42 protein-coding genes and 1 pseudogene (2 of these 43 running past the window's edge) are annotated in these 57,671 nt (G+C 62.8%); 17 read left to right on the top strand and 26 right to left on the bottom strand.

Annotated elements, in window-relative coordinates:
* The 3 genes in view from M1L53_RS19265 to M1L53_RS19255 are tightly spaced (at most 55 nt apart) and all read right to left on the bottom strand, a layout consistent with a single transcriptional unit that may run on beyond the window.
* Positions 1-559, bottom strand: partial view of a hypothetical protein gene (locus tag M1L53_RS19265; RefSeq protein ID WP_261949254.1) — the 5' portion only. It extends 5 nt beyond the left edge of the window; 559 of the gene's 564 nt are visible here — the first part of the coding sequence; the start codon lies at positions 557-559; its stop codon lies off the left edge, out of view.
* A 55-nt stretch (positions 560-614) separates the two neighbouring features.
* Positions 615-1,211 (bottom strand): hypothetical protein, encoded by a 597-nt coding sequence (locus M1L53_RS19260; protein WP_054188230.1) that lies wholly within the window; start codon positions 1,209-1,211, stop codon positions 615-617.
* Between the two features lie 31 nt (positions 1,212-1,242).
* On the bottom strand, positions 1,243-1,950 hold the full coding sequence (locus tag M1L53_RS19255) for a TVP38/TMEM64 family protein (RefSeq protein WP_007727829.1): 708 nt from the start codon (positions 1,948-1,950) through the stop codon (positions 1,243-1,245).
* Between the two features lie 423 nt (positions 1,951-2,373).
* On the opposite strand from M1L53_RS19255, the gene mutA reads away from it, so the two are divergent.
* Genes mutA through meaB form a run of 3 tightly spaced genes read left to right on the top strand, consistent with a single transcriptional unit; the run spans position 2,374 to position 7,528 of the window.
* Complete coding sequence (gene mutA / locus M1L53_RS19250) at positions 2,374-4,269, top strand: methylmalonyl-CoA mutase small subunit (RefSeq protein WP_054188231.1); 1,896 nt, start codon at positions 2,374-2,376, stop codon at positions 4,267-4,269.
* Positions 4,266-6,518, top strand: a complete 2,253-nt coding sequence (gene scpA / locus M1L53_RS19245; RefSeq protein ID WP_003944912.1) for a methylmalonyl-CoA mutase — start codon at positions 4,266-4,268, stop codon at positions 6,516-6,518. Before mutA ends, scpA begins: the two co-directional genes overlap by 4 nt.
* Before the next feature lie 17 nt (positions 6,519-6,535).
* On the top strand, positions 6,536-7,528 hold the full coding sequence (meaB, locus tag M1L53_RS19240; RefSeq protein WP_003945003.1) for a methylmalonyl Co-A mutase-associated GTPase MeaB: 993 nt from the start codon (positions 6,536-6,538) through the stop codon (positions 7,526-7,528).
* 62 nt (positions 7,529-7,590) lie between these two features.
* Here meaB and M1L53_RS19235 read toward each other — a convergent pair whose 3' ends face one another.
* The 14 genes from M1L53_RS19235 to M1L53_RS19170 all read right to left on the bottom strand — a co-directional run bounded on the left by M1L53_RS19235 (position 7,591) and on the right by M1L53_RS19170 (position 24,417).
* The gene (locus M1L53_RS19235) at positions 7,591-8,538 is read right to left on the bottom strand and encodes a sulfite exporter TauE/SafE family protein (RefSeq protein ID WP_054188232.1); all 948 of its coding nucleotides are present in this window, start codon (positions 8,536-8,538) and stop codon (positions 7,591-7,593) included.
* A 230-nt stretch (positions 8,539-8,768) separates the two neighbouring features.
* Positions 8,769-9,803, bottom strand: a complete 1,035-nt coding sequence (locus M1L53_RS19230; protein ID WP_007727817.1) for a nucleoside hydrolase — start codon at positions 9,801-9,803, stop codon at positions 8,769-8,771.
* Positions 9,796-10,272 carry an OsmC family protein gene (locus M1L53_RS19225; protein ID WP_007727816.1) on the bottom strand — a complete coding sequence of 159 codons (477 nt, stop codon included), beginning with the start codon at positions 10,270-10,272 and terminating at the stop codon, positions 9,796-9,798. Before M1L53_RS19225 ends, M1L53_RS19230 begins: the two co-directional genes overlap by 8 nt.
* A 31-nt stretch (positions 10,273-10,303) precedes the next feature.
* Entirely contained in the window at positions 10,304-11,617 is a 1,314-nt protein-coding gene (locus M1L53_RS19220; RefSeq protein ID WP_054188233.1) for a CoA transferase, read from the bottom strand.
* 18 nt (positions 11,618-11,635) lie between these two features.
* Positions 11,636-12,514: a hypothetical protein gene (locus M1L53_RS19215; protein WP_054188234.1), complete on the bottom strand. Its 879-nt coding sequence runs from the start codon at positions 12,512-12,514 to the stop codon at positions 11,636-11,638.
* A 3-nt stretch (positions 12,515-12,517) separates the two neighbouring features.
* Positions 12,518-13,606 (bottom strand): hemolysin family protein, encoded by a 1,089-nt coding sequence (locus tag M1L53_RS19210; protein WP_003944826.1) that lies wholly within the window; start codon positions 13,604-13,606, stop codon positions 12,518-12,520.
* Complete coding sequence (locus M1L53_RS19205; protein WP_003944847.1) at positions 13,599-14,981, bottom strand: hemolysin family protein; 1,383 nt, start codon at positions 14,979-14,981, stop codon at positions 13,599-13,601. The genes M1L53_RS19210 and M1L53_RS19205 overlap by 8 nt, the downstream gene beginning before the upstream one ends.
* A 311-nt stretch (positions 14,982-15,292) precedes the next feature.
* Complete coding sequence (locus M1L53_RS19200) at positions 15,293-16,729, bottom strand: GuaB1 family IMP dehydrogenase-related protein (protein ID WP_054188235.1); 1,437 nt, start codon at positions 16,727-16,729, stop codon at positions 15,293-15,295.
* Positions 16,730-16,732: 3 nt separating this feature from the next.
* Positions 16,733-17,614: a DMT family transporter gene (locus M1L53_RS19195; protein ID WP_003944968.1), complete on the bottom strand. Its 882-nt coding sequence runs from the start codon at positions 17,612-17,614 to the stop codon at positions 16,733-16,735.
* A gap of 4 nt (positions 17,615-17,618) precedes the next feature.
* Complete coding sequence (locus M1L53_RS19190; protein ID WP_054188236.1) at positions 17,619-19,121, bottom strand: DEAD/DEAH box helicase; 1,503 nt, start codon at positions 19,119-19,121, stop codon at positions 17,619-17,621.
* Positions 19,122-19,183: 62 nt separating this feature from the next.
* Entirely contained in the window at positions 19,184-20,641 is a 1,458-nt protein-coding gene (gndA, locus tag M1L53_RS19185; protein WP_007730904.1) for an NADP-dependent phosphogluconate dehydrogenase, read from the bottom strand.
* A gap of 217 nt (positions 20,642-20,858) precedes the next feature.
* Positions 20,859-22,763: a DEAD/DEAH box helicase gene (locus M1L53_RS19180; RefSeq protein ID WP_054188237.1), complete on the bottom strand. Its 1,905-nt coding sequence runs from the start codon at positions 22,761-22,763 to the stop codon at positions 20,859-20,861.
* 261 nt (positions 22,764-23,024) lie between these two features.
* Positions 23,025-23,978, bottom strand: a complete 954-nt coding sequence (locus M1L53_RS19175; protein ID WP_007730909.1) for a M56 family metallopeptidase — start codon at positions 23,976-23,978, stop codon at positions 23,025-23,027.
* A 25-nt stretch (positions 23,979-24,003) separates the two neighbouring features.
* Positions 24,004-24,417 carry a BlaI/MecI/CopY family transcriptional regulator gene (locus M1L53_RS19170; protein WP_003944876.1) on the bottom strand — a complete coding sequence of 138 codons (414 nt, stop codon included), beginning with the start codon at positions 24,415-24,417 and terminating at the stop codon, positions 24,004-24,006.
* 191 nt (positions 24,418-24,608) lie between these two features.
* On the opposite strand from M1L53_RS19170, the gene M1L53_RS19165 reads away from it, so the two are divergent.
* Positions 24,609-27,182 (top strand): bifunctional lysylphosphatidylglycerol flippase/synthetase MprF, encoded by a 2,574-nt coding sequence (locus M1L53_RS19165; protein WP_007730911.1) that lies wholly within the window; start codon positions 24,609-24,611, stop codon positions 27,180-27,182.
* 10 nt (positions 27,183-27,192) lie between these two features.
* Here the strand turns inward: M1L53_RS19165 and M1L53_RS19160 are convergent, their stop codons facing one another.
* The 3 genes from M1L53_RS19160 to M1L53_RS19150 are packed head-to-tail and all read right to left on the bottom strand — an operon-like array spanning position 27,193 to position 30,589.
* Complete coding sequence (locus tag M1L53_RS19160; RefSeq protein WP_003945031.1) at positions 27,193-28,044, bottom strand: ABC transporter ATP-binding protein; 852 nt, start codon at positions 28,042-28,044, stop codon at positions 27,193-27,195.
* Positions 28,041-29,132: an iron chelate uptake ABC transporter family permease subunit gene (locus M1L53_RS19155; RefSeq protein WP_003944960.1), complete on the bottom strand. Its 1,092-nt coding sequence runs from the start codon at positions 29,130-29,132 to the stop codon at positions 28,041-28,043. The genes M1L53_RS19160 and M1L53_RS19155 overlap by 4 nt, the downstream gene beginning before the upstream one ends.
* Positions 29,129-30,589, bottom strand: a complete 1,461-nt coding sequence (locus M1L53_RS19150; RefSeq protein ID WP_073512408.1) for an iron ABC transporter permease — start codon at positions 30,587-30,589, stop codon at positions 29,129-29,131. Before M1L53_RS19150 ends, M1L53_RS19155 begins: the two co-directional genes overlap by 4 nt.
* A 202-nt stretch (positions 30,590-30,791) precedes the next feature.
* Here M1L53_RS19150 and M1L53_RS19145 point away from each other — a divergent pair, with 202 nt between their 5' ends.
* Together M1L53_RS19145 and M1L53_RS19140 are read left to right on the top strand one after the other, a co-directional pair.
* Positions 30,792-31,574, top strand: coding sequence for a hypothetical protein (locus tag M1L53_RS19145; RefSeq protein WP_003944809.1), 783 nt, complete (start codon positions 30,792-30,794; stop codon positions 31,572-31,574).
* 236 nt (positions 31,575-31,810) lie between these two features.
* Positions 31,811-32,239 carry a PaaI family thioesterase gene (locus M1L53_RS19140; protein WP_003945020.1) on the top strand — a complete coding sequence of 143 codons (429 nt, stop codon included), beginning with the start codon at positions 31,811-31,813 and terminating at the stop codon, positions 32,237-32,239.
* Between the two features lie 83 nt (positions 32,240-32,322).
* On the opposite strand, the gene M1L53_RS19135 is transcribed toward M1L53_RS19140, so the two are convergent.
* A complete protein-coding gene (locus tag M1L53_RS19135; RefSeq protein ID WP_003944885.1) occupies positions 32,323-33,738 on the bottom strand; it encodes an NAD(P)/FAD-dependent oxidoreductase in 1,416 nt (471 codons plus the stop codon).
* Positions 33,739-34,149: 411 nt separating this feature from the next.
* Between M1L53_RS19135 and M1L53_RS19130 the strand changes: the two genes are divergently transcribed.
* Complete coding sequence (locus M1L53_RS19130) at positions 34,150-34,947, top strand: metalloregulator ArsR/SmtB family transcription factor (protein ID WP_081604857.1); 798 nt, start codon at positions 34,150-34,152, stop codon at positions 34,945-34,947.
* A 421-nt stretch (positions 34,948-35,368) separates the two neighbouring features.
* Here the strand turns inward: M1L53_RS19130 and M1L53_RS19125 are convergent, their stop codons facing one another.
* Entirely contained in the window at positions 35,369-35,680 is a 312-nt protein-coding gene (locus M1L53_RS19125; RefSeq protein ID WP_007732085.1) for a hypothetical protein, read from the bottom strand.
* Positions 35,681-35,732: 52 nt separating this feature from the next.
* Between M1L53_RS19125 and M1L53_RS19120 the strand changes: the two genes are divergently transcribed.
* The 5 genes from M1L53_RS19120 to galE are packed head-to-tail and all read left to right on the top strand — an operon-like array spanning position 35,733 to position 41,129.
* Positions 35,733-37,820, top strand: a complete 2,088-nt coding sequence (locus M1L53_RS19120) for a glycosyltransferase (protein ID WP_054188238.1) — start codon at positions 35,733-35,735, stop codon at positions 37,818-37,820.
* A gap of 46 nt (positions 37,821-37,866) precedes the next feature.
* A complete protein-coding gene (locus tag M1L53_RS19115) occupies positions 37,867-38,139 on the top strand; it encodes a PqqD family protein (RefSeq protein WP_007732082.1) in 273 nt (90 codons plus the stop codon).
* Positions 38,140-38,146: 7 nt separating this feature from the next.
* Positions 38,147-39,025, top strand: coding sequence for a hypothetical protein (locus M1L53_RS19110; RefSeq protein ID WP_232319075.1), 879 nt, complete (start codon positions 38,147-38,149; stop codon positions 39,023-39,025).
* Positions 39,004-40,134 carry a nucleotidyltransferase family protein gene (locus M1L53_RS19105; RefSeq protein WP_054188239.1) on the top strand — a complete coding sequence of 377 codons (1,131 nt, stop codon included), beginning with the start codon at positions 39,004-39,006 and terminating at the stop codon, positions 40,132-40,134. The genes M1L53_RS19110 and M1L53_RS19105 overlap by 22 nt, the downstream gene beginning before the upstream one ends.
* On the top strand, positions 40,131-41,129 hold the full coding sequence (gene galE / locus M1L53_RS19100; RefSeq protein WP_054188240.1) for a UDP-glucose 4-epimerase GalE: 999 nt from the start codon (positions 40,131-40,133) through the stop codon (positions 41,127-41,129). The genes M1L53_RS19105 and galE overlap by 4 nt, the downstream gene beginning before the upstream one ends.
* Before the next feature lie 7 nt (positions 41,130-41,136).
* Here the strand turns inward: galE and M1L53_RS19095 are convergent, their stop codons facing one another.
* A complete protein-coding gene (locus M1L53_RS19095) occupies positions 41,137-42,120 on the bottom strand; it encodes a hypothetical protein (RefSeq protein WP_054188241.1) in 984 nt (327 codons plus the stop codon).
* Between the two features lie 427 nt (positions 42,121-42,547).
* Between M1L53_RS19095 and M1L53_RS19085 the strand changes: the two are divergent.
* The 5 genes and pseudogenes from M1L53_RS19085 to M1L53_RS19065 all read left to right on the top strand — a co-directional run.
* Positions 42,548-42,730 (top strand): annotated as a pseudogene (locus M1L53_RS19085) (helix-turn-helix domain-containing protein); the annotation flags it as partial.
* Positions 42,731-43,130: 400 nt separating this feature from the next.
* Complete coding sequence (locus M1L53_RS19080) at positions 43,131-43,790, top strand: hypothetical protein (RefSeq protein ID WP_142006199.1); 660 nt, start codon at positions 43,131-43,133, stop codon at positions 43,788-43,790.
* Positions 43,791-43,990: 200 nt separating this feature from the next.
* A complete protein-coding gene (locus M1L53_RS19075) occupies positions 43,991-46,636 on the top strand; it encodes a hypothetical protein (RefSeq protein ID WP_142006201.1) in 2,646 nt (881 codons plus the stop codon).
* 155 nt (positions 46,637-46,791) lie between these two features.
* Positions 46,792-46,992, top strand: coding sequence for a hypothetical protein (locus M1L53_RS19070; RefSeq protein WP_054188244.1), 201 nt, complete (start codon positions 46,792-46,794; stop codon positions 46,990-46,992).
* Positions 46,993-47,542: 550 nt separating this feature from the next.
* Complete coding sequence (locus tag M1L53_RS19065; RefSeq protein WP_261949253.1) at positions 47,543-48,793, top strand: diguanylate cyclase; 1,251 nt, start codon at positions 47,543-47,545, stop codon at positions 48,791-48,793.
* On the opposite strand, the gene M1L53_RS19060 is transcribed toward M1L53_RS19065, so the two are convergent.
* From M1L53_RS19060 to M1L53_RS19050, 3 genes are all read right to left on the bottom strand, one after another.
* Positions 48,782-49,255, bottom strand: coding sequence for a DUF5709 domain-containing protein (locus M1L53_RS19060; protein ID WP_003945009.1), 474 nt, complete (start codon positions 49,253-49,255; stop codon positions 48,782-48,784). The two genes, M1L53_RS19065 and M1L53_RS19060, sit on opposite strands and share 12 nt — an antisense overlap.
* 73 nt (positions 49,256-49,328) lie before the next feature.
* Positions 49,329-50,504 (bottom strand): lipase family protein, encoded by a 1,176-nt coding sequence (locus M1L53_RS19055; RefSeq protein ID WP_054827626.1) that lies wholly within the window; start codon positions 50,502-50,504, stop codon positions 49,329-49,331.
* Between the two features lie 110 nt (positions 50,505-50,614).
* On the bottom strand, positions 50,615-57,671 hold the end of the coding sequence (locus M1L53_RS19050; RefSeq protein WP_054188260.1) for a non-ribosomal peptide synthetase. 19,520 nt of this gene lie beyond the right edge of the window; 7,057 of the gene's 26,577 nt are visible here — the last part of the coding sequence; its start codon lies off the right edge, out of view; its stop codon occupies positions 50,615-50,617.

The raw sequence follows: 57,671 nt of genomic DNA, 5'->3' as shown, positions 1-57,671 counted from the left end.
TTTGTGGGGCCGGGCCAATAAACCCACCCGTGTGGCGGCCCCGTCCCGTTCCGCATACGGCGATCGCCCAGAGGACACTGACGAAGGTTCCCATGATGAACTGCTCGGACGCATGAGGTTCGCGAAGTTCCGGGTACCGCGCGAGCCCCTTGACTGCCAAGACGATCGCGATGCCTTCCGGCCAGGTTGCGAGAATCGATGCCGCCACCGCGAGCCGTTCGAGGATGCCGATCACACGTCCGCCGCGAAGAGGTCTGGCGTCCGGTGCCGGGCTCCCGTCCGGTTGGCGACGAGCGATCTTGAAGGTGGCAAGTACCAACGGTGCACCGGCCGTGGCGGCGGCAAGTACGCACAGGACAAGCGTCGCCCCGAGAGCGAAACCGGTGACCGGGGTCGTTCGGGTCGATGCCAGTGCGGCAACACCCAGCGCCGGAAGAGCCACCACGGACGACGCCCATTCGGGGACTTCGAGTCGACCACGACTGAGCGGTCCCAGTGCCGCTGCAACTGCTGGTGCCGCGGCGGCGACGGCGAGCGCGATCAACGCCAGAACGACCATGTATTCGAGCCCCCTGCTGTGTCGACGAGTTTGTACCGGTGCGAGCGTGAGCAGTCTAGGGCTGGAGTCTGACCAAAAGTCGTTCTGCGAGTCTGCGCCCGGCGAGTTCTGCGTGCCACCCGGCTGTCAGGAGTCGCTTGGACATGGCCTGTTTGGTGATTCCGAGGTGGGCCGCTGCGCTGACCTGAGTGAGTCCGCTGTCCATCAGGGCGATGGCTTCGCGTCCGTCCTTCGTCTGTCTCGTGACGATCGTTCCGAGCAAGGTGAACGCGGCATCGACATCTGCGGCGAGTTCGTCGCGTGAGCTATCCGCCGGCGCCTGTTCGACGGCAATTCTGGCCGGAGCTCGCTTGGCTCGCTCGACGGCGATCCGAGCAGCTTCGAATGCCGGTCCGCGTCCGGCCCGGGTCTGCCGTGGGAGAGGCTGCTCGACGGGACCGATCCCGATCCCGACACTCCAGTGCTCGCGCCGAATCAGCTCGAGTGCGACGAGGACGAGTAGCGCCGGATCGTCGGTCACCGCTTGAATCTCGTCGCCCGCTGTGCGCTCGAACAGCCGCAGGAGCCTGCGATCGGCCATGTCGTCGATGATGTCCCCGACGCGGTCGACATCCCGTCGGCTACCTCGCTGATCCACCGTCAGTACAAACATTAGTCAATGCTAGATAGTTGACTTTCAATAGTCAATCGTTTTGGGTTGACTCAATCAAATCAACCTCTTGGGGTTGACCGTTGTCAACGATGGTTTCGCCCGGTGAAGGCTGACGGCGAGCGTCGAACACCAGACCGGCGATGCCGATCGCAATGCAGATCCCGGACAGAATCAGGAGACGAGGATCGGCTTCGCCGGAGAGCGCATCGCCCAGAACGACAATCCCAACAGTGCCGGGCAAGATGCCGACGACGGTGGCAAGGATGTAGGGCACGATCCGGATCGACGAAATGCCGCAGCAGTAGTTCACCACCGAGAAGGGGACAAACGCGATCAAGCGCAGAGAGCCGACGGCCAGCCACCCCCGCTTTTCGATCCGCTCGTCCACCCGCCGGATCGTCGGACTCGAAATCCGTTGCCACACGACGTCGCGGCCGATGGCGCGGACCAGGTAGAGGGCCAGAACGGCGCTCACAGTCGTTGCCGCCACGGTAAGAGCGATGCCGGTCACCGAGCCGAAAAGAACCCCCGCGCTGAGCGTGAAGACGGTGCGCGGGAACGGCGCGACGGTGACTATCGAATGAACCAGGAAGAACACGAGGGGAAACGCCGGGCCAACCGAGTCCGCCCACTCTCGCACCTGGGACACCGTGGGATGTGGGGCGAGGAGGGCTGCGAGGAACAAAGCGAGCACTACCAGGACTATTGCGATCAATCTTCGGTCCAGCAGGCGTCCCATCACAGGTCACAAGGCTACCTGCGAACGGTGAACCGGGCCGACTGCCGACCCGCAATCGTGAGTCGAACATCGCCACGGGGGCGGGAAAGCGACGTGCTCCAGGCGACAATGAAACGGCGCTGTGACGAAAACCACTAGGCTTTCGGAGTGGCCTTCACCTGCAGTCCCGGCCAGTGAAACGAACTCGCGGGTAACCCGCAAACATGCTGAACAATCGCTAGGTAAGGGCCGGTTACACGTGCACGAACGACCGAATCCGCACGTCGCCCGGCCGGTCGGAAAGTGGCCACGAACAGCCCTGTGAAGAACATGACGTGATCCTCACGATATCTGGGCTCAACCGCGGGTTAGCATCACAGAACTAACGAACAAATCCGATTATCGGTAAAGCGCTCACGCAAAAAATGAGAGGGAGCGGACACAGTGTCATTAGCTTCAGAAGCCGAGGCTGTCGAGCAGGCGTACGCGGAGTGGCAGCGCTCCGTAGCCGGTGTGCTCGCCAAGTCCCGCAGAGTCGATGCGGCAGAACTGGGCCCCGAGCCACAGAAACTGCTCGAAACCGTCACCTACGACGGTGTCACTGTCGCACCGCTCTACAGCCCACGCGACGAGCGTCCCGAGCAGAGCTTGCCGGGCACGTTTCCGTACGTGCGTGGCGTCGACGCTCACCGTGATGTCAATGCCGGTTGGTTGGTTTCCGCTGCTTTCGGAACCGCCTCGGCGGCCGAGACCAATCGCGCCATCCTGGACGCCCTCGAAAACGGAGTCAGCGCACTCTGGTTGAAGGTGGGCGCCGACGGCGTTCCGGTCACCGACCTCGCCGCTGCGCTCGAGGGCGTGCTTCTCGACCTCGCACCGCTCACGCTCGATGCAGGCGCAGCGACAAACGATGCAGCCCGAGCACTCATCTCACTCCTCGATGCACGCAGCGAAGCCGGCGACGGTGTCAGCGATCGCAGCAGTATCCGAGTTCACCTCGGTGCAGCACCGCTGACCAGTTCGTTCTCCGGCGCAGCCGACGTCGAATTTGCAGGCGCAGTCGAGTTGGCCGCCCTCGCCGCCGCTCGTGCGGAAACCGTGCACGCGATCACCGTGGACGGCACGGCCTTTCACAACGCGGGTGCCGGCGACGCCGAAGAACTCGGAGCCGCAATCGCCGCCGGCCTCGAGTACCTCCGTGCACTCACCGCCCAGAGCGGCCTGACCATCGGTGCTGCGTTGTCGCAGTTGGCTTTCCGCTACGCGGCAACCGACGATCAGTTCCAGACCATCGCGAAGTTCCGCGCCGCACGTCTCGTATGGGCACGCATCGCCCAGGTCTGCGGAGCTTCCGATTTTGGTGGAGCGCCGCAGCACGCAGTCACCTCCGCCGCGATGATGGCTCAGCGTGATCCCTGGGTGAACATGCTGCGCACGACCCTCGCTGCATTCGGCGCCGGCGTCGGCGGAGCAGATGCAGTGACTGTTCTTCCGTTCGACGTCGCCCTGGCCGACGGCACCCTCGGTGTCAGCAAGTCCTTCTCCTCGCGCATCGCGCGCAACACACAGCTGCTCCTGCTCGAGGAGTCGCACCTGGGCCGTGTCCTCGATCCGTCGGCCGGGTCTTGGTACGTCGAGGACCTGACACAGCAGATCGCCGCCACCGCGTGGGAGTTCTTCCAGGAAATCGAAGCAGCCGGCGGATATCTGGCGGCACTCGAAGCGGGAATCGTCTCCGGTCGCATCGCCGCTACCAAGGCCAAGCGCGACTCCGACATCGCACACCGCAAGACCACGGTCACCGGTGTCAACGAGTTCCCGAACCTCGGCGAAACGCCGCTGTCCGCCGAAGCCGTCGAGCCTGGCCAGTCCGTCGCCCGCTACGCAGCTGCATTCGAAGCGCTTCGTGACCGTTCGGACGCGTTCCTCGCCGCCGGCGGCGCCCGTCCCACTGCGCTTCTCGCGCCGCTGGGCTCGGTTGCAGAACACAACGTGCGCACCACGTTTGCGTCCAACCTGCTCGCTTCGGGTGGTATCGATGCAGTCAACCCCGGCCCGCTCGAGGTGGGCGCCGAGGCCATCTCCGCTGCAGTCAAGGCTTCCGGTGCCACCGTCGCCGTGCTGTGCGGCACGGACAAGCGCTACGGCGAGAGCGCCGCAGCGGCCGTCGCCGAACTTCGCGCCGCCGGCATCACCAAGGTGCTGCTCGCAGGACCGGAAAAGGCAGTCGCCGACGCGACCGGCGATTCTCGCCCGGACGGATTCCTCACCGCCCGCATCGACGCAGTGTCGGCTCTGACCGAACTGCTCGACTTCATCGAGACGGGAAGCTCCAAGTGACGACACGAGAGGTCAAGCACGTGATCGGCAGTTTCGCCGAGGTCCCACTCGAGGACCCGCAGTCTCCGGCACCCACACCGCCGTCGGTCGAGCAGGCCCAGGCGCTCATCGAAGAGGGCGCCAACGCCAACAACTACGCCGCCGAGCAGGTTGTCTGGTCCACCCCCGAAGGCATCGACGTCAAGCCGGTGTACACCGGTGCGGACCGCACGGCCGCCGCCGAGTCGGGTTACCCGCTCGACAGCTTCCCGGGCGCAGCGCCGTTCCTGCGTGGTCCGTACCCGACCATGTACGTGAACCAGCCGTGGACCATTCGCCAGTACGCCGGATTCTCCACTGCCGCGGAGTCGAATGCGTTCTACCGTCGTAACCTCGCGGCCGGTCAGAAGGGTCTCTCGGTCGCCTTCGACCTCGCCACACACCGCGGCTACGACTCCGATCATCCTCGCGTTGCCGGTGACGTCGGAATGGCCGGTGTCGCAATCGATTCCATCCTCGACATGCGTCAGCTCTTCGACGGAATCGACCTCTCGCAGGTCTCGGTCTCGATGACGATGAACGGCGCCGTGCTGCCGATTCTCGCGCTGTACGTCGCTGCGGCAGGCGAGCAAGGTGTCACTCCGGACAAGCTGGCCGGAACGATCCAGAACGACATCCTCAAAGAGTTCATGGTTCGTAACACCTACATCTATCCGCCGAAGCCCTCGATGCGGATCATCTCGGACATCTTCGCGTACTCCAGCGCGGAAATGCCGAAGTACAACTCCATCTCGATCTCGGGCTACCACATCCAGGAAGCCGGAGCGACGGCCGATCTGGAACTGGCGTACACCCTCGCCGACGGCGTCGAGTACATCCGCGCCGGCCTCGACGCCGGTATGGACATCGACAAGTTCGCACCTCGCCTGTCCTTCTTCTGGGCCATCGGCATGAACTTCTTCATGGAGGTCGCCAAGCTCCGCGCCGGACGCCTCCTGTGGGCCGAGCTTGTCGCCAAGTTCGATCCCAAGAGCGCGAAGTCTCTCTCGCTGCGTACCCACTCGCAGACCTCCGGCTGGTCCCTGACCGCGCAGGACGTCTTCAACAACGTTCCGCGTACCTGCGTCGAAGCCATGGCTGCCACCCAGGGCCACACTCAGTCCTTGCACACCAACGCACTCGACGAAGCGATCGCATTGCCGACGGACTTCTCCGCCCGCATCGCCCGTAACACCCAGTTGCTGCTGCAGCAGGAATCCGGCACCGTGCGTCCCATCGACCCGTGGGGTGGCTCGTACTACGTCGAGTGGCTCACCAACGAACTCGCCAACCGGGCTCGTAAGCACATCGAAGAGGTCGAGGAAGCCGGCGGAATGGCTCAGGCCATCAACGAAGGCATCCCGAAGCTGCGCATCGAGGAAGCTGCCGCCCGCACCCAGGCACGCATCGACTCCGGTCGGCAGCCGCTCGTCGGCGTCAACAAGTACGTTCCCGACGAGGTCGACACCATCGAAGTTCTCAAGGTCGAGAACTCCAAGGTCCGCAAGGAACAGCTCGAGAAGTTGGTTCGCCTTCGCGCGGAACGTGATCCGGAAGCCGTCGAGGCCGCACTGGCGAACCTCACTCGCGCTGCCGCATCCACCGAAGGCGGCATGGAGAACAACCTCCTCGCCCTCGCTGTCGTCGCCGCCCGCGCGATGGCTACCGTCGGCGAAATTTCCGACGCCCTCGAAAAGGTGTACGGACGCCACCAGGCCGAGATCCGCACCATCAGTGGTGTGTACCGCGACGAGGCAGGAACGGTGAGCAACATCAGCAAGGCGATGGAACTGGTCGAGAAGTTCGCCGAGGACGAGGGACGTCGTCCCCGCATCCTCGTCGCGAAGATGGGCCAGGACGGTCACGACCGTGGCCAGAAGGTCATCTCCACCGCCTTCGCGGACATCGGATTCGACGTCGACGTCGGACCGCTGTTCCAGACCCCCGAAGAGGTCGCCAATCAGGCGGCCGACAACGACGTCCACGTAGTCGGTGTGTCGTCGTTGGCCGCCGGTCACCTGACCTTGGTGCCGGCGCTGCGGGAGGCTCTGGCTGCGGCCGGTCGTCCCGACATCATGATCGTCGTCGGCGGCGTCATTCCGCCCGGTGACTTCGACGAACTCTACGAGGCCGGCGCTGCTGCCATCTTCCCGCCCGGCACCGTCATCGCCGACGCTGCCAGCGGATTGTTGGAGAAGCTCTCCGCCCAACTGGGTCACGACAACAGCTGAGAAGGGGGTCACTGAAGATGGCACGTCAGCCCATCGACATTGATTCCCTCGCCGAGGCGGTGCGCGGAAATCAGCGTGCCGGCCTCGCTCGGGCGATCACCCTCGTCGAGTCCACCCGCGACGACCACCGGGCCCTCGCGCAGCAACTTCTACTGAAGTTGCTGCCGGAGGCCGGGGGAGCGCACCGGATCGGCATCACCGGCGTTCCCGGCGTCGGCAAGTCGACCTTCATCGACGCGCTCGGAATGTACTTGCTGGGCAAGGGACATCGGGTTGCGGTGTTGGCGGTCGATCCGTCGTCCACCCGCACCGGCGGCTCGATTCTCGGCGACAAGACACGCATGGCTCGGCTCACCGTCGAACCGAATGCGTACATCCGGCCGTCACCGACGTCCGGCACGCTCGGTGGTGTTGCCAAGGCAACCCGCGAGACCATCGTGCTTCTCGAAGCTGCCGGTTTCGACGTCATCCTGGTGGAAACGGTGGGTGTCGGCCAGTCCGAAGTCACTGTTGCCAACATGGTGGACTGCTTCACGTTCCTGACCCTCGCTCGTACCGGTGATCAGCTCCAGGGCATCAAGAAGGGTGTCCTCGAGCTCGCAGATCTGGTGGCGGTCAACAAGGCCGATGGCAAGCATGAGCGCGAGGCAAAGGGCGCTGCCCGTGAATTGGCGGGTGCGCTTCGCCTGATCTACCCGCACGACGCCATCTGGAAGCCGCCCGTCATCACGATGAGCGGTCTCGAAGGTGTCGGGCTGGACGAGTTCTGGGGAACTGTCACCAAACACCGTGAGGTGCTCACCGAAGCGGGACAGTTCGAGGAGAAGCGTCGCAAGCAACAGGTCGATTGGACCTGGACGATGGTCAACGATCAGCTGCTACGCAGGCTCTCGAGCAACGATCGGGTGCGTGCGATCCGGGCCGACGTCGAGCAGAGCGTGCGTGACGGTTCACTGACGGCAGCGTTGGCGGCGGGGCGAATTCTCGACGCGTTCGACGGAAGCAACTAGCGCGGAAAGAACGAAATCCCGGGTATCCGAGCGCGGATACCCGGGATTTCTTCTGTGACGAGCTATCGTTCGCGTTTGACTGCAGGCTCGGTGAGTTCGGTCTCGACAGCGAGTTCGACTCCCGTGAAATCGCCTTCTGCCTCGGCCGGGGTGAGCGTGGACCGCTTCCACGCGTAGAACAGCAGCGCTGCCCACGCGCCGAGAATGGTCAGGTAACCGGCCACTGTGACCGCCCCGGTGATGTCGAAGGATTTGAACAGCTTCTGTGCGTTGGTCAACACGATGACGCCGCCCACCGCCGTTCCGAGCAAGGTTGCAGGTACGCGGCTGACCAGCCACGCCGCGAACGGAGCTGCGATGACACCGCCGAGCGCGAGACCGGCGACAACGAGGAGGTTTCCCGCCGACTCACGTCCCAATCCGACAAGGAATCCCAGCGACGCGGCTGACGCGACCAGAAACTCCGAGGCGCTGACCGAGCCGATCACGGTGCGCGGCGCGGTCTTTCCTCGTGAGAGCAGCGTGCTGGTGGTGATCGGACCCCAACCACCACCGCCGGATGCATCGATGAAACCACCGAACAGGCCGAGTGGGGACAGGAAACGTGCAGTGTGCGGGGTGGTACGAGCGTCCGCGACGGCCGGTGGGCGGACCGAAAAGCGTAGTGCCACATAGATACCGATGGCCAGCAGGATCGTCGCCGTGATGGGGACTGCCGCTTCGGTGGACAGACCCGAGAGCACAGTTGCGCCGATGAATGCACCGACTGCGCCGGGCACACCGAGCTTGGCGACGAGCTTCCAGTCGATGTTCTTGAACTTCCAATGCGACACACCCGAAGCGAGGGTGGTGCCGACCTCGGCCAGGTGAACAGCGGCGCTGGCCTGAGCCGGACCGAGGCCACCGATCATCAACAGAGTGGTTGCGGTGACACCGAAGGCCATACCGAGGGCGCCGTCGACGAGCTGGGCGCCGACGCCGACAAAGGTGAACAAAAGAAGGTTGAACATGAGAAGACAGACTCCGAGCGAAGAAGCGACAAAGTCAGGGGTGCAGGCAGCGAGAATCGCCGCTCAGCAACACGCCTGATCGAAGCATGCGCTACGACGAGTGGGCCAGAACGCCATCAATCCGAGCGCAAATGCCGGGGAGGCATCGTGGCTGGAAATCTGCACGTCAGGTCCTTTGTTCTCGTTCGTTGGTGTTCTGTCCATGCGAGCATAGCCGGTGCCCGGCTCGGTCAACCCACGACGCGGGCGTAATTTCCCACTCGGTGGACAAGTCGATCGAAGAATTCCGCCGGATCGGTGCTGACCGCGATATCCGCGTTGGGCTCACGCTTCCAGTGCCCGACCCAGTCCGCAACCGTCGTTCCGATCAGCAGTGGACTCTCGGTTTCGACATCTACCGTTGCCGGTTTCAGCGTCGCCAGGCTCGGATCGAGCGCGACGGCAGCAGCGAAGGGATCATGCATGTGAGCAAGAAATCCCTGGTCGTATTCACGATGGAATTCCATGTAGAACCGGATTGCGTCGGACATATGCCTGATCACGCTGTTGGACGCGGAACTGCGGACGTCGGGACCGTCGTCAGGCGAGATGATCTCTTCCGGGGTGCTCCCGGCAGCTTCGGCGAGCCGACGCACATGTTCGGGGAACATCTCGATGGATTCGGTGACGTTGAGGCCGCAGATGATCGGGCGCCGGTGCGCGGGTACGACGGAGAACGCGTCGAACACCTCCTTGGCCGCGTGCGGATCGACCGAGACGTTCCACTCCGCGGTCGGCGTCGTGTTGCCCGGATAGTTGAACGACCCACCCATCACTACCAGTCGCTTCAGCAGAGACGGCAGATCGGGTTCACGTCTGATCGCCAAGGCCAGGTTGGTGAGCGGCCCCGTCACCAGCCCGGTGAGTTGTCCGGGGTACTCCCGGACGAGATCCACCCAGAGGTCGGTGGCGGTTCGGACCGAGCGCTTGCGACCCGAATCGGGGAGGACCGCATGGCCGATTCCTTGCGGACCGTGAGTCTCCTCGGTGGTGCGCAACGGTATGACCAATGGCTCGCGGGCGCCGAGTGCAACCTCGATGTCCGGGGCGCCGCAGAGCGCAAGCCAGTTCAAGTTGTTGGCCGCGACCTGTTCCACCGGAACGTTGCCGGCGGTGCTCGCAATCCCCAGTATCTCGGCTTCGGGGCTGGCAAGGAGATAGAGAAGCGCCAACGAGTCGTCGATACCGGTGTCGACGTCGACGATGAGCTTGTGCATGTCACTCATCGGTGGCCACCAGGATCGTCGGGGAATGCAGGACGGGGAAGTTCACCGACCGAGCGATGAAGCACTTCGTGTGTGCGGGGCCGTGAAGCTCCTGGGCCTTCTCGACCATCGACGCCTCCGCGACCAACACCGTCGGATTCAACGTCACCTCGATGAACTGGCCGCCGCCATCGGATTCCTCGATCATGCTGCCGACCGGCTGATCGCTGTAGTCGAGAACGACGACCCCAGCGGCAGCTGCCAGACCGAGGTACCAGAGCATGTGGCACTGGGCGAGGGAGGCAACGAGCAGTTCCTCGGGGTTCCATCGCTGCGCGTCACCGCGGAACGAGGGATCGGAGCTGCCGAGAAGTTCCGGCTTTCCGACCGCGGATATTGCATGATTGCGCGAATATCCCTGCGTGCTGGACGTTCCGGTTCCCAGATCGCCCGTCCACTGAAGGTCGAGTGTGTAGGTATGTGACTTCACAGGTCCATCTTGCCCTGAATGTGCCGGTCCCTCAGTGTGCCCACTCCGCGCGATCCGATCCCCACGGATGCGCCGGTTCGGGGTAGTCCTCGAACTCTGCCAGCGCGGGTCGTGCGGTGGTCACGTCGGCATGGTTGACAACAACATTCAGGCCGGGAGCGGTCGGTAGACCGGGATGGACGGTTCGGCCGGGTGCGTCGAGAAGACGAGCGCCGGTGCTGGCCAGCGACACGTCGACGTCGCGGCCACGGCCGTCGTGCGAGCGCAGTGTCAACGCGTCGAGGATCCCCGCTGCCAAGAAGTATCCGGTCGAGTGGTCGAGTGCCTGCGCCGGAAGTGCGCCAGGGTTCTCACCACCCTCGAGGAACGAAATGCCGGACGCGGCCTGCACGATGCTGTCGAAGCCACGGCGATTCGCCCACGGACCTTCCCATCCCCATGCGCTGACGCGCCCGTGAATCAGGTGGGCGGGAAGATCCTGCCCGATGAGCGCTTCGAGTGCACCCGGCCGGTAGCCGGTGACCAGTACGTCTGCGGTTTCGAGGAGTTCTCGGAACGCTGCCGCTCCGGCCGAGGACTTCAGGTCGAGAAGCGCCGACCGCTTGCCCTGTCCACTGTCGAGGTGCTGCCATCCGATCTCGGGGATCGCCGGGGGATCGATCCGCAGAACGTCAGCGCCGACCAACGCCAGGGCACGCGTCGCGACCGGACCGGCGATGACGCGGGTCAGGTCGAGAACGCGTGGGCGCGTCGGATGCGTGCGGGGTTTTCCCTCGTCGCGTGCTCGGATGGATACCAGAGGCGCAGACCTCGCAGCTGCGCACTGCTCACTCAGGCGCCACTCGGTCTCGGTACGAACACGGACCGCGATGGCTCCGATCTCGGCGGCCTGCTGCTCGATCTCGATGGCGCTGAGTTCGGATATCCGTTGCGCCACTGCATCTTTGGGTGATCCATGATCGAGCGCGAGGACGGCGAGCAGGCGGTCGCGATGGTGCGGATAGTTGCCGTGCGTGCGGACCCAACCGTCGCGGGCGGCAAAGAACCCCGAGTGCTCGGAGAACCCGTTGATCGGCTCGCCGCCGATCCGGAACAGTCGATCGCTCGAGAAGGACGCGGCGATGCGCTCGGGATCGAGGGTCCAGTGTCCGTCGCCCGGGCGGGTTGACCGATGAATCGCCGAGGCGAACGCCGCTACCGAGCCCGCAGCGAGGTCGAACACCGGCAAGTGCGCCGCAAGGAAACCCGCCGAGTCCGGGCATTCGATGTGCCCGCGTCGGTCGTCGGTGTGCACCCCGACGTCACGCTGGTATTCGTCGAGATAGAACCCGTACCCGTGATCCATGCGACGCCTTTCGGCAGTTCAGTGGCCGAGAAGCTCCCGGCACTTTTCTGCCAGCGTATCGCGGAGCGGCGCAGCACGATCCGCCAACTGTTGTTGCTGACGCACGTATTCGGCGCGGCCCGCGGGAGTTTCGATACGAATGGGGGAGTACCCGTACTCGGCAAGGTCGTATGGGCTCGCGCGCATGTCGAGTTCACGGGCCAGGAGCGCGTGTTCGAAGCACCGCATCACCAGGTCGGAATCGACGAGTGGCAACAATTTGAAGCTCCACTTGTACAGGTCCATACCGGCGTGCAGGCAGCCCGGCTGTTCGTGATCGATCTGAGTTTCGCGTGCAAGCGGGAGCGAGTTCTTGGGGGCCGCGTCCGGTGTGAAGAACCGGAACGCGTCGTAGTGCGTGCATTTGAGTGGCAGGGATTCGACGACCGCGTCGGTACCGGCGAACCCGAGTCGCAGCGGCACCGACTGGTGACGGATTGCGTCCTCGCCCCCGCGATAGACCATCGCCCATTCGTGGAGGCCGAAGCAACCCAGCACAGCGGGCCGCGCAGACGTCTGATTCAACAGATTCCACACGAATTCGACTGTGTGACGCCGACGCTCCAGCACTGAGGCCTCGACCGTCGCGGTACCCGACTCGTCGACGCGGTAGCCGGAGAAGGCTGCGTATTCGGCGGCGTTCTCGAGCGCGACTCCGTACCCGGGGTGCCAGCGGCGCAGTTGGGCGGGTTTGAAGTTGTAGTACGTGAAGAGGAAGTCGTGCACCGGGTGAGAGATACCGGCGCTACGACGCGCTCGGTGCGGCTCGACGAGCTTCTCCACCTCCTCGAGGTGAAGTGCCCGCCGAGCCGTCCACTCGCTCTGCGCGATTGCGAGTGAATGCACCGAACGTGTCATCGATCAGCTGTTTCTTTGTCCGGGAACAGCATCCGTGCCGCGATGCGTGCCATCGCGGACCGTTCCGACGTACTCCTCGAGGAGATCCTCGAGCGCGACGATACCGATCACCACTCCGTCAGCGTCCGTGACAGCGCCGAGGTGCGAGCTGGCCCGACGAAGGCCGGCCAACGCTTCGGCCAGCGGTGTGCTGAGCGGAACGATGGGCAGCGGCCGGATATCCGACGTCGGAACGACGGTGTCCGGTCCAGCGGCCTCGTCGAGCACCTCGTCGAGCACGTCCTTGAGGTGCACGTACCCAGCCAGCGATCCGTCGCTCGCTCGCACCGGGTAACGCGAGTATCCGGTCTCGATGACCGCACGCTCGATCTCACCCAGTGTTGTTCCCGACGGTGTGAGGGGAATGGTCCGCACCTTGTCGAGAGTGATCAGGACCTCGGAGACGGTCCGATCGGTCGATTCGAGTGCCTGCTTCAACCGCCGGTGTTCTTCGGCGTCGATCAGACCTTCGGATCGCGATTCACCGATCATCGCGGACAACTCCACCGCCGAGACCGTGACGTCGAGTTCGTCCTTGGGTTCGACGCGCAGGAGCTTGAGCACTCCGTTCGCGCACAGGTTGTAGAACGCGATGATCGGGCGAGCGATCTTGATGAACGCCAGATGCACGGGAACGAGCAGCATGGCCGTCTTCTCGGGGCCGGCCAACGCGATGTTCTTGGGCACCATCTCGCCGAGCAGGATGTGCAGCACGACGACGAGCGACAGCGCGATGGCAAACGAGATCGGGTGCAGCAATCCGTCGGGCAGACCGACGGCTTCCATCGGCACCTCGAGGAGGTGCGCAATGGCGGGCTCGGCGACCTTACCGAGGAGGATCGAGCAGATCGTGATGCCCAGCTGAGCCGCCGCAAGCATGAGCGAGAGGTTCTCACCGGCCTTGATGACTGTGAGCGCCCGCTTCTTGCCTTGCGCGACCAGTGCTTCGAGGCGGTCACGTCGTGCGGAGATCAGTGCGAACTCCGCACCGACGAAGAATGCATTGCCGGCGAGCAGCACGACGGTGAGGAGTACACCGAAGAGGTTATTCATCGTCGGACTCCTTCTTGCTGTCGTCTGCGGATTCGGGTTCGACGTAAGCGGGGACCGGCGTGATGGTCACCCGGTCGATACGGCGGCCGTCCATGCCGGTCACTCGTGCAATCCACTTTCCGCGCGAATCACCGGACGAGTCGACGTCGGGCAATTCCACCTCGTCACCCTCGTCGGGGATGCGGCCCAGTTCGGTGAGCACCAACCCACCGAGCGTGTCGTAGTCGCCTTCGGGAGCGGTGTACCCGGTAGCCGAAGTGACCTCGTCGATGCGCAGGAGACCGGAGCACGACCATCCGTCGCCGACGCGCTGCACGTCGAGTTCGGGTTCGTCGTGTTCGTCGCGCACATCGCCGACGATTTCCTCGATGAGGTCTTCCATCGTGACGATGCCGGCAGTTCCGCCGTACTCGTCGACGACGAGCGCAACCTGCATACCGTCCGAGCGGATTCGCTCCATGACGGTGTCTCCGTCCAGGCTCGACGGCACGACGGGAACACGTTGAGCCAGACTGTCGACGCGCGTCGTGCGCCGACGTTCGGCCGGAACGGTGAACGCGTGCTTGATGTGTACGACGCCGACCGTGTCGTCGAGATCGCCGCGAACGACCGGGAAGCGCGAATAGCCGGTCCGCGACGCCGTCACGATCAGGTCTGCGACGGTGTCCGAGAGTTCCAGCGATTCGATCTTCACTCGCGGAGTCATCAGCTCTTCTGCCGTGCGGTCACCGAACTGCAGTGAACGGTCGACGAGCATCGCCGTGCCCTTGTCGATGGACCCGCGCTGCGCGGACGTCCGCACGAGGGACCCGAGTTCCTGCGGTGATCGCGCGGAGCGCAATTCCTCCGCGGGTTCGATGCCCAGGCGTCGCACGATCCAGTTGGCGGTTCCGTTGAGGCCGTTGATGGCCCACCGGAAGATCAGCGAGAACCCTGCTTGCAGGCCCGCAGTCGCGCGGGCGGTGGGCATCGGCTTGGAGATTGCGAGGTTCTTCGGTACGAGCTCACCGAAGATCATGGAGAACGAGGTCGCGATCACGAGAGCCAGGATCAAAGACGTTGTCGAGGCAGCGGATTCACTGAGCCCGACGGCCTTCGTGACCGGTGTGATGAACCGTGCCAGGACCGGCTCGGCCAGGTAACCGGTGATCAGGGTTGTGATCGTGATGCCCAGCTGAGCGCCGGAGAGCTGGAACGAAAGAGTCTTGTGCGCGTGTTGAACCTGCCGCGAGCGTCGGTCGCCGCCACGAGCAGCTTCGTCGACGGTGCTGCGTTCGAGCGCGGTCAGTGAGAATTCGGCCGCCACGAAGAGGGCGGTGCCTGCAGTCAGCGCGATGAAGCCGACCAGGCTGAGAATGGTGAAAACGATGTCCATGTGTCATCGCCACCTGAGATGTGCACGGGGGCCGCCGGGTTTGTCTCCCGGCTCGCTAGAGGAGCCCTCCGAACCGGCGGAATCAGAAGATTCCTCGGATAAAACGACGGGTGTAGCGCCGGGTAAGTGTGTGGGTGCCTCGGGCACCGGGTTCCTTTCGTCAGAGCCGAGTAGTTCTCGGCTGTAGCGGGCTCGGTCGGGTCGCCGAAGGGCACCCGACCGAGTTTTGTTTTCTGTTTACCGATCCAATGATACCGGCGGGTGCCCGGGAGTAGGGACCCGAGCACCCGCCGACAGTCACAGAACGTGGTTCACCAACCAGACGGAAGCGGCCGTCCTTCGGCAAATCCGGCGGCGGACTGCACGCCCAGAACGGCCTTCTCGTGCAGCTCCTCGAGAGAGCGCGCACCCGCGTACGTGCAGGTACTGCGCACGCCGGAACAGATCTGATCGATCAGGTCCTCGACTCCGGGGCGCTCGGGATCGAGACGCATCCGCGAACTGGAGATGCCTTCCTCGAACAATCCCTTACGGGCGCGATCGAAAGCCGTTTCGGTGGCTGTGCGAGCAGCAACAGCGCGCTTGGAGGCCATACCGAAGCTCTCCTTGTACGCGTTGCCCGCCTGATCGACTTTGAGATCGCCGGGGGACTCGTATGTGCCGGCGAACCACGAGCCGATCATGACGTTCGACGCGCCCGCCGCGAGGGCGAGTGCAACGTCGCGGGGGTGTCGAACGCCGCCGTCGGCCCAGACGTGCTTGCCGAGCTCACGTGCCGCTGCAGCACATTCCGCGACGGCCGAGAACTGCGGGCGTCCGACGCCGGTCATCATGCGAGTCGTGCACATGGCTCCGGGTCCGACGCCGACCTTGACGATGTCCGCGCCTGCGGCGATCAGATCACGGGTTCCCTGTGCGGAGACCACGTTGCCTGCAACCAACGGGACGCCGAGATCGAGCGCCTTGAGGGTGGTGAGCGCATCGATCATTCTCTGCTGGTGACCGTGAGCCGTGTCCACGACGATCACGTCTGCACCGGCGTCGACGAGAGCCTTGGCCTTGGCGCCCACGTCACCGTTCACACCGACCGCCGCAGCGACCCGGAGTGCGCCGCGCTCGTCGACTGCGGGGTCGTAGATGCCGGCACGGATCGCGCCGGTGCGGGTGAGGACGCCGGCAAGAGTCCCGTCTTCGTTGACGATGACCGCCAGCGGATCATGCTTGGTTTCGAGCAGTTCGAAGACCTCACGCGGTGTGGCGGTGACCGGGGCCGTGACGAAGTCGGTGATCGCGACGGTACGGAGGCGAGTGAACCGATCGACATCCGCGCAGGCTGCCTCGGTGACGACACCGAGAGGCTTACCGTCCTCGACCACCACGACCGCGCCGTGAGCGCGCTTGGGAAGCAGCGCCAGCGCATCGGAGACGGCGTCGTCCGGACTCAGCGTGACCGGCGTATCGGCGATGAGGTGGCGGCTCTTGACGAACGCCACGGTCTCGGCGACAGCTTCGGTGGGGACGTCCTGCGGAATGATGACCAGTCCGCCGCGGCGGGCGACAGTCTCCGCCATGCGGCGGCCGGCGACTGCGGTCATATTGGCGACCACGACGGGAATGGTCGTTCCGGATCCGTCGGAAGAATTGAGATCGACGTCGAACCGAGAGGTGACCTCGGTCCGGTTAGGGACGAGGAAGACGTCGTCGTAGGTCAGGTCGTATGGGGGGCGTTGCCCTTCGAGGAACTGCACGTTTCACGAGCCTACCGTCGATTCCGCCGTAGCGCCCTCGGTATCGCGCGCTTGTGAGCGGGAGAGGGCGATCGTGGTCATGATCATGACGGCGACGGCGCACCCGATGAGAGCAATTCCGGGACCGTCGACGCGGAGGCGTTCGTCGAGCACTGTCATCCCCAGGAAGATGGCCGCGATCGGCTCGCCGATCGTCAGGGCGGGTAGCGACGCCGACAGCGGCCCGACCTGGAACGCGCGCTGTTGCAGGTAGACCCCGATTGCGCCCGAGGCGATCAGCGCCCACGTCTGCCATGCCGAAATCACCCCGACGACGCCGTGGCCGAGTAGGTCGGTGACGTACTTGGTGAATGCGACGGCGACGCCGTAGAAGATTCCTGCCGCAGAGCCGAGAAGCAGTGCGCGCCAGCCGCCGTCGAGTTTGGACAAGCCGCCGACAGTTGCGGCCACGGCCACTGCGACCGTAATCGTCAGGGGCACAGCCCAATCCGACCACGGTGCGTTGCTGTCTCCCTCGGTGGGATCGCCGACGACGAGGAAGATCGCCAAGGAAATCGCGAGCATGATCGCCAGTGACCACGCGGAACGGGTGATGCGGATTCCCGAGAATTTGGCCGAGAGAGGCAGCGCGAACAGCAACGAGGTCACGATCAGCGGCTGCACCACCAACACCGAACCCAACGACAGTGCAACGGCCTGCATGACATACCCGCCGCCGTCACCGATCAGCCCGGCCCACCACCGAGGACTGCGAATCAACGACGCCACCAACGCCTCGCCCTCGGGAACCGCGGACGCCGCCCGTTGCTGAGCGACCGAAGCGCACGCGAAGAGCAGTGCAGCGAGAAGTGCGCAGAGAACCGAGATCAGTGGAAGATCACCCATTCCCTCAGTGTGCGCGCTTGCCCGCCCGATTTCCGGCAGACGGCTTTCCTGCGCCGGGTGCGCCGCGACGCGGGGTCAAGCCCTTGGACGCCAGACGCTCCGAACGGGTCGGGACCGGAGTGCCGTCCGCACGGATCTTCTTCACACTCTTCGGATCGGTGACGCGCCGCGAGGAGGCGGCGCGCTTGTCGCCGTCCTTCTTCATCCGGCCTCCGGCAGCGGTCCGGCCTGCAGTGTCGTGTTCCTGACGGCCACGCTTGGCGGTGTGCTTGACGGCAACCGTCGTATCGGGAGCCTCGACCGGAATTCCCGTCGGCTCCATCGCACCGGTGATGCGCGTGAGCTCAAGATCGTCAGGACGAACCCGCACACCGTGAACCTTGATGCCTGCCTGCCTGGTCAACTTCTCGACCGATTCACGTTCTTCGTCGGTGACGATGGTGACGACGACGCCCGATTCGCCGGCGCGTGCCGTCCGGCCGGCCCGGTGCAGGTAGTCCTTCGCCTCGGCCGGGGGATCGACGTGAACGACGAGCGTCACGTCGTCGACATGGATTCCGCGCGCGGCGACATCGGTGGCGACCAGGACCGGTGTTGTCCCGTCGGAGAACGACGCGAGGGTCTTGGTCCGATTGTTCTGCGTCTTGCCGCCGTGCAGAGCCCCGGCCGAGACGCCGATCAAATGCAGTTGCTGCGCAAGACGATCCACACCGTGCTTGGTCTTGACGAACATGATGGTCCGCCCCGCACGCGAAGCGATATGTGCGACAACGGATCTCTTGTCGTCGCGGTCGACGAAGAGCAGATGATGTTCCATGGTCGAGACGGTCGCAACCGGGGGAGCAGTCGAGTGCGACGCCGGATTGCGCAGGTAACCCGCGACCAGATCGTCGACCTTGCCGTCGAGTGTCGCCGAGAAGAGAAGACGCTGACCGTCTTTCGGAGTCGTGTCGAGAATCTTCGCAACCTCGTCGATGAAACCCATGTCTGCCATGTGGTCGGCTTCGTCAATGGTCGTGATCACGACGTCGTCGAGAATCACCGACTTCTGCTCGAGTAGGTCGAGCAGGCGCCCGGGGGTCGCAATCAGCAGATCGACGCCGCGGGCAAGGATGTCGGCCTGACGCTTGATCGGAACGCCCCCGACCGCATTTGCCACACGCAAACCGATCTCGGTAGCGGCGTCGTCGAGTGCCTTGTGGATCTGGATCGCCAGCTCACGGGTGGGAGCGAGCACCAAACCGCGCGGACGATTCCGCTTGCTCGCCCCACCCTTGAGGCGCACCAGCATCGGAAGCCCGAAGGCCAGAGTCTTTCCGGAACCCGTCGCACCGCGCCCGAGTACATCCCGACCGGCAAGAACATCGGGGATGGTTGCCGACTGAATGGGGAAGGGGGCATCGATGCCGCTTCGGCGCAACGCGTGCACCATCACGGCGGGGATTCCGAGGTCGACGAACGAACGCCCTTCGGTCGAGGTGGGCGAGTCGATCGTCGATTCCTGCATTTGTCCAGGCTACCGGGTATCGGTAGACGCAGATGACCGCATCTACCGATACCCGCTGTGAATCAGGCCTCGATTTCGCTGCGGTCACCGCTCCACAGTGTGTGGAACTTGCCCGGCTTGTCGATGCGCTCGTAGGTGTGCGCGCCGAAGAAGTCGCGCTGACCCTGAGTCAGGGCGGCCGGCAGACGCTCCGCGCGGAGACCGTCGTAGTACGACAGCGAGGACGCGAACGCAGGTACCGGAATGCCGAGCATCGTCGCGGTGGCGACCACGCGGCGCCAGCTGTCGATGCCTGCCTCGATGGCCTCGCGGAAGTACGGCGCCAGGATCAAGCTCGGCAGGCTCGGATCGGCGTCGAACGCGTCCTTGATGCGGTTGAGGAACTGCGCACGGATGATGCAGCCACCGCGCCAGATCGTCGCCAGGTCGGCAGGCTTGAGGTTCCAGTCGTACTCGGCGCTGCCGGCAGCGATCTGATCGAAGCCCTGCGCGTACGCCACGATCTTCGACGCGTACAGCGCGGCCTGGATGTCGGCGGCGAACTGCTCGGCGTCAGCAGGCTTGTCGCCGAGAGAGCCGGCAGCCAGACCCTGCGCCTGAGCTGCAGCGCGCTGATTGCGGCTACCGGACAGTGCGCGAGCAAACACGGCCTCGGCGATACCGGTGACCGGCACGCCCAGATCCAGAGCAGACTTGACCGTCCAGCGGCCCGTGCCCTTCTGCTCGGCAGCGTCGACGATGACGTCGACCAAAGGCTTGCCCGTCTCGGCGTCGACCTGGCGGAGCACCTCGGCGGTGATCTCGATCAGGTAGGACTCGAGGGTGCCCTTGTTCCACTCGGTGAAGACGTCGGCAACCTGACCGGCGTCGTAGCCCAGAGCGTCGCGGAAGAGGTTGTACGCCTCGCCGATGAGCTGCATGTCGGCGTACTCGATGCCGTTGTGCACCATCTTGACGAAGTGACCGCTGCCGTCGGGGCCGATGTGCGTGCAGCACGGGGTGCCGTCGACGTGAGCGGAGATGGACTCGAGAAGCGGGCCGAGAGCCTCGTAGGACTCCTTCGGGCCGCCCGGCATGATCGACGGACCGTTGAGTGCGCCTTCTTCGCCACCGGAGATACCGGCGCCGACGAAGTGCAGTCCGCGGGCGCGGATCGCCGCTTCACGACGGATCGTGTCGGTGTAGAGCGAGTTGCCACCGTCGATGATGATGTCGCCGGGCTCCATGGCGTTTGCGAGCTCTTCGATGACAGCATCGGTCGGGGCGCCGGCCTTGACCATGATCAGGACGCGTCGCGGCTTCTGAAGTGCGGCAACAAACTCCTCGACGGTCTCGGTGCGCACGAAATCGCCCTCGGAACCATGCTCGGCGATCAGGGCATCGGTCTTCGCGATGCTGCGGTTGTGCAGGGCAACGGTGTGACCGTGGCGGGCGAAATTGCGGGCAATATTCGAACCCATGACGGCCAGGCCGGTGACGCCGATCTGAGCTCGGGGTGATTCGGTGCTAGTGGTTGACATGCTTACAGCTTTCCCTCTCGGTCCGCGGCTGTGAAATCCTGCGCTGTGCGCAGCCGAAAACGGTGCGGCCGCGACGCGCGTGAACATCAGACCGTGCATACAAAACACGGATGCAGATCACTTTAATTGCAGTGACCTGCATCCGTCTCGATACAGCTTCCGGCACAGCCGGAAGGTTCTCAGTGTTCAGTTGTCGAGCCGCAGCTCAGCGCAGGTATTACCGCTGATCGCGCTTCGGGCCGTCGAATCCGTCATAGCTACGACGGTCGGTACGGCTGCGGAAGCCGCCACCGCTGGTCGAGGCTGCACGGTTGTCGCCGCCTTCGCGGTTTCCCTGGTATCCACCGGAGGAGCGGTTGCCCTGGTAGCCGGTCGAGGGGCGGCTGTCGCGATCGCCGTACGAGCGGTTGTTGTCACGGTTGCCCTGGTATCCACCACCGGAAGAGCGGTTGCCCTGGTATCCGCCGCGGCTCTCGCCGTCACGGTTGCCCTGGTAACCACCCGAAGAGCGGTTTCCTTGGTAGCCGGTCGAGGGGCGGCTGTCGCGGTCTCCGTAGGACGGACGGCTGTCACGGTTGCCCTGGTAACCACCGCTGGAGCGATCACCCTGGTATCCACCGGAAGAGCGGTTGCCCTGGTATCCGCCGCGGCTCTCGCCGTCGCGGCTTCCCTGGTAGCCACCCGAAGAGCGGTTTCCTTGGTAGCCGGTCGAGGGGCGGCTGTCGCGGTTGCCCTGGTAGCCACCCGAAGAGCGGTTGCCCTGGTATCCACCGGACGAGCGGTTGCCCTGGTAGCCGCCACGGCTTCCACCACGATCACCGAAGGAACGCTCGCCACGAGAAGAGCTCTCGCGCAACGGTTCTCCGGTCGGCTTCTTGGCGCCGGTGATGCGAGCAAGTTCAGCAGAACCCGGGGTGACGGCAACGGCTGCGGCATTGACGCCGGCCATACCGGTCAGACGCTTGAACTGACGCTTCTGGTTCGGCAGCACGATGGCGACAACGGTGCCCTTCTCGCCGGCGCGAGCGGTACGACCAGCGCGGTGCAGGTAGTCCTTGTGGTCGGCCGGGGGATCGACGTGAACGACGAGGTCGATGCCGTCGACGTGGATGCCGCGTGCTGCGACGTCCGTTGCGACGAGGACCGGGGTGCGGCCGTTCTTGAAACGCTCGAGGACGCGGGTGCGCTGGTTCTGTGCCTTGCCGCCGTGAAGCGACTCGGCAGCGATGCCGACTGCGCGGAGGCGGTCGGTGATTCCCTCGCAACCGAGCTTGGTGCGGGCGAACATGATGGTGCGTCCGTCGCGGGCACCGATCTCGGCGAGGACTGAATCCTTCTGTCCACGATCGACGAGGAGGACGTAGTGCTCCATCGTGTCGACGCTTGCGCGGCCGTCTTCGGTGGAGTGGGTGACGTGGTTGGCCAGGAACTGACGAACCAGCGACTGGACCTCACGGTCGAGGGTTGCCGAGAACAGCAGACGCTGTCCGTCTGCGGGGGTCTCACCGAGGATCGAGCGAACCTCGGGCAGGAAGCCCATGTCTGCCATCTGATCGGCTTCGTCGAGTGCGGTGATTTCCACCGAGTCGAGGATGCAGGTGCCCTGACGCAGGTGGTCGCCGAGACGACCCGGCGTTGCGACGAGGACGTCTACGCCGCGTCGGAGCTGATCGACCTGCTTGGCGAACGGCGTTCCACCGACAGCGGGACGAACCGTGAGTCCGAGTGCGCCGGCGTAGGAGTTGAGGGAGTCGACCACCTGGAAAGCAAGCTCACGGGTGGGGACGAGCACGAGTGCGCGGGGACGCTTGGCGGCCGGGCGATCTTCGTGGCGTGAGAGGCGGGTCAGCATCGGCAGGCCGAAGGCGAGGGTCTTGCCCGATCCGGTCTGTGCGCGGCCGAGAACGTTGGTTCCGGCGAGCGCGTCCGGGATGGACTGCGCCTGGATGGGGGACGGGACGGTGATGGAGTTGCGCGCCAATGCGGCAACAAGCTGCTCGGGCAGGCCGATCTCGGCGAAGGTGATACCCGGCTCGGTGGCGACTGCTTCTTCGGCAGCGGGGGTGTTGACGGTGGGGTCTTCGATGTTCTCGGAAGACGACATTTGGACAGCGTTGGTCACGCGGAAACCTCTCCGGACTACGGGCACGTCGCGGAGCGGAAGAAGCCATGCTGAAATACACGACACAGTTCGCAAAGGGACGAGCCAGGGCACATGTCACCTGGCAATCCGAACGCATACTGCGGGGAATTGGGCTGTGTGCCGTTATATGTTGACGGACCACGATGGTGGCCGTGATCCACTCTACGCCACCGGGGACACCGAAGTCAGGTAGCCCCGCCTGTGACCTGCACTACTACACGGGGTTACGCAGGTCAAGACTCAGTATGCGTTGAAAAGCAGTCGAAGTTCGGTGAGCCAGGGCACAGCCACCGCAACCGTGGGAACAACGAGAATCGCGACCGCCCCGAGATACGCAAAAACTGCGATGCGGGGATCTGCGTCGTCGGCCGAGAGGCGTTGCACTCGGATGAGCGTCGACGGCCCGCCCGCTGCCATTGCCCCGCGGGGTGCCGTCGATCCGGCACACGCGACAAGCGCCCGCGCGAGGGGAGTGGGACCGGTAGCCCGCACGGCTGAATCGTCGGCGAGCAACTCCACCAGTAGCTGCACCGATCCCAGGGCCGACTTGCTACGAACGAAACGGGGGAACGCGTGGTTGACGGCAGTGAAAGCCTCGAGGACCAGATCGTGACGAGCTCGCAGGTGGGAACGCTCGTGCGTCAGGATGGCTTTGACCTCGGCATGATCGAGGTTCTGCAGAGTGCCTTGACTGAGAACCACGCGTTGACGCAGACCTGGCAGGCAGTATGCGATCGGTTCGTCGACGTCCAGTACCCGCAGATCGGGTGTGCGTTCCACCGACGCGGGCATGGCGCAGTCGTCGAGAAGGTCCACCAACACGCGGTGACGTGCACGGCGACGTCGGGTTCTCACAGCGACCTGGATGATCGAGAAGATCAGCTTCGCGCCGATCAGAAGCGTCAGGGCAAAAACAACCACGTACAGAATCCACAGCGGGAGCCCGAGTGCATCGATTTCGGCGGTCGGGGCCGTCGTCGGCCTACCGTCAGTGCCGGGAACGAGCAGCTGGCTGGCAATGGCCAGGCCCGAGCTGAATGCCGACAGCACCGCAGCAATTGCGACGGCTTGCCACAGAACCAACGCCGCGCGTGGAGCGCGGTAAGGCCACGTGGAGCGGCTCAGGAGTGCGGGAACCGGACCGGCCAGCAACAAGGCAAGCAGTCCGAAAACCAGTGCAGTAGTGGCGTTCATGTCCTACACATCATGCACGACGAAATCAGTTCGGCCTAGAAATTCCGGGCTGCGCAGCCTTTTTCGCGGACTCGCGCACCTCGAGGGCAGCGAGCGCCTCGCGGAGAGCATCGGCTTCGTCAGCATTGACCTGTCCCACGAAGTGGACGAGCGCCGCGGCGCGACCGCCGGACTCCGGAGCCTGGGCCAGCGCGTCGACCATCAGACTCGCGACCAGTTCTTCGCGTTTGTTGACGGGAAGATAGCGATGTGCGCGATCGTCACGCTGCTGAATCACCAGATGCTTCTTCGCCAGGCGCTGCAGAACGGTCATTACCGTCGTGTACGCCAATTCGCGATGCGTCGCGAGTGCTTCATGCACCTGTCGCACAGTTTGCGGTTCCGATGTGGACCACAAATGATCCATCACCGCGCGTTCGAGTTCACCTAGACCTGCCATTCTTCGATTCTACGGACTTCCACGACGAAATACGTACTACTGGTAGTAGTAACCACCTCGGTGGGGGTGTGGTATTGGCCATAGTGATCTGCGTGACGGTTACGGTGGTGTGAGACGACGGAATTCCCGACAATGACGATGCCCGATAATTGCAAGCCAACAGTCGATCCGCAGAAAGTAGCCGCACGTAGATGACGATCGACAGTTCGCCGGGCACCGAAGAATCGACATCACGGGCGCGGGTAGTCACGCAGAAAGCTGCCGGCATCATCCGTTTCGGCATTCGCGACGCACCATTGACGGTCGTTCTACTTCTCACCATGTGGATCGTGGGTGCCGCAACCGGCAGCCTCGTTCACGGACCGTCCCGCGATCTCGAGCACACGATCGGTGCCGGAATGGGCTCGATCCAGCACGGCCGCATCTGGACTCCGCTCACGTCCGTGCTGTGGGCAGGAAACCTGCTCGGGTACCTCGGCGCGACCGTGCTCCTGATCGCAGTCGCCGCACCCCTCGAACGCCGAATGGGAACGATCAAGCTTGCGATCGCCGGCGCAAGCACTCAAATCTTGGGAGTCCTGCTCGGGCTCGGCTGGGCGTCGTTTGCGAAGGTGTTCGATTCCAGTTGGGGATTCCGCCTCCACGTGGGCTCCGCGGTCGGAGCCAGTGCATGGATCGTCGGCGCTGCGATGGCCGCCAGCTCGAACATGGGCACCCTGTGGCGCCGTCGCATTCGCGTCGGAACTTTGGCGTTGACGATCACTTTGGCCTTGTTCAGTGGTCAGCTGCAAGACGTCATCCGATTCTTTGCCGCTGTGGTGGGTTTGGTGATCGGACAGTGGATCGTCGGACGATCGGCGCGCGGTGAGCGCATCGCCGGGACACAGCGAGAGGGTCGCGTCCTGGTCGCCATCGTCGTCGCGGCGAGTGCGATCGGCCCGATGATCGCCGCATTGTCCCCGCAGGCGGTCGGCCCACTCGCGGTCCTCCGTGACCTCTTCCGCGGAGTTCCCTGGACTGTCGCCGAGGTTCGAGAACTGTGTGAGGAGTCCTCGTCGGATCCGGACTGCCGACGAGGACTCCTCGAGCTCAGACTCTCCGGTATCGGCCCGACTCTGCTCTCGCTGATGCCGTCGATCTTCGTTCTCGTGTTGAGTGACGGGCTCCGTCGTGGCCGCAGATTTGCCTGGATTGCGACAGTGTGTGCTCAGGTAGTCCTACTCGTCCTCTCGATCGGGAACTTCGTCATCAGGTTCGTCGACGCCGTCGACAGTGACAGCTTGTTCTACGGAATCAGCGATCCGAACGTGTACCGAACTCTGGTGCCGTTCCTGACACCGCTCTTCGTACTGATCCTGCTGATCGCGACACGTCGATACTTCGACGTCGCGGCCCCGGCCAAGACATACCGACGTCTCGGTGCTGCGATCGTGACCTTGCTCGCGGTCCTCGCCGTGATCTACGTCGGCGGCGGAATGCTCGCCAGGCACGGGTTCGATCGCGAGCCCACCGTAACGATGTTGCTCGCGGACTTCCCTCAGCGCCTTGTACCGCCCGTGTACCTGCAGTTGATCGATCCGCGTCTGCTTCCCGTGGACATCGAGTCGACGTTGCTCTTCGAGTGGACCGGCGTCGTGTTCTGGGGCGTCGCCGCCGTGTTGGTGTTCGTGAGTTTCCTCAAGCCGGTCAAGACCGCCGATCCCAAAGCCGCCGAACGAGCACGATCCATGTTGATCGCCGGTACCGGCAGCCCGTTGTCCTGGATGACGACGTGGAAGGGAAACACATACTGGTTCAGCGCGGACGGTTCGAGTTACGTCGCGTATCGCGTCATCGCCGGTGTTGCTCTCACAACCGGTGATCCGGTCGGTCCTCCAGATCGCATGCGCACGGCGATCGAGGAGTTTGCCGAGTTCGCTTCGTCGAACGGTTGGATTCCCTGCTTCTATTCAGTGACCGACGACGCCCGAAGCATCACTGATTCCATGGGCTGGAGCGGCCTGCAGGTCGCCGAGGAAACCGTGCTCGACCTCGGACAGGTCGCGTTCACAGGAAAGCGGTTCCAGGATGTGCGAACAGCACTGAACCGGGCGAAGAAGTCCGGGATCACGGCCGAGTGGATTTCCTTCCCTCATGCACCTCTCGCGATCAAGGATCAGATAGTTGCGATCTCGGAGGAATGGGTGGCGGACAAGGGGATGCCCGAGATGGGATTCACCCTCGGCGGACTCGACGAGATCGACGACGAACAAGTGCGGTGCCTGATCGCCGTCGACGAGGATCGCACCGTGCACGGTGTCACGTCGTGGCTACCGGTGTACCGCGACGGCAAAGTCGTCGGGTGGACACTCGACTTCATGAGGCGACGCTCCGAAGGATTCCGTCCCGCGATGGAGTTCCTCATCGCCTCCGCTGCACTGAAATTGGAGGAGGAGGACGTCGAGTTCCTCAGTCTGTCCGGTGCACCGTTGGCAACAATCGCCGGTGATTCCGAGAGGAATGCGAACGAACCGGAGGCCACGACTTTCTCGGCGATGATGGACAGCGTGCTCGACCTGCTCGGTCGCACCCTGGAACCGGTGTACGGATTTCGTTCGCTGTTGGCCTTCAAATCGAAGTTCCAGCCTCGGTACGTGCCGATGCACATGACCTTCGCCGATCCAGCCGCGTTGCCGAGCATCGGGAACGCGGTCGGACGAGCGTACCTGCCGACCGTGACGATCGGTCAGGGATTCAAACTTGTTCGGACGATTCTGGGTCGCTGATTCGCGATCGTCACGCAGGCTTTGCCGGCCCGCCGACGGCGCCGAACACGTGCCGGGTGCCGATCGGAACGATCAGCGGCCGATCCGAGACGGGATCGTCGATGACCGCAGCTTCGAGACCGAACACCTCGAGCAGAAGTTCCGCGGAAATGATGTCCTTGGGGACACCAGAAGCGACGACGGCGCCGTCGCGCATCACGATCAGATGGTCGCTGTATCTGACCGCGAGATTGAGGTCGTGCAGAACCATCACCACGGTGCGCCCCATTTCCTCGTGGAGTTGATCCACCAGGTCGAGGACTTCCATCGAGTGCGCGAGGTCCAGATAGGTAGTCGGTTCGTCGAGAAGCAGAATGTCGGTTCCCTGGGCGAGAGCCATCGAGATCCAGGCCCGCTGGCGCTGACCGCCGGACAATTGATCGACGGGTCGATCGGCGAGATCCGAGACACCGGTCAGCTCCAGCGCTTCGGCGACCTCGCCCTCGTCGTCCGCAGACCACTGCCTGATCCACGACTGGTGCGGGTGGCGCCCACGTGAGACCAGATCGGCGACGGTGAGTCCTTCGGGCGCAACTGGAGTCTGGGGGAGCATTCCGAGCACCCGTGCGACTTCCTTGGTCTTCATCGAACTGATCGCCTTGCCGTCCAGGACAACCGATCCGCCCTTGGGCTTGAGCAGACGACCGAGCGCACGCAGGAGCGTCGACTTGCCGCAACCGTTGGGGCCGATGACCGTCGTGATCACGCCGGTAGGGATCTCGAGATCGAGTCCGTCGACGATGATGCGGTCCCCGTACCCGAGCGTCAGGTTCTTGGCGACGAGACGCGAAGGAGTATCGGTGGACTGGGCGATGGTGGTCATGCTGTGACCTTCCGATTGTTACGAACCAACAGGTAGAGCAGGAACGGACCACCAAGTGCGGAAGTCACGATTCCGACGGGGAGTTCCACAGGCAGAATTGTTCGAGCGATGACGTCGCTGCCGACCACCAGTACAGCACCGGTCAGCGCGGACGCCACGATGGGCGGGCCGGCAGAGCGCACCAGACGCATAGCGACCTGTGGCGCAGCCAGGGCGACAAAGCCGACCGGACCTGCTGCGGCGGTTGCGATGGCGGCCAGCGCCACGGCGGAGAGCAACAGCTTGGCCTGGGAGGATTGCAAGCGAACACCGAGTGAGGTTGCGTTGTCGTCGCCCAACCGCAGTGCTCCCATGGTGAACGATGCGATCACCGCGTAGCCGCCGACTACTGCGACGGCGATGGCGACCGGCCACATCTGATTCCAGGTGGCACCGTTGAGTGAACCGTTGAGCCACACCTGTGCGCGAGAAGCGTCGTTGATGTCCGCCGAGATGAGGAGCCATCCCGTCGCTGCCACCAGCATGGCGTTGATGCCGATACCGATCAGGATGAGGCGGAACCCCTCGACGCCCTTGCGCCACGCCAAGGCGTAGATCACCACTGCTGTCAGTAGGCCGCCGCAGAGTGCAGCCAACGGAATCCCCAGTGTGGCAAGCAGTCCCACGAACGACCCGCCACCACCGAGCACGATGAGAGCAACCGCGGCAGCACTCGATCCGGCCGTGATTCCGAGGATGTCGGGGCTGGCGAGGGCGTTGCGAGCGATCGTCTGGGTGACCGCACCTGCAATGCCGAGTGCCATGCCGATGAAGAGTGCGGTGAGCGATCGAGGAAGTCGGAGATCGAAGACGATCAGGTTCTGTGTCTTGCTTCCATTACCGAGCAGGACGGAAATGACATCGGGGATCGAGATCGGATAGTCGCCGCGTCCGATGTTGATGCAGAGCAGAAGGAAGAGTGCGACCGCGAGCGCAATGCACACCGACACCGCGAGTGGACGGTAGACCAGCGAGAATCCACCGATACGAATCGACTTACGTGAGGGGACGGTCCGGGGGAGTACCCGGAGTTCTTGCTTGAGCGTCACAGACTTGCCAACTTCCTGCGGCGTACGAGAGCGATGAAGAACGGGGCGCCGAAGAGGGCCAGGATGATTCCGACCTGCAACTCGCCGGGGCGCACGACTACGCGGCCGATGATGTCCGCGGTGATCAACATGACCGCGCCGAGCAAGCCCGCGTACGGGACCAGCCAGCGGTAGTCGGGTCCGGTGATGGCCCGGGCCACGTGGGGGACCACCAATCCGATGAACGCGATAGGTCCACACGCTGCGGTCGCGGCGCCGGTCAGCAGGGTGATCGCGATGATGCCGAGTGTGCGACTGAACGCGATGTTCGTTCCCAACGCTTTTGCGACGTCTTCACCCAGGCTGAGGACATTGAGACCAGGCGTACTCGCCAGGGCGATGACCAAACCGAGTATCAGGAAGGGGAGGACCTGCCAGAGAACGTCGAACCCGCGACCGGACACCGACCCGACTACCCAGAAACGGTAGGCGTCCAGACTGGTCTGGTCGAGGATGATCACGGCATTGGTCATGGCTTGCAGGAAGAACGCGACGGCTGCGCCCGCCAGAGCCAAACTCAGAGGACTCGCGCCGCCGTTTCCGATGGAGGACAAGCCGAAGACGACGATGCTGGCGACGAACGATCCTGCAAACGCGAACCAGAGGTACTGACTCGGTGCGGTGAAGCCGAAGAGATAGATCGCCATGACTACGAAGAAAGCCGCGCCGGCGTTGAGGCCGAGTAGTCCGGCATCTGCCAACGGGTTACGCGTGTGTCCCTGAATCAGGGCGCCGGCGATACCGAGTGCGATGCCGACGACAAGACCCAGGATGGTCCGCGGAGCGCGCAACGTTCGCACGATGATGTCCGTCTGGGTGCCGTCCGAACTGAAGATGGCGTGGAAGATCTCGGCAAACGTCAGCGGACGTGCGCCCACCGCGATGCTCGCGAGCATGACGAGCGCGAGAAGAACCGTGAGCACCGCGAGACCGATCAGCCGGCGTCGACGAGTTGCCCCGACGCTGTTGTCGCGCGCGAGTTCCTCGAACCCTTCTTCGCGCGCCGTGCTTTCACGGACCACCTCGATACCGGTTCGATCGAACGGCCTGCGCAGAGCCCGGCGAACACCGATGGGCTGCTTTGTCTTCGCGTCACGCGTGACCAGACCTACCCATCCCTTTCCCGAGGTCCGGCCTGTGGCACCTTCGCGGAATCCCAGGTTCCACACGAGGAGACCAACGGCAATGGCTATTGCCGTCCCACCGAATACTGCGCGGTCGGCTTCGCCGCCACCGTTCTCGTCTCGGAGCGACTGAACGACGTACCAGCCGACGAGCAACGGAAGCAGGAACACCCCCGCGTCGAAAATCCCAGCTAGAACACGCATTCGGACAGGAGCCGGGCCGCGCGGCACTATGCGCCGTCCGTACGTCTCGCTGGGTCCTCGGGGATGTCCGTTCCCGAGCGGTTTGATCATCGTCACTGGCGGATCGAGCTCCTGGTCTTTGTGCGCAGGGAATTCGCATCTTAGGTTACGGAACCCTATGTGGGTGTGCTCCCTGCGGGGCAAGTTCCTGTGAATATGCGGTGCCCAGCGTCACAGTTCTTTACTCTTGAATTATGGTGAGGCTAACCTACATTAAGAACCACAAGACAACTTCGGCCGATTGGAGTGCACGGTGACAATCACCTTGACCACCCAGCATGCGGATGTTCGTGAATTCGAACTCCGGTCGAACGCATTGAGCCGCACCAGCGTTCGCCTACGAGCACTCAACCCTGACTACCCGCGCGTCTACGCGGTTGCCGCCATGTCAGGTGAAGGCAAACGGCGTTGGTGGCAGTTGAGTGAAGGCTTGTGCGGGGATCGGGTGCATCAGATGTTCGCCCGCTCGCTCCAGGATCTCGACAGTGCCGAAGCTGCGGCGATACAGGTCGCAACATCACTGATTCACGCTGTGGTCGGCAGGGTTGCCGCATCGATCGTCTCCGAAGGTGCCGCTTGGGATCCAGGCCTCGAGAACCTGTTCATCCACATGGACAGCGACGGCGGTATCGACTGGGCCGGGGTGATCGACGAGACTCTGCGCGTTGCGCCGAACGGACGGGAGTCCGGCAGTGACGGCGTCGTCGACATGCCGTGCGAAGAAGCGCTCCTCGTCTGGACCGCGCACCGTTGCCTGACCTCGCTACGGGCGATCTACGACGCCGTCTCCAGGTGTGCGCCCGTCGACCAGTTCAGATTCTGGGGCTTGGTAGGGGAGTCGATCCTGGGCGCAGCGGCATATGTCCCCATCTTGGCCGGCGGGGGCGAATCAGCCGCTCAGCGCCGCGGGCAGGGGCTGCTGGACGCTTTTGTCGCCGCCGGACTGCCCGTGCGTGCACGCCGCAAGGTCTCGCTGCGTCCTCGTTGGAACCAGTTCGACGAAGGGCTTGCTAAATTAGGTCAGCCTTGCCTATGATTGTGGAACACCACGCGGAGAGTTACACCCCGCGAGAGTGACGAAACTGCCGGACCGCGCCGGAGTCCTGAGGGCTGCAGAGACTCCCGGTCCTTCCCACGGCGGGTTTCACATCGAATGATGTGAAACCCGCCGGTTCTTTTTCCAGACCTGATTCCAAGCTCGAGTTACCTCTCGTGTAATCAGGTAGGGAGTGGCAGCCACACCGGCGCCAGAGAATCACAGATGGAGATGGCATGGTCGACACTGCTGAGACCGCAGAGATGATGAAACGGCTCGGAACGGGCTTCGACGCCACCATCGGCCTGGAATACACCGAACTGAGCCCAGATCGCGTGCGGGCGCAATGGACCGTCAAGCCCACGCTGCACCAGCCCGCCGGGATACAGCACGGGGGTGTGTACTGCTCGGTGGTGGAGTCTCTCGCCAGCGTCGGTGGCACCGTGTGGCTGGGCGAGCGAGGACACGTGGTCGGAGTCAACAACAACACCGACTTCCTGCGCGCAACGCGGGAGGGCACTCTCACCGCTGAAGCCACCCCGATTCATCGCGGACGCACCCAGCAACTCTGGGAAGTTCGCATCACCGACGAGAACGACCGACTCGTTTCCAAGGGACAGGTTCGCCTCGCGAACATCACCGAGGTGGCGAAGATCGGAAACTGACCACGCGGCAGTCGATCGAATGACGGAGGGCGGCTGCGGAGTTGAACTCCACAGCCGCCCTCCGCCGGTCACTCAGGTGTTGATCAGCCGGCGGCCTTCTGCTGCTTGCCGGCAGCCTTCTTGGCTTCGCCATTCGAAGCGCTGCCGGACTCCGTCGCTTCCTTGTTTTTCTTCTCCAATTCGCCCATCGCGTTTCGCGCGAAGACCTGCTGCTCGGTGGACGCCATCTGAGCACGGCCACGCCCGAAGAACGTCACCGCCCACGACAACAGCGTCGAGGCACGGGAACGGAATCCGACGAGGTAGAGGAGGTGAATTGCCAGCCAGGCAACCCACCCGATGAAGCCGCTGATCTCGAGCTTGCCCACCTTGGCTACCGCACTGAAGCGCGAGATCGTTGCCATACTGCCCTTGTCGAAGTACTTGAACGGAACTCGTTCCGACGGTGACTTGCCGTCCAGTGACGCTTTGATCTGCTTGGCCGCGTACTTGCCACCCTGCATGGCAACCTGAGCCAATCCGGGCAGCTTGTCGAGCGACATCATGTCGCCGATGACAAAGACGTTGGGGTGCCCGGGCAGAGACAAGTCGGGATTGACCATGACGCGGCCGGCGCGGTCGGTTTCTCCGCCGCTCTGTTCTGCGAGCTGCTTGCCGAGGGGGCTGGCCTGCACGCCGGCGGACCACACCTTGCACTGCGACTCGATACGGCGAAGCGTGCCGTCCTTCTCCTTGATGATCAGACCGTCGTTGTCCACGTCGGTGACCATCGCGTCGAGCTGGATCTCGACGCCGAGCTTCTCGAGCGTCTCGGCAGCCTTGCGGCTGAGCTTCCCGCCGTACACGGGCAACACGGCAGGGGCGCCGTCGAGGAGCACGACGCGCGCTTCACGAGGATCGATCTTGCGGAACGCGCCGTCCAGCGTTCGACGGGAAAGCTCGGCGATCTGCCCGGCCAACTCCACGCCGGTGGGGCCGGCGCCGACAACGACGAAGGTGAGCAAGCGCGCACGCTCGGCGGGATCGTCCGACAGTTCGGCCTGTTCGAAGGCCCCAAGGATTCGTCCGCGCAGTTCGAGGGCGTCGTCGATCGTTTTCATTCCGGGGGCGAACTCCGCGAACTGGTCGTTGCCGAAGTACGACTGACCGGCACCGGCTGCCACGATCAGACTGTCGAACGGCGTAACAGTGACGCGTTCGAGCAGGCGCGAGGTCACGGTCTGATTCTCGAGATCAATGGTCTCGACCTCACCGAGCAGTACCTGTGCGTTCTTCTGCTTGCGCAGCACCAGTCTCGTGGCGGGAGCGATGTCACCGACCGAGAGGATGCCGGTCGCAACCTGATAGAGGAGCGGCTGAAACAGATGGTGGGTTGTACGCGCGATCATCGTGATGTCGGCATCGGCTTTTTTGAGAGCCTGAGTGCCGAACAATCCTCCGAAGCCGGAACCGATCACCACTACGCGGTGGCGGTGCGGTTCAACCGACTGGATGCTCATTCCGTACTCCTCGAGTTCTAGGCGACAGTCCTACGGTAGTCCCACCGCGGCCGAGCTTCTCTGCGAGCAGTCCGACGCGCGCCGGTGTGTCCGAATCGATCAAGCGGCCTCGAGGGTGATCACTCCCGAGGTGATCGGCTTGGCCGGACCCCGGGGTGATCACCACTTTGTCGAGGTGTCAGCTACTGGCGGACGGACAAGATGAACAGTGCGATGCACCCGCCGACGAAAACCAGGATCGACAGGGCCACCGAGGCATACCCGACACCCACTCCAATTGCTGCCCAGTCCATGTGCCCAACCTCTCTTACGGTGCAATCCGGGATTCAGATCACATCTGCCTAGAGACATCACACCTCATCTGTCCCAACTTTCGAAACCCGGCACGCCCAACCGTTGACATGCAAGTAAATGCTTGCATATTGTGAAGTTGTGAACGACCGGATGAATGCAGCCTTCAAAGCACTGGCCGATCCCACACGAAGGCTTCTCCTGGACCGCTTGTTCGTAGCCAACGGTCAGTCGCTCGGCGAGCTGTGCGACAGCCTCGACATGAGTCGGCAAGCTGTCACTCAACACCTCACCATGCTCGAGGACGCCAATCTGATCAGCACGGTCCGACAGGGGAGGGCAAAGCTTCACTATCTCAATCCCGTTGCGCTCGAGGAGATTCGAGAGCGGTGGATCAACAAGTTCGAGGTACCGCGCCTTCGTGCGCTCAGTACCGTCAAAAGAATTGCGGAGGAAGCCATGACCGACAAGCCCAGTTTTGTGTACGTCACCTACATTGCGAGCACGGCGGACAACGTCTGGAAAGCGCTCACCGACGCACAGGCCACCGCAGAGTATTGGGGACACAGCAACGTCTCCGACTGGCAGCCGGGATCGACCTGGGAGCACCGCCGGATCGACGGTTCGAACATTGCCGATGTAGTCGGCACCGTAGTCGAGAGCAACCCTCCGTCGAGGTTGGTCACCACCTGGGCTGATCCGAACGGCGAACCGGGCGTCGACATCTCTCGGGTGAGTTTCGACATCGAAGCCTTCGGCGCGATCGTGCGACTGACCGTCAAGCACACCGATTTGGCGGACGAATCGGCTCGCATGGAGGTGGCCGGTGGATGGTCGGCGGTGTTGTCGAACCTGAAGTCCTACCTCGAAACCGGAAGCACTCTTCCGGTGGCGCCGTGGGAGATGCCGGCCGGCTGACGGTGATGGAACAGGACAAACGTGCTCCCTGTGCTGGAGGGAATTGTCGTACTCCCGTCCGAATTGCCGGCCCAGTCCAGTCTCAACTTCGCATAAGAACCAAATTTCGGCGGGTTCAGTCTGTAAAGTTGCCGGAAGGATGCTAGCGTTTTGCCCGACATCGAGTGAGGACGACCTCGTCTCGGACGCATGGGAGAAACACTATGGGCGACGACGCTTTTCAGAATGTTCCGGTTGATCGACGCAAGTTCGTCAAGACAGTTCTAGCGGCCTCGGCGGTAACTGTGCCCGTCGTGACGTCGATCAGCCTCGGTGGTGCGGCGCCGGCCTTCGCAGCCGGAGACACGCCGAATCTCTCCGGAGCGCCAAGTCGTGGCCAGCAGAACCCGAATCAACCAGGCGGCGAACAACCAGGCGGGAATCAGCCCGGTGGCCATACTCCGGGAGGGAACCAGCCGGGCGGAAACGAGCCGGGCAACCCCGGATCATCGGGAAGTTCGGGATCGTCAGGCAGTTCGGGTAGTTCCGGGAGTTCGGGATCGTCTGGAAGTTCCACAGGTTCCGGATCAACCGGTAGCTCTTCAGGTTCCGGTGGAACGACGACGGCTAAGCCGACCGGGCCGACTGTGCCGACGGAGCCGACCGTCCCGACTGTGCCAACCGTACCGACAGTGCCAACCACTCGCACCGAGCCGACCTTCCCGACCCCTCCGACCCAGCCGACGAATCCCACGGAACCTACGTAGCCGACACGACGCGACTGGTTCCGAGGGGGAACACCGACGATGACAGAGTTCGATGTCGCGCTACACCGCGCTCTGAAGAAGTTTCAGAGCGCGGGGTCGGTTCAGGTGAAGGAGACTCCACCGCACGGAGAACCGGCCGATCTGACTATCGCGATCGCGACCTACGACGATTTCGACGGCGCGTACTTCACGATCCACTCGATCTTGGTCCATCATCGCGAGGTTCTGGACAGAGTCGAATTCGTCTTGTTGGACAACAACCCCGAGGGGTTGCCGGCGCCGATGCTCGAATCGTTTGCGGGGTATATCGATCGGTTCCGCTACGTTCCGTTCACCGACGTTCGATCGACTGCGGTGCGGGACGTCCTGTTCCGCAAGGCAACAGGAAAGTACGTCCTGGTCCTCGACTCCCACGTGATCTTGGCACCGGGATCGTTGTCGGCGTTGCTGGCGTATTTCGATGCGGACCCGGAAACCGACGATCTGATCCAGGGACCGATGCTCTCCCAGGATTCCTCGCACATCGCGGCCACCCACATGGACCCCAAGTGGCGCAACGGGATGTTCGGCTCGTGGGGAGTTGATCCGCGAGCGAAGCAACACCCTGACGTGCCTTTCGAGATCGTCATGCAGGGCCTCGGCTCATTTGCCTGCAGGCGTGAGGCATGGCCGGGATTGAACTCGCACTTCACCGGATTCGGCGGTGAAGAGGGATACATCCACGAGAAGTTCCGGATCAACGGCGGAAAGGTCGTCTGCCTTCCGACATTTGGTTGGCACCATCGATTCGAGCGCCCGGCCGGTGTCCCGTATCGAATAAACTGGGAAGATCGTGTTCACAATTACCTGCTCGGTTGGAGTGGGGTCGGATGGGATCTCGACTCACTCCATCGTCAGTTCTCCAGGTACCTCGGTGATTCGTATCCCGAGATTCGTCGCCGTGCCGAGCTGAGCGTCCAGCGACCCGAGTTGGTCTTCGGTGGGGTGGTCGTTCTCAGCGACGACGGCCGAGTCGCTCCGTGGCGTTCATGCCTGGCGGAGGCCGAGTCGATCGAACTGACCGTTCACCGTGCCATTCCGGCGGAGGACGACGGTCCGGATGGGTGGAGGACGGTCTCTGCGTTCGTCGCCGGAATCGACAAGGCAATTCTGCTGGGCTGGAAGTCGGTGGTTTTTCTGGACGAGGCGCGCGTGATCGAACCCGCGGTTATGTACAAGCTACGGAACATCGTCGACGACCTCCCCGCCGAAGCCGATACGGCTGTCATCCACGCACACGGCGAAGATCTGGTCGGAGCTGCACTGATTGTTCGCGCGGCGACATACGGAACTTTGCGAGACGAACTCTCACGAAGGATCAACGGACCCGTGCCGTCCGACTTCTCACTGGCGGCTTATCTGCTCGAGCGAGGCGCAGTCGACGTTGTGCTCGATCGCCCACTGTCGCCTGTCCGAGTAGGGGGAGAACCCAACCCCGTTGTCGAGGATTCTCAGTCGGACCTCGGTGTTGCCGTCGTGAATCTCGATCTTGACATCGACAGATGGAAAGCGTCCTGGCATAGATTCATTCGCTTACCGCGCGTAACAGCGGTGGAAAGAGTGTCGGCTTTCGAGGACGCGATGAATCAGGACGCGGCCTTCACCGTCTCGTGGCGTCGTGCGCTCGCTCGGGCGACTGAGAAGGGCTGGGATTCGGTCCTCATCGCTGCTGACGACGTCAGTTTGCTGGATGCCGCCGCATCGATCCTTGGCCATGCCCGCGAAGAGTTGGATCACGGCGATTGGGATGTCGTCCACCTCGGACACGACCCGAAATCGAGGGACGGAGCTCTGCTCGACGGTTCGGCACTCTTGCGCACCAGTCCTGAGAACCGTGGAGTCCACGCCGTTCTCGTACATTCGCGCGCCTTCGAGCGAATTCTCGATGAGATTGCGGATCCGGAGTCAGATCCCGAAGCATTCGGACAATGGGCGGGTCACTACCGAACTCTGGGCGACTACCTGGTGGATGCGAGTGCCGGGGGAGCGCTCACGTGCCTGACGCTGTCGCCCGGCATCGCCTCCACACGCAGCCTGATTCGTTCGGGCGCAATCGAATCCGAATACTCACGACGCTTCGCACTGTGAGACCACCACCAAAACGAAATCGGATTCGCTGAATCAAGGAGATATCTTGACCGAACTACTCGAAGGTGTGAGACCGCAACGCTCTCAGACGGTGGAGAGCAACGATCTCACCGACGGTGTTGTGCTGTACGACAGCTCCAGCGAGGTTGCCCATCACCTCAACCCGGTCGCGACGTTGGTGTGGGAACTGTGTGACGGCCGGACCGTCAGCGAAATTGTCCAGGCCGTGGCAGAAGTGCTCGAGATCCCTGACGACGAGGCGAAGTCGGTAGTCAACGAGACGTACGGACAGCTGAGCACCTCTCGTCTGCTGGTGTGAGAATTCCGTGACAGGCAACCACGTACCGCAATTCCGGGCGCACTACCTTTGGGTTGACGCGATTGTGCGCGGTTTCCGCATACCCGAGGTCGGTGTCGTCGAGCATCGGATTGCCAGCCCGTGGCCTGCGGACAACAACGTCGAAGTTCGGATTCAGCGGAATCGAGCCACATTCGGTCGCTGGGACGTCACCATCGAATCGACCATCAGCGGCAGCCGTGAAACGCTGATCGGTCTCGACGGTCTCCAGCTCGCGGAGAGCGTGTACCGCACGGTGCACCGGGATGTCATGACGGCCGCGCACGCCCGACATTGGACACGCCTGCACGCCGCTCTGGTCGACTGCAACGGTGTGAGAGTGGCGATCGCCGGGCATTCCGGGGCGGGCAAGACCACCTTGGCGCTCGCCCTTGCCTTACGGGGTGCACAACTGCGTGCTGACGAAGGCGTCTTCATTCGTGGTACCGAAGCTGTGGGCTTACCACGGCGGGTCCACCTCAAAGCCGGTACGTTCGACGTCCTCCCGGAGATCAAAGCGCACGATTCGCTGTATCTTCCGTACGCCCCGCCGGTGTGGGCGTTGGACCCGTCGACCTTGCCTGCTGAACGAAACGTCAGCTCGGCGGTTCGCGGAATCGACCTGGTGCTGATCCTCGATGGATGGGACGAGGGGCCGACTCGACTCGCTCCGATGCCCGTACCCCAAGCGATACAGTCGCTGGCCGGGCAATCCGCCCTGTGGTCCGACAATCACGGAGTGACCCTGAGAAACATCGCTGCTCTACTCTCGAATGCCCCGTGCTACAGACTGATTCGACATCACGGCGATACCGGCGCCGACACCGTGGAGGAACTGGTGGCGTCATGCGTGACACCCGGTACCTGATTTCCATGTTGAAACCCGAGTGTGGGGCCGACGTCATCCGCTTGTGTTCGCAGCAGGATTGGCCCAGAGTCATCGACGCCGCTGTAAGGCACAAGGTATTGCCGCTGCTCGCCTCCCGAGCGGTCGAGGCCGGCTTCGCATCGGTCCTACCTGCGAGCTTCGCGGAAATGCTGTCGGAATCCTCGGCCACCGCATCGAGTCCGGAATTGACGCTGAGCCTTGTCCATCACCGAAACACCATAAGGATCTCGGACCTCGACGCGCAACGAGTGGAACTGCAAGAGTTGTTACACAGCAACGGATTTCCGACGGTTGCACTGAAGGGTGCCGCCCTTCTCGAGCGAAGAATCTGGCCGAACCCGGCAGCTCGACGGATGACGGACATCGACCTTTTGGTCGTCGACCCTGCACATGCCGTTCCGGCCAACGACGCGATCCTCGATTTCGGCTACCGAATGGTCCGCCCCGACGAAGTGGACTCCGACTCCATCGATCACGACGATCACCAGGAACCGGCACTCCTTCGCGACGACCGTCATGGCTCCGTCGAAATCCATTCGCACTTACTTCCGAGGTTCGCCCGTCACGCGCTGACCCGGGAGGCCGCGGTCCGAGGAATCAGCTCGGAGGCGGAAGGATCCCGCCTTGCGATGGCCGACGTGACGCTGCACGTCATCGCTCACGCGCGGCTTGCCGATCGGGCCTTGATTCGAGCCGATTTGTCGTTGAACAGTGTCTTCGACGTGGGGTACCTGCTCACTTCCGAACCGGAACTCGCTGTGACGCTCTCCAGACGCCAGTTGCCACGCGATGTCCGTCGGGCGGTGAACGTCCACTGGGCGGCGGTGGAATCGATCTTCGGCGTCAGTACCGGAATGACGACCATCTCGGCGCGTTGGTGGTGGCGATGGACGCTGTGGTTGGCGGATCGCCCACGCCTGCACTCGCTCTACCGCGATCTGGTCATGGTGCCGCTCTTTCTCGACCGTGATCGGCTTTCCATCCGGGACGGGCGCGACCTACGTGGATGGGACTTGGCCCGCTCACGCGTGTCCCACTTCGTCCGTCGTGCGAGGACTGCCGTCGAAGATGCCGGGGGAGCGGCGTGAAAGTACTGATCACGGGCGGAGCGGGATTCATCGGTAGCACCGTCGCGTCGAAGTGCGTCGACGCCGGGATCGATGTCGTGATTCTCGACAACCTGCTGACCGGCCGCGCCGAATTTGCGCACAGATTCCCGTTCTACTGCGGCGACATCGCGGACGAGGAACTGCTCGACAAGATATTCGCCGACCATCCCGAGATCGATGCCACAGTTCACTGTGCGGCCTTGATCGTGGTCGGTGATTCCGTGAGTAGCCCGGCGCGGTACTACGAGAACAACGTATCCAAGTCACTGACGCTGGTATCGAGTGTCCTTCGGAACGGCTGTGAGCGCTTCTTGTTCAGTTCCTCTGCTGCGGTGTACGCGCCGAGCGACGGTGGGTGTGTCGACGAACATTGGCGGATCGCACCGCAGAGTCCCTACGCGCACAGCAAAGCTCAGTTCGAAACGATGCTCGACGACATTGCGGCGGCCACAGGATTATCGGCAGCATCTCTACGCTACTTCAACCCGGTCGGGGCAGATCCGGATCTGCGAAGCGGAACAGCGTCGGCAACTCCGACCCACGCACTCGGGAAGCTGTTCGAATCATATTCGACAGGAACGCCTTTCAGGGTTACGGGAACGGATTGGCCGACGCGCGACGGATCCGGAGTGCGTGATTACGTTCATGTCTGGGACCTTGCAGACGCTCATGTTCGAGCACTGGAAAGGTTCGACCGGGTCACCGCTGAATCATCACGCATGACTGTGGTCAATCTGGGCAGCGGGCGGGGGACGACCGTGTGGGAGCTGGTACACACATTCGAGAACGTGCTCGGCGAAGATATCGACGTGGTCGCTGCCGGCCGACGCACCGGTGACACTGCCGGCGCTTACGCATCGAACGATCGTGCGTTGCGACTACTCGGGTGGGTTCCGACATTCACCCTGGAACAGGGGATCGAGGACACCGCGCGGTGGCTGGCAGTGCGGCCGCACCTGCTCAACTCGGTGTAGCCGAACGTCAGCCCGTCGGGTCGTCGTCAACGGTGATGTTGTTGCTACGTAGCCAGAAGGTGGCGTCCGGATTCCACCCGGCGAGCACAGTGGCCCCCGCGTTGGCCGACAACGGGATCGCGACACCTGGCGTGGTCAGATAAGCCATCATGGTCAGGTGCACGGCGTCGTAATCCGCGGACACCGAAACCCAGTCCGGAATGAACCAGTCACGGTATTCACCGGTCGTGTCGTACCACACGGAGCGACGTGAAGCGGGCACTGGCAGGGGATAGGTATCGACCAGATTCGCCCAGTCCTGCGGACCGGTGATCTCGTAGATGCGGGGCGCGCCGTAGATCCTTACCGGCTGCACCCGCGCCTCGTTCGAGGAGCTGTCTTCTTCGAGAATCACCCCGAGGGCCCCGATACCGTCGCGGGCCCTGGTTGTTTCGGTTGTGCCGTTGGCAAACGGGATAGACCACCATTCGCCTCCGATGTGACGGTCCGGATCTTCGATCTGGTATTCCAGAAACTGACGTTCGTTGTCGAGTGCCTCAGCACGCCACTGTTCGAGGCCGTCCTCTGCACGGTAAATCCGCAAGGGTAGGTCCGACCAGCCGTAAATAGGGTTTCGCTTTTCAACCAGATTCTGGTTCAGACGGTCGACCGGCTCGGTCCACCAGGCAGTGTGTGGCGAGTCGAGTAGTGCTTCGGCAATCGGTCGCAATGCCGCGATCACCTCAGGGCGGACGAAGATCAGATCTTCTTCGTCCGGCGGCTCCCAGTAGCGTGCAAAATCTACGGCATACGCAAGACAGTGCAGAATCTCGAGTTCGGACATCTCGCCGATTGCCCGGATATCAACAGCGCCGAGAACTTGGAGCGCATCGTCCGGCGATTGAGGCCAGTGTCCACCGGATGTGCGTGCGCCGGCGCGGCATGCGTAACCGACGTTCGCACAGAAGCGACGGCCACGTGGTGAACCGAGGACGAGTGCAACGGAATCCATGTGGGTAAAGCTAGCGGACAAGCTGACGGGGGACGTTCGAATATCCATTACTTGACATAATGTAGATTATCGGCACATTACTGGAGCGAGTTCAAAAAGATGAGATGACTCGTCCCGTCTCATCTCGACTTAACCCCCAGGCCATGGCGGTGTCGACGCTCCGTCCGAACTCCGGCACGATCAGGGCGTTCAGTTTTTTGCGTCACCGATGAGAGCTACGGGTGGGCTGTCTGCGCCACTCCTATGTCACCCATCTCCTCGAGGCGGGATATGATTCCGTGCTCGTCAAGCAACAAGTCGGCCACGCCTACTCATCTACTACCGCGCTCTACGCCTTGGTCTCGGCCGACTGCAAACAGAAGACCATCCAACGGATGATTCAGCAACGAATCGTCACACGTGACGAAAGGGGCGCTAGGAAGGGTACGTGAGCGAGCAGTGCCGGATCGGCTACCACTGGAACCTGCGTCAGCGGATGGCTGATCACAACCTTTGGAAGACAACGGAACTCATCCCGTTTCTGAAGTCGCGTGGCATTAACCTGTCGAATGCCCAGGTGCATCGTTTGGTGACAGACACCCCCGAACGGATCCCTGCCCGCCCCTTCGCCACAACATGGGTATGCCGCGGCTATATCCCCCGGAAAACACTTGAACGCGGGTCACCTCCGGAATCGACTACAGTCGACATTTAGTACTCGCGGCGCGCGTCTTGGACCCCTGCACGAACTCACTAAACTTGCACCTGTAGCGATCTTGGCCGATACGCTCGGTTACTCCCCTGCCTCCATCGAACGTCACAGCGTGGCGTCGGCACCGACTTATGCCCCATAATTTCAGAAAATTAACGATAGGAACATGTGACGTGCTTTCAACAGTTGCGAGTTATTCGGATTTGCGCAGCATGTACAGACGACCGAGTGCTGGGAACCCGATAATCGAAGTTCGTCGGGCCGCGACTAACGACGCCGACCTCTGTGGTCGGTGCGGAGGATCGTTAGGCGTGCGTCAGTGAGTAAGCCGCCCTGCGTCGCCGATGAGCGGCAGAAGCAGATCCTGAAACTTCTAACTGAGCGCAGTGCCGTTCATGCTGGCCTGTACGCGGCTGCACTACGTGAACTCGATAGCCCTCCAGCCAGTGGGTTCGAGTCAACAAGGGTCGCGGTGTTTTGTCACTGCGCACGCGAATTGATGCTCGGCGCGCTCGACCTCCTCGTCGACACCCCCGAGCCGCGTCAAAAGCCATCGTCGGGCAGTCTCGCGCGCGATCTTCCATCAGTGTTGGCTCGCCACGCTGGCCTTGACCTTCGCGCTGACCAAGATTTGATTCCAGTTCCTAGCGAGGTAGCTGCTGCATTCGCCAACTTGGTTGACACAAGCACCAGAGAGACTGGTCGGAACAAGCGAAATACTGCGGCCCTGGTAACTGGCCACGCAGATGGATCACATCCTTCGGTTAGCCAATGGTCGAAAACTTACGCCTTCTTTGTCGCGTGGGCTCATGTCGACCAGCACCATTCTGGATCCTTACCGGACGATATGAAGCTGACCGAGCACCTTCGGGTTGTCGAAGACGTGATCGAGGTTCGTATGAACCTATTCTTCGACAACCTTTCGGTCGTTGAGGACATTCTTGCACTCGCGAATGAAATGGACGGAATATCGGAATGAGTAGCTATAAGGTTCCAACCGCGATGCAGGTACAGGAGGCATTGCGGAGGACCCCCACTCCCCAACTTCGCCGCGGATTCTATGAGGGCCTAAAGAACCCGCTCTGGCTTGAGCCGCTCAAGAACCAAGGGGCCTTTCTGACGCCCCCACCTCGCGTAACAATGAAAGATGGTTCAACCGGGGACCCCTATTGGCCGGAAATGGACTACCTCGTTCGAGTAGCCAGCGCGGCACCGAAGGTGGCGGTCGATATCCTTCTGACATTAAAAGACAGTGACAATGCCTGGGTGCGCCGCTCTTTATTCACAATCGGCGCCGCGGTTCCAGCCTCAGAAGGTGCGCGCTTGAAGCCAGTGCTGCAAGGATGGCTCGAGTCTGGCTTTGGGTGGCGCACTGACCCGCGCGAGATGGTCGACTTCGCGGTAAGTCTATTCAACGGTGGCGAACGGAACGCCGGGAAATGGGTAGCAAACGTGCTTTTCCGTCCTGGAGCGCGCGATGATTCGCTTGATCCAGACCTGGTTTTGGAGGAGTACTGGTACGAGGCAGGTCTGCCCCGCGTTGTGGAAGCGATGGGGCCCGAAGGCTTTCAGCAGGTTCTAGGGTGGCTCTTCGAGTACGAAAAGGCCTCTGGTCGTTTGGACGGTTGGCTGTTCTCTAGGCCGACTATCCGCGTGCGGTCGAACAAGCACCCCGAAGTCGAAGACGCGCTAATCGATGCGACCCGTGACCTCGCGGTTGCTCGGATGGCGACAGAACCGCAAAGTACAGCGAAGAAGCTGCTTGGCGTAGGACTAATGCTCGCCCGCCGAATCGCGATGTACGCAACGACGCAGAGTCTTGCCAGTGCTGAAGTCGGTACGAATAGATCGTCCGAGCTGATCAACATTGCGACCCAACTCCTGTTCGATCCCATCTCGAACGATGAGCGGTGCCGAGTGGAGTTCGGCGAGCTTGCGCGGGCAGTCGGCAGCCACGATCCTTCGGCGCTCGACCCGCTTGTCATGTTCATCGCGGCAGGGCCTGGACAGCGATCTGGCGAGCTGCGGGAGCGCCTCCGCCGCGATGAAGACAAGTCTGAGGACGAAATAGGAGCAACGGTCGCTGAGTTCACCGAGCGATGGGAGCATCTCTGGCTTGCTTCGGTTGGTGCTTCTGAGCTTCCAGCCCTGCTCGCTCAGCGGCTAGCCGACCTCGACGAACGGCTGGGGGTGATCGCTGATCCGCTTCGTCCCCCAATGATGGTTACGAGTTGGACTGGGCCAAACAGTCCGTTGACCCAGGACGAAATGGCAGTGATGAGTCCAACCGAGCTGGTCGCTCACCTCGAGACGTGGCACGACCACGGTGACGGTTGGGGCCCTGAGCCGTCTCATGAAGGGCAGGCCCGCGAGCTGACGGCGCTCATTTCGTCAAACCCCCAGTCCATCGCCGGAGTCGCGGGCCTCGTGAGGCGGCTTCGTCCAACTTACGTGCGGGCAATCTTCAGTGGATGGGCGGCAGCTTTCAAAGCGAGCCTGGATCTTGACTGGGATCAGGTTGCAGACACGACCCAAAGAGTGCTTGATCACGGTGAAGAACTCGACCTTCCGCGCGAGGGCGGGGACATGGACGACGATCCCGACTTCACTTGGGCGAAGGAGGCCGCCGTTAGGCTGCTCGAAGATCTTGTCAAGAAGGCAGACCCGCCAAGGATTCCGGCCGCGATTCTCGCTCGACTCGTCGATCAACTCATCGATCTCGCACCCGCTGAGGCCGTGTGGTCAAAATATGCGGAGGCGGATCGCGAAAGCGGTATGGACCCGCTAACGCTCTCACTGAACTGGCAATGGCCCATTCGCGTTCGCGGACTTGCTGCCCTGGTCGGATACGGCCCTACCGCTCCTTGGAGCGATCGCGCTCGCAAGGCCCTACTCGAAGAACTCAAACGCCCAGACCTGCGAGGAGCTTCGAATGCAGTCATAGGCGAGAATCTGGGCAGACTACTGAACGTGGACGAGCGCTGGACCGGATCCCACATCGCCGAATGGTTCGGTGACGCTGACGGCATCGATCGTGGTCAACAGATCGCACTGTCTACGGCGATCGCCGTCCACCACTATCACTCGACTCTTTACACCCTTCTGACGCCCGCGCTGCTAGCTGCTCTCACGCTTGAAGAGCCTGTGGTCGCCGGCTGGCATAGCCACGGCTCAACTCCGGTCCAGAGGATCGGCGAATGGGCTGTCAAAGCGCTGGTCTATGGGGACGCCGAGTGGGACGATCCCGTTGTTGCGAGCTTCTTTAATACTGTTGATGCGCGCGATCGCGGGGCGGCTCTCGGTCGCGTCGCATGGGAGTTCATGCACGCTTCTAGCGTTGAGTCCGGCCTTCGGGACCGATTCGCATCAATTTGGGACGCTCGGATCGCGCACGTCGAGTCCACTGGCGCAGACTCCGCAGAACTTCGGGAGTTTCACTGGGTGGTTCGTAGCGAAAAGTTCGACGCAGAGTGGTGGCTTCCACGGCTTAAGCGAGCACTCGAGCTCGACCCCGAACTCGCCGCGGAGCGTTACATGATTGGCAAGGATCTTGCTGCCGCCGCTGATATCAATCCCCGTGCAGCGTTCGATGTCACTAAAGTTCTGGTTGGCAAAAGCGATACGCAAGCGATGGCGTTGTACGAGTTGTCGATAAACGCTGTCCCGATGGTGATCGCACGTGCCATCGCGGCAGACGATGACCTGTTGAAATCAGAAGCAACCGCCTTTATGAACGAATTGGGCGAGGCGGGTCACCTCGAACTCGCGCAGCAAGTGGAAGCGGTACTAGATGGAACCATTACGCTGCGTGAAATTGCGGATTAAGGATTGGAGACGGTCTTTCCCGTGCTGGGCGGTGGAAGGCCTAGCGTGACCACAATGGTTCCCTACTGGCAATGCAGAGTCCAAAATCCACACAATCTATATCGTCGGCCGAGAGTTGGTTGTGCGACAACGGAACTACAACCGAAGGTAGAGCTGTGATCGTAGATAACGGACAGTGGCGGCTGCCAGTCGATGGCGACCGCACCGCCGCCGGCGACCTCACCACTGGCGTTAACGGGTCCCTACGGGTCGAGCTCGATCAGCGCCTCATCACGTGGACCGACAGAAACGAAGTGGTGTGGGGCGAATACCGCCGATGCCACACCGGCGACGCTGCTGGGCTTCTTGCCCTATGAGAAGGAATCACGGGACCAGATCTACCCACGGATCGACAACGAGGCAGGAAATGGAAACGGATCATGAGTCGATATCGCCAGGTCGATAAACTGGTAACGAGACGCGTTGAAATGAGACGAGTAGTTGACCAAGCCGCAAGAAGACAGTTCCCTCCTACATCTCAGGTGGAATCGTCCGTGATTCGCGGGTGGAGGAACTGGATGTTTGGTGGGAGGGTTGGCGACCTACGCAGGTAACGGCCGCCCGTCGCGGCCGCGCGTTGATAAGTCACGTTGGGTTGGACAGACTGACCGCCACCTGACGGGAGATTGCGTCGTCGGGGGAAGCGATGTGCGCGCCGATTAACGCGACGTGCACGTAGATATGTCGACCTTTCACGTGCTTCCGCCCTGAATCGCTGGACGCATTGCGTGAGCTGATCATCTTGGCGTGCCCGTCGTCGGACAATCAATCGCCGATCGCCGTCTGACCCCGCTCGCAACCGAGCAACCTTGCCGCGCAGGTATCCTTGCCGCTCAGCAGGCTGCCTGACGTGGTTGGTGTTGATGAATGCGGCTCGCCCACGTCCAGCGAGTGCAGTTCCATCGTCATTCCCACGGACTACTATCGCCGCATGTGTTGTATTCGACCGGCCGCTTCTCATGGTCAGTGGCCGCGATGAGCGACACACCCAAGGTCGTGCATCGCTGGCTCGCAGTGCCAGACCAGTTTGACCGATTCACGCGATTCTTGCGCGACAACGGAATTCTGATGCCGACTCGGATAGGCATCGGCGTATTGGTTTTCCTCCTGGGTATCACGATTCTGCTGAAGCGACTGGGCACTCATTCGGTACAGACCATCGGATTTCCGTTGGACGTCGTCGTCGCAGTGCTTGTGATGATCGGCGGAATTGCCCTGCCTGTCGTAGCGACCACCCGTGAAAGGTCGTATTTCTTCGTCGTTGCCGGGGACTTCGCCGTTGCGGTGATCGTGCTGGCTGAGGCGAATCCGGATCAGAGATTGCTCGGATGTCTCGTCTTCGGGCTCGTCGGCTCGTACATAGCCTTCTTTCACAATCTTCGAACTCAGCTGTGGCACCTGCTGTTTTCCGGGGCGGTCATCGTTGTTGCCAGCATCGGCGTGTTCACCGATGTACCTTCTGGCCTTCCAGACGTCCTGGGGCGCATTGCCTTTGCCATTCCTGTCATCACTGTCATACCGGTGGTCACGCAGATTGCTCTGGCGCTCCTGAGCAACGACGCTCAAAGCTCAGAACTCGATCCGTTGACGGACCTGCTGAATCGGCGCGGACTCGCACGGCGGACTTCCGAACTACTGCAAGCGAAATCCAGCCTCGACCAGTCTTTGCTGGTGGTGGTGATCGACATCGACAATTTCAAACACTTCAACGACACCTACGGTCACGACGTCGGCGACCGAGTCATACTGCGCACGGCCTATCGACTACACGACTGGGCCAGATCGGACGCGGCGATAGCGCGCATCGGCGGTGACGAGTTCGTCGTCGTTCAGATGATGCCGTTGCCGTACGTCGGCGATCTACTGGCCCGGATCGCGCCCATCATGAACTCCCCTACAGGCGAACCAATCTCGACGACAAGCATCGGCATAGCCATCCACAACGGCGCCTGGCCGGACGTACAAGCAGCAGAAAGTGGCGTTCACGATCTACATCGCCTCGCCGATTCGGCGATGTACGAAAGCAAGAGAATGGGTGGAAATCACGTCCACTCCATCGTTCTCACCGATCAACAGCTACAACAGCCACAACAGTCAGGCGGTCGTTCAGTCCTCTGAATCGTCGATCAGATGCATCGCGGCTTCCTCTGCCGACGCTGCGCCGCCGTCGATTCCGACGTCTCCGGCAATGAGTTCACTTTCCTCGTCCTCGTATCTGCCCTCGTCTTCGGCAACGAGACGCCCGACCCGACGGTTACCCACTTCGTCACCGTTCGGGAATTCTTCTTCCCGTTCGAATTCGTCGGCATCGGCGGGATCCTTCAAAGGATCTCCGAGCGACGCGTACGGATCGGGTTCTTCTTCGGCCAGGCGCTCGTCGAGGGTCTCCCCCGCTGATTCCTCGCTGCCGGTCAACCCGTGGGCATCAAGTCCCAGTGGGCGTTCCGGTGGTGAGATTCCCTCGTCGAGAATGTCGTCGACGCCTCGATCGATCAGAGTGTCTTCAGGTTGAAGCTGGTCGTCGGGATCGAGACTGTAATCGCCATTGCCGGCCGCGCCGGTGTCATCCGTGTCGCTCATACGATCAACGATGCCACGGGCACACCGAGTTGGCCATGTGCCGCGCCTGCTCGATACGTCACTCCGGAGACATTCAGCACGAACGCGGGGCCGGCACTCCGTCGAATCGGTCCTGTAGGTACTCGAATGCGGTGGGCAGACCGAGGACCGCAGTGGTGAGGTGGTCCGGGCTGGGGAACAGTTGGGATTGAATCGTGGCTCCGGCGGCGCAGTACCGCGAAATCGTGTTGACCACCGAATCGATGGGGATCAGAACGTCGTCGGGTGTGTGCCATTCGAACACCGGGGCAGTCGGCACACCCGGATAGAGTTCGACGCTGTTGTCGTCCATCACCTTTCGCACTTCAGGGCTGGACAGCAAGGATGTCGACGTCGACACCTGAGAGGCACTGCGCCCGGCACCGACCCTGAGGATGTCGTTGGTGCACGCGTTGGTGAGTTCGGCCCGCATCGACCGTCCGAGGTCGTTGAGTTGGTTGCTCAGCGGCAGTAGGTCGGGATACTCGCGTTCGAGGCCCATTGCTGCGGCGAAGGCGAGGCCGAATGCCGGGTGCGGATCCTGTCCGAGGCCGTTTGCCATCTTGGACAGATTCATCGGGACGCCGCCCTCGGCTACACCGACAAGGTTGACCTCGGGTGCGTAGCTCGGGGCCAGTGCGGCCGCCCACGCGGTGGCCATGCCGCCGCCGGAGTAGCCGGCAATACCTACAGGGCTGGCGCCACTACGCAATTCGGGGACTTTCTGAACGGCGCGGATACCGTCGAGCGTGATCTGTCCGCCCAGGCGCGCGGCGCCGTACGCACTGTTGGGTCCGAGATGGTCGGGAAGGGCAATGGTCCATCCACGTTGCAGCGCGACGTTGAGGATGGGCGCTTCACGGATGACGATGTTGGGATCCGATGCGTAAAGCGCGCGAGATGGCGCACATCCCGTACCGAGTGCATTGACGATGTGCTGATACGAGAGCAACGGGCCGTCTTGTGCTTGATTCGGCGGGACCAGGATCGTGCTGACCGCGGCAATAGGCTTGTTCTCTGAGTTCGTGGACCTGTAACTGACCTGCCAGATCGCGACGCCGGGAAAGGTCATCAGGTCAGGGGCCCGGCGCACGGAGATCGGCGTGCCGGCGGTCCCCTCGGCAGCTGCTTGCGAGTAGAACGGGTCCGGGTCCGGTGCCGGATATGCGGGATCGGCCTGTGCAGTCCCCCCGGAGAGCAGTGCGGCAGTCAGTGCAGCGGCAGTCAGCATCGATCCGGTAAACACGCGTGTGGTTCGCAGTTTCAACGTTTTCCCCTCGTCCGGACCCACCCGGGGTCCATCACCCTGTGTGTTTCACTCATACCCATGTCGAACCTGGTTCAGACACCCCACTGAGCGATAACTTCTCGCAATCGTACAGCTATGGTTGCCGCCGGACCCGGTTCGATCATCTGGTTGTGTTCGCAATCGACTTCGGTGACTCGGATGTCCCCTTCTACAAACCTTCGCCATTCGGCGACATCGTGTCCGTTCTCCGTAGATCTTCCGGCTACGAAGAACTCGATGGCTCCAACGTGGACAGGCGGTTGGTGCCGATTCGTCAATTCGACGGAGTGGGAGTAACCGCGACTGATCCGCGCCAGATGCTCCGCTTCGATTCCGATTCCGGCACCCAGGGTCTGCTCCAGCAATTCCGCCGCTTCTTCGAAGGTCTCGACCGTCTTGGATCCCGCCGGCATCGCGAGCCCGGCCAGTAGTTCGGAGACCGAGAGTTCTGCGGGCTGATCGGAATCCGACGACGGATAGCTGTCGAGTATCGACAGAGTCACGTCACGTCCGCTCCGAGTGAGGCTGTGTGCCACGGCGTGTGCGATCACGCCGCCGAGCGACCAGCCGGCCAGATGGATCGGGCCGGTCGATGCCACGGCTGCAATGCGATTCGCGTAGTCGTCGGCGAGTTCGGTCAGCGAGTCGAAGCTGGGCCCGCCGCTCAGGGACGGTAGCTGAAGACCGTAGACGGGTTGATCCAGCTCGAGATGCTTGACGAATTCTGCGTAACCCCAGGACAATCCGATACCCGGATGGACGAAGAACAGTGGTGCACGATCGGATCCGGCGCGCAGCGTGATCATCGGGGCGAGAAGATCCGACGAATCGTCCGGCGAGTGTGCGTCCATTCCGTCGGCAGCCCGGGCGACTCCGGCAGGTGTCGGATCCAGGAAAAGCGATTGCAACGGCACTCGCATCCCGAGACGCTTCTCGAGTTCGATGGTGATGCGAGTGGCCACGATCGACGTTCCGCCCAGTTCGAAGAAGTCGTCGTCGACGCCGATGTGCTCGTGCCCGAGCACGGTCTCGAAGATGTCGACGACCGTTCGTTCGGTGTTGTTTGTCGGCGGTGCGTACGGGACCGTGCGTCGCTCGAAGCTCGGGGTCGGCAGTGCCTTGCGGTCCAGCTTGCCGACCGGTGTCACCGGAATGCGGTCGACGACGACGATCGCGCCGGGAACCATGTGCGCGGGCAGGCGAGAAGACAGATGGCGGCGAAGCTCCCAGTCGTCGACGGTCTGTCCTTCCACGGGCTGGATGTAGGAGGCGATCATCGTCTCCCCCGACGGCGCTTCGTGCCCGAGTGTGGCGGCGAAGTAGACGGATGGGTGTGCCATCAGGACAGAGTCGATTTCGCCGAGCTCGATGCGGAATCCGCGGACTTTGATCTGGAAGTCGCTGCGGCCCAGGTATTCGAGGGTGCTGTCGGAGCGCCAGCGCACCAGGTCGCCCGTGCGGTACATCCGCTGGCCTGGTTCGCCGAACGGATCGGCGACAAATCGGTCGGCGGTGAGGTCGGGACGATTGTGGTATCCCCGGGCGAGTCCGGGGCCGGTCACGTACAGCTCCCCGATGACTCCCACCGGCACGGGCTTGAGGTGCCCGTCGAGGACCAGTCCGGCAAAGCCGATGGCCGGTCGTCCGATGTTGATGTCCTTGCCCGGCCGCATGGGTTCACTGACGCTGGCCTGGATGGTGGATTCGGTGGGTCCGTATCCGTTGAACATGCGACGGTCGCGGCCCCAGATGTCCACGAGTTCGGGTGGGCAGGCCTCGCCACCGACTGCGAGTACGCGGAGTTCGGGTAGCGCGGAGCTTTCGATCGAGCTGAGCGCGGTCGGAGTGATGAACGCGTGTGAGACGTGTTCGTCGGCAAAGATTTCGGCCAACTCGGATCCGCCGAAGACCGTCGGTGGGATGACGACCAGGCACGCTCCGCTGCCGAACGCCATCATGAGTTCGAAGACCGAGGCGTCGAAGCTCGGTGATGCCAGGTGAGAGATCCGCGAATAGGGCTGGACGTTGAATCTCTGATGTTCCTCGGCGTTGAGGTTTGACAACCCGAGGTGGGTGACGATGACGCCCTTCGGCTTCCCGGTTGAACCCGAGGTGTAGATCAGGTACGCGGGATGCCCGTGATGCAAGGGGATCGTGCGGTCGCGATCGGTGATCGCGGCTGCGCTCTGGGCGTCGATCTCGTCGACGGTCTCGGCTTCATCGAGGACCATCCACTCGACCGTGTCGGGAAGTTGACTGCGGTGAGCGTCGTCGGTGATGCCGAGTACGGCCCGCGAATCGTCGAGCATGTGGTTGATGCGATCGTCGGGATAGTTCGGGTCGACCGGCAAGAACGCTGCACCGGTTTTCGTGACCGCCCAGATCGCGACGATCTCCGCAGTGGACCGCGGCAGACCCAGCGCCACAAAATCTTCGGGACCGACGCCGCGCCGACACAGCGCGCGCGCCAGCTTCGTCGATTCCTCGTCGAGCTCGCGGTAGGTCATCGACCTCTCGCGACTCGAGAGGGCTGGGGCATCCGGGTTCGAGGCGACTGCTTCGGCGAGGATCTCCGGCCACACCCGCGCTCGAGTCGCGGCGGCACCGGATGCCGGCACCAGGGCAGCTGTTTCATCGGCGCCGAGGATGCCGATGTCGGCGATACGTGTTGCGGGTTCGCGTCCGACAGCGTCCAGGATCAGGCGCAGTCGGTCGGCAAACCGACGAATGGTGGCGGGTTCGAAGAGATCGGTTGCGAAGTCGAAGGCTGCGGACATCCCAGCCGGGATGCCGAACTCGTCGAACTTCTCGTCGACGATCAGCTCCAGGTCCTCCTTCGCGAATTTGGTTTCCACGGTCAGTCCGTCGATGTCGAGGCCGGGTAGGTGGAAATGTGCGGGTTCGTTGTTCTGAAGTTCGAGGGCGACCTGGAACAACGGTGAGTACGACGTGGATCTGGTTGGGTTGATGACGTCGACGAGCCGTTCGAATGGCAGGTCCGAGTTCTGGAATGCGGCCAGGTCGATTTCCCGGACGTGCTCCAACAGGTCGGCAAACGTGATGTCGGGATCGACGCTGGTTCGCAGGACCAGTGTGTTGACGAACATTCCGACGAGATGGTCGAGCGCTGCCTGACCTCGGCCGGCGATCGGTGTGCCGATGGTGACTTCGTCGGCGCCCGACAACTTGGACATCAGCACTGCGAGCGCGCCGTGCAGCGCCATGAACATCGTGACACCGTTTGCCCTGGTGAGGTCCGCGAGGGCGCGGTGGGTGTTCGCGTCGATGTCGAAGGTGAATCGGTCACCGTGGAAGGTCTGTTGCACGGGTCGCGGGTGGTCGGCGGGCAGTGCGATGACGTCGTCGAGTCCGGCGAGTTGCTCACTCCAGTAGTGCAATTGGCGACTGATGACGGATTCCGGGTCGTCTTCCGATCCGAGGACGCGATGCTGCCACAACGTGAAGTCTGCGTACTGCACCTCGAGTGGCGCCCACGTGGGCTCGGTCCCTGCCGTACGCGCCAGGTAGGCCGTCATCACGTCGCGTGCGAGCGGCGCCATCGACGAACCGTCGGCGCAGATGTGATGGACCACGACAAACAGAATGTGAACGGGTTCAGCGGTGTCGAGTCGGAACAGTGCCACGCGCAGCGGCAGGTCCACCGACACGTCGAAGCCGGTCGTGGCGAGTCGTTGCATGCGCTCTGCGAGTTCGTCCTCCCCCAACGTCATTTCACGGACCGGCGGTACTGCCTCGTCGACGGTGAGCACTTGCTGAATCGGATCGCCGCCGACGGCGGGGAACACCGTCCGCAGTGTTTCGTGCCGCTCGACGACGTCGGCGATGGCCTGTTGCATGGCCGTGACGTCGAGGTCACCGGTGAGGCGAACAGCTAGTGGGATGTTGTACGCGGCTGAGCGTGTGTCGAATTGGTTCAGGAACCACATGCGCTTCTGCGCCAACGAGAGCGGGACGCTGCCATTGCGCTCCATGGGAGTGAGCGGCACAGTGCCGACGGCAGTGACAGCGCTGGAGAGCCGTTCGGCGAGCTGAGCCGTCGTCGGTGCCTCGAACAGCACGCGCACCCCGACGTCGATGTTCAGTGCGGAGTTGAGCCGCGAGACCACGCGAGTGGCGATCAGCGAGTTGCCGCCGAGCTCGAAGAAATTGTCGTCGACGCCGACCCGTTCGACGCCGAGTACGTCGATGAACGCATCGGCGATCCGACGTTCGAGGCTGGTGCCGGGCGCCCGGAATTCCACACCGGTTCCGGTGAACTCCGGCGTCGGCAACGCTTTTCGATCGAGCTTGCCGACCGCGGTGCGCGGTAGCTCGTCGACGATCATGATGCTGGCCGGAACCATGTGCGAGGGAACACGTCCGGCGAGGTGCGCGGTGATCTCTGCCCCGGTCAGCGTCGATCCTTCCTCGACGGTGAGGTAGGACGCTAAAACTGTGGCGCCGGCCGGTCCGTCGACGCCGAGTGTCACGCAATTCGTGACACTCGCCATTGCGGTGATCTGGGCGTCGACCTCGCCGAGCTCGATGCGGAATCCGCGAATCTTGACCTGGAAGTCGCTACGCCCGACGTATTCGATGGTGTGATCGCTTCGCCAGGAGACGATGTCGCCCGTGCGGTACATCCGGTCGCCTGGCTTGCCGAAGGGGTCGGCGACAAATCGCTCGCTGGTCAGGCCGGGACGCCGGTGGTATCCGCGAGCCAGGCCGATGCCGGCGATGTACAGCTCACCGGGAGCTCCGACGGGTACAGGTTGCAGGCGCGAATCGAGGATCATCTCGTGCACGCCGCGGATCGGTCCACCGATCGTGATGGGTGCGCCCACTGTCATGGGTTCGCTGATGTCTGCCATGACGGTTGTCTCGGTCGGGCCGTAGGCGTTGACGAATTCTCGTCCGGGAGCCCAGAGGCCGACGAGATGCGGCGGTAGTGTCTCTCCCCCGACGACGACGTGCCGGAACTCGTCCAGGCCGGCCGGGTCGACGGTGGCGAGTGCTGCCGTGGTGACGAACGCGTGAGTGACGTGTTCGCGGCGGATGAGACTTGCCAGTTCGGCGCCGCCGTAGATGTCGGTCGGGACGATCACCATGGTTGCTCCGACACCGAATGCCTGCAGGTACTCGAAGACGGCTCCGTCGAAGCTGGGGGTGGCGAAGTGCAGGGTTCGAGAGTGGTGATCTGCGTGGAATCGACGCTGCTGGTCGAGTGCGAAGCTGTCGAGTCCGGTGTGGGTGACGACAACTCCCTTGGGTCGGCCGGTGGATCCCGAGGTGTAGACCACGTAGGCGGCGTTGTCCATGACCACCGGTGCACGCCGTTCGTCCTGGGTGATCGGCAGCGTGCAACTGGTGGCGACGTCGTCGTCGAATGCCTCTTCTCCGAGCACCAACCAGGACACGATGGGTGGAAGTGTGTCGATGGCGTCGACGACGGTCAACCCGAACAGCACCTCGGAGTCGCTGAGCATGTGTTCGATTCGGTCAGCCGGATAGGTGGGGTCGACGGGGACGAACGCTGCGCCGGTCTTGGCCACCGCCCACACCGCGAGTACGGATTCGACGGACCTTTCGATGCCGATGGCAACCGACGTCTCGGGCCCGGCGCCGCGGCGAATCATGGCTCTGGCCAACTGGTTCGAGCGCCGGTCCAGTTCGGCGTAGGTCATGGAACGGCTGCCGGCCGAAAGCGCGATGCGGTCGGGATAGGTGGCAGAGACGTCGGCGAGAATCTCTGGGAGCGTTCGCGCGGAGCGCCCCGGGGAGCCGAAGACCGGCGCAAGATCACGGCTCTCGAACTCCGTGAGAACCTGCAGACGGGCCAGCGGCTGATCCGGTGCCGAGGCGAGTTGCCCGAGGACGATGCCCACGCGCTCGGTGATCTTGGCGACTTCGCGGGCGGAGAAGTGCGTCGGCAAGTACTCCATCTTCAGATTCAGCGTGTCACTTTCGGACGCCACCACGGCAATCGGATAGTGCGCCGAGTCGCGTCCGTCGATGCCGAGAACGTGCATTCCCGCGATGTCGGTTTCGGCGGTCAGGGCTGTCTCGTCGACGGGATACGACTCGAATACCGTCAGGGTGTCGAAGGAACCGGCGGCGCCGACTGCTCCGGCGATGTCCGACAGTCCGATGTGGTGGTGGTCGAGCAATGACGCTTGCTCGGATTGGACGCGAATGGCCAGTTCGGCGAGGGTTTCTCGGGCGTCGAGGCGGACTCGGACAGGCACCGTGTTGATGAACAGGCCGACTATCGATTCCACGCCGGGCACCTGTGGTGGGCGTCCTGAGACCGTTCCGCCGAAGACGACGTCGTCGCGTCCGAGAAGTTCGGCGAGCACGATTCCCCATGCCACCTGTACCAGGGTCGCCATGGTCAGGCCGCGGCTTCGCGCGAACGCCCGAAGAGTCTCGGTTCGTTCGGTCGGCAGCGAGTACGAGTGGATTTCACTTGCCACGGTTTCGGCGGCGGTGTCTGCCCTCGAGAGGTGGGTGGACGTGTCGACGCCCCGTAGCGCTTCTTGCCACGCCCGTAGCGAAGTCTCGGGTTCTTGCTTCGAGATCCAGGAGAGATAGTCGCGATACGACTGAACTCGGGGCAGAATCTCGGGGTCACCGTCGGTTGCGTAGAGAGTGAGCAGGTCTCGAAGCAACAGCGGGGTGGACCAGCCGTCGAGCAGGATGTGGTGGTTCGTCACGACGAGGCGTGCTGTGTCCGGTCCGATTCGCACGAGCATGAAGCGGATCAACGGGGCTGTTTCCATGTAGAAACGATGAGCGCGATCGCGTTCGAGCAGCTGACCGAACGCGACTTCACTGACTTCGGCCCCGGACAGGTCGATCTCGGCCCAGCCGATGTCGACACCGGAACGGATCACCTGCAGTGCCCGCCCTCCCGGTGCGGAGACAAATCCCGCGCGCAGGCTCGGATGACGATCAACCAAGGCCTGCGCGGCGCGGCGCAGGCGCGGCGCCTCCACCCGACCCCCGAGCTCGAGGGTCAGTTGCACCATGTACGGGTCGATTTCGGTTTCGTCGAACTGGGCGTGGAAGAGCATGCCCGACTGCAGAGGTGACAGTGACCAGATGTCGGTC

This window comes from Rhodococcus sp. T9N (genome assembly GCF_024436645.1).
GTDB lineage: Bacteria > Actinomycetota > Actinomycetes > Mycobacteriales > Mycobacteriaceae > Rhodococcus_F > Rhodococcus_F qingshengii.
The sequence above is the reverse complement of the archived record's forward strand: the minus strand, read 5'-3'. Positions and strand labels throughout refer to the sequence as shown.

Coding starts and splice junctions, on each gene's coding strand:
- M1L53_RS19260 (WP_054188230.1), bottom strand. CDS start 1,211: ATGTTTGTACTGACGGTGGATCAGCGAGGTAGCCGACGGGATGTCGAC.
- M1L53_RS19255 (WP_007727829.1), bottom strand. CDS start 1,950: ATGGGACGCCTGCTGGACCGAAGATTGATCGCAATAGTCCTGGTAGTG.
- meaB (WP_003945003.1), top strand. CDS start 6,536: ATGGCACGTCAGCCCATCGACATTGATTCCCTCGCCGAGGCGGTGCGC.
- M1L53_RS19235 (WP_054188232.1), bottom strand. CDS start 8,538: ATGTTCAACCTTCTTTTGTTCACCTTTGTCGGCGTCGGCGCCCAGCTC.
- M1L53_RS19230 (WP_007727817.1), bottom strand. CDS start 9,803: ATGAGTGACATGCACAAGCTCATCGTCGACGTCGACACCGGTATCGAC.
- M1L53_RS19220 (WP_054188233.1), bottom strand. CDS start 11,617: ATGGATCACGGGTACGGGTTCTATCTCGACGAATACCAGCGTGACGTC.
- M1L53_RS19215 (WP_054188234.1), bottom strand. CDS start 12,514: ATGACACGTTCGGTGCATTCACTCGCAATCGCGCAGAGCGAGTGGACG.
- M1L53_RS19210 (WP_003944826.1), bottom strand. CDS start 13,606: ATGAATAACCTCTTCGGTGTACTCCTCACCGTCGTGCTGCTCGCCGGC.
- M1L53_RS19205 (WP_003944847.1), bottom strand. CDS start 14,981: ATGGACATCGTTTTCACCATTCTCAGCCTGGTCGGCTTCATCGCGCTG.
- M1L53_RS19195 (WP_003944968.1), bottom strand. CDS start 17,614: ATGGGTGATCTTCCACTGATCTCGGTTCTCTGCGCACTTCTCGCTGCA.
- M1L53_RS19190 (WP_054188236.1), bottom strand. CDS start 19,121: ATGCAGGAATCGACGATCGACTCGCCCACCTCGACCGAAGGGCGTTCG.
- gndA (WP_007730904.1), bottom strand. CDS start 20,641: ATGTCAACCACTAGCACCGAATCACCCCGAGCTCAGATCGGCGTCACC.
- M1L53_RS19175 (WP_007730909.1), bottom strand. CDS start 23,978: ATGAACGCCACTACTGCACTGGTTTTCGGACTGCTTGCCTTGTTGCTG.
- M1L53_RS19170 (WP_003944876.1), bottom strand. CDS start 24,417: ATGGCAGGTCTAGGTGAACTCGAACGCGCGGTGATGGATCATTTGTGG.
- M1L53_RS19165 (WP_007730911.1), top strand. CDS start 24,609: ATGACGATCGACAGTTCGCCGGGCACCGAAGAATCGACATCACGGGCG.
- M1L53_RS19160 (WP_003945031.1), bottom strand. CDS start 28,044: ATGACCACCATCGCCCAGTCCACCGATACTCCTTCGCGTCTCGTCGCC.
- M1L53_RS19150 (WP_073512408.1), bottom strand. CDS start 30,589: ATGATCAAACCGCTCGGGAACGGACATCCCCGAGGACCCAGCGAGACG.
- M1L53_RS19140 (WP_003945020.1), top strand. CDS start 31,811: ATGGTCGACACTGCTGAGACCGCAGAGATGATGAAACGGCTCGGAACG.
- M1L53_RS19135 (WP_003944885.1), bottom strand. CDS start 33,738: ATGAGCATCCAGTCGGTTGAACCGCACCGCCACCGCGTAGTGGTGATC.
- M1L53_RS19130 (WP_081604857.1), top strand. CDS start 34,150: ATGCTTGCATATTGTGAAGTTGTGAACGACCGGATGAATGCAGCCTTC.
- M1L53_RS19120 (WP_054188238.1), top strand. CDS start 35,733: ATGACAGAGTTCGATGTCGCGCTACACCGCGCTCTGAAGAAGTTTCAG.
- M1L53_RS19105 (WP_054188239.1), top strand. CDS start 39,004: ATGCGTGACACCCGGTACCTGATTTCCATGTTGAAACCCGAGTGTGGG.
- M1L53_RS19095 (WP_054188241.1), bottom strand. CDS start 42,120: ATGGATTCCGTTGCACTCGTCCTCGGTTCACCACGTGGCCGTCGCTTC.
- M1L53_RS19075 (WP_142006201.1), top strand. CDS start 43,991: ATGGACTACCTCGTTCGAGTAGCCAGCGCGGCACCGAAGGTGGCGGTC.
- M1L53_RS19065 (WP_261949253.1), top strand. CDS start 47,543: ATGCGGCTCGCCCACGTCCAGCGAGTGCAGTTCCATCGTCATTCCCAC.
- M1L53_RS19060 (WP_003945009.1), bottom strand. CDS start 49,255: ATGAGCGACACGGATGACACCGGCGCGGCCGGCAATGGCGATTACAGT.
- M1L53_RS19055 (WP_054827626.1), bottom strand. CDS start 50,504: ATGCTGACTGCCGCTGCACTGACTGCCGCACTGCTCTCCGGGGGGACT.